This window comes from Streptomyces sp. NPDC002499, from assembly GCF_053595415.1.
The window spans coordinates 849,884-905,248 of sequence record NZ_JBSFXO010000001.1 but is presented as its reverse complement, the minus strand read 5'-3'; the positions used below and the strand labels follow the sequence as shown (position 1 = coordinate 905,248).

Here is a 55,365-nt window from a genome sequence, read left to right as displayed (position 1 = left end):
TCGAGGCCGTCGTGGATCGCGAAGTGGATGGTCTCCTGCGTGGCCAGGAGGAGATCCTCCATGTACGGCTGGGCCACCTCGCGCAGGATCCGCTGCCGGTGCACCCGCTGCCCGATCTCGAACAGCCTGAGGCCGAGCCGGTAGTCGCAGCCCGCCCGCTCCAGCAGCCCCCACACGACCAGCTCCTGGCAGAGCCGGTGCACGGTGGCCTTCGCGACACCCGTGCGGCGCACGAGATCGGCGAGGGAGAGCGACTCGTCGTCGACGGTGAACGCTTCCAGGATGGGCCGCACCTTGCCGAGCACGGAGTTCATCGAGTCCGGGCCCGGCGGGGGCCCGGCCGCGGGAGGCGGGGGAGAAGAGGCCACGGCGCGGGTGATCGGGACGACGGTCATGGCAGGCACCTCGCGATCAGGTATTACGGCTGGAATCTCACGATCAGTGACCCGACGACGACTCTGCGAGGAACGCGAGACTCAGCGGGTTGTACAGCGTGGCCTTCTCGTGTTGCGGCCAGTGTCCGCATTCCGTGAAGACCTCCAGCCGGGCCCCGGGGATCGCGGCGGCGATCGCCTCGGCCTCGGGGACGTCCCCGAGCGGGTTCTTGTTGCCCCACACCACCAGCGTCGGCGCCTTGATCCGCGCCATGCGGTCGGGGCGCAGCAGATTGCGCTCACGGGCGTCGAGCTCCTGGAGCGCGAGCAGGTTGTGCAGGTTCTCCTGGAACTCGGGGCGGTGGTAGATCTCGTAGCGCACCCGGGTCAGCTCCTCACCCAGGTCCTCGTCCCACTCGGCCCACAGCAGCGCCAGCCGGTCGCGGGTGTACGAGATCTCCGGCTCCGTCGCGGCGGCGCGGGTCGAGGTCTTCAGGCGCTCCATCACCGCCGGGTTGATCTTCGTGCCGCCCATGCACAGCAGTTGGAGGGAGGCGACGCGGTCCGGGTACTCGCTCGCCGCCCAGGACCCGACCCAGCCGCCCAGCGACTCGCCGACCAGGTGCGCGCGTTCGGCGCCCACGGCGTCCAGGTAGGCCATCAAGTGGTCGACGTACGCCGGGATCTCACCCGGGCGGTCCGGCTTGCCGGTGTAGCCGTGGCCGAGCATGTCGATCGCGTGGCAGCGGTAGCCGGCCTCGGCGTGCGCCGGGATGTTGCGGACGAACGCCTCCAGATGGCCCGTCGTGCCGTGCAGGAACACGACGTGCTCGCCGTCCTCGGGGCCGGCCTGGAGGGCGCGGGTGGTGACGTCACCGGTCTCGACGTACGCGTGCCGGTAGTCGATGCCCGAGAGTTCGGTCCAGATGCTCATGACTGCCTTTCGGTCTGTGCCTGTGCGGGGTCGAGGACGGCGACGCCCATCCCGGTGAGCCACTCGGGCATCGGTTCGTACGCCAGCCGGCGGCCGGGCACGTGGTCGAGCACGGCCGACATCAGCAGCCAGGTGCGCAGCTCCTGCGCACCGTTGCCGGCGACCTTCTCCAGCTCCTCGGTGGAGTACGCGGTGATCCGCCCGGTCTCGCCCCGCTCGACGAGGGACAGGAAGTCGTCGTCGAACCCGGGGTTGAGCGCGGCCTCGGCGGCGCGGATGATCTCGCGGCGCCGGACGTCGTAGTCCTGCCAGTTCTCCCGGCCGTCGAGCCAGGCGCCGACCATGAACTCCTCGTCGTCGCCGTGCGGTTCGCGCCAGTCCGGCCAGGGCAGCCGGTGCGAGAGCCCGCCCGAGCCGACCACCGCGACCCGCCGGTCCCCGGGGAAGGCGAGGACGGCGTCCCGGATCGCGCGGCCGAGGTCCTCGCAGCGAGTGAGGGTGGGCAGGGGCGGGGCGAAGACGTTGACGACGATCGGCACGATCTCCACGTCCAGGCCTTCGAAGAGGTACTGGATGGCGTGCGACTGGCCGTGGTCGATCTGGAGCCTGGCGGAGAACGCGGGGTCGAAACCGCCTTCCTCCACAAGGGAGTTGGCGATGTGCCGGGCCAGGGGTACGTCCACCGGCTGCGGGCCCCTCGGGGTGCCCGACTCGCCGCTGGCGACGCACTCGCCGACCCCGATCGTGAAGCTCGGGATCAGGTCCAGCCAGAAGCCGCGGAAGTGGTTGGAGCCGATCAGGATCACGGTGTCGGGGCGGGCCGCGGCCAGGGCGTCCCGTGCCTCGTAGAGCGAGTCGCGGAACCGCTCCGCCCGGTCCTTGTGGAAGGTCTGCTCCCAGTGGGTGTTCATCAGCGTGCTGTGCGAGGCGCCGACGCCCAGGACGATCTCGGTCATGCTGCTGTCCCTTCGACCTCGGCGCGCGAGCGCGTGACGGTGTCGACCGCCGTGCGGATCAGATGGCGGGTGAGCTTCTCCATCGCCCGTACGGAGACGGTGTTCATGCCGCGCGCGAAGTCGATGTCGAACAGGGAGTCCGTGACCTTCGGCATGCCGACCCGCACGGTCGGGATGCCCCGCCCGCGCAGGATGTTGGCGTCGGTGGCCCCGCTGTTGCCCCGGATCACCTCGTGCTCGCGTCCCTCGAACGCGGCCCAACTCGCCGTCGCGCTGCGGCAGATCCAGCTGTCGGGGTCGGTCCGCGTCCCGGGGATCGCCAGGACCATGTCGGCGCTGACGTCGATGTTCTTGTCGCGCAGGGCGTCGATGGCGCCCATGAACTCCCGTTTGGCCCGCATCGGCGTCGTGTCCGGCCCGATCCGCAGGTCCACCATGAGCGTGCAGGACGCCGGTGTCACCGCCGCCATCCGGGGCCAACCCCCTTGGATCGAGGAGACGATGCCCTGCGGCGCGACCGTGCCGGAGGTGTGCCGGTCGGCGTACGCGACGAACCACTCCTCCAGCTGCCGGGTGACCTCACCGGCGCGCGCGACGGGGTTGTCGTAGGGGAGGCGGTGGCGGGAGCCGACGTAGGTGTGGGTGCCGTGGACCGTCACCTCGAACCAGACCAGGCCCACCTCGTCCCAGGACACCGTCCAGCCGGGCTTGGCGATGAGCGCGTAGTCGGTCCACACGCCCTGCTCCAGGAGGAACGAACAGCCCACGCCCTGGCCGGTGTTGAGGCGTCTGCCGCCGGGCCGGGCGTTGGTGGGCATGCCGCCCGCGCCGAAGGCCGCGACCAGGTCGCCGGTGAGCGGGATGCCGGCCAGCGCGATCGCCTCGGCGGCCATCATCACGCACGCGGCGTGGCCCTTCGGGTTGGAGGCGCCGAGGCCGACGACCAGGTCGTCGTGGACGGTGGCGCGCGGGCGCATGTCGTCCCGCAACTCCGGCCCGATCCAGGGGAGATCCTCGCTCTCCTCGCCCACGGTCAGGGTGTCGATCGGCGCGTACAGCATGAGGTCGGGGCCGGTGCCGTCGCCGGAGAGCCGGGCCCAGGCGTTGGCCTGCCGGTCGTCCAGGGGCTGGACCCGGGCCGGGCAGCCCGCGGTCGTGAGGGTGTCGGCGATGTGCTCCGCGAGGGGGCCCTCGTCGCCGGTGGGGCTCGGGACGTCGACGAGCCCGGTGATCAGCTCGCGCAGCCGGTCGGCAGTGACGTGCCGCCAGGCGTCGGAGACCCAGGCGGCCCGCGTGTCGTCGAGACCGGCCAACTCGTCCGCGGCGGTCACTGGTTGATCCTGTGGACCTGGGTCATCGTCGTGCGCTCGAAGCGCTTCTTCGCGAGCGGGAGCCCGATCGCGATGCCGACTCCGATGAGCAGGGTGAGCAGTGTGCGGCCCATGGTCATGCCTTCTTCTCGTCGGGCTTCTCGTCGGAACCGGTGCCGGGGGCGCCGCCCGCGCCGGCCAGCTTCTTGCCGTACTCCTCCTCGCTGAGGTTCCGCCAGGCGGTCAGCGAGATGTCGGGGCGGTAGAGCTTCTCCGGGGGCGCGTCGGTGATGTCGACCATCCAGGCGTCCTGGCCGGAGAACTGGCCGTGGAACAACCAGCGGATGGCGCCGAGGTACTTGGCGTAGAAACGCAGGGTCTCCCAGCCCTCGGTGAAGTTGACCATCACGCCGACATAGCGGTGGTTGTCCTGGTCGACGGGGACGTAGAACTCGTAGTGGATGAAGTTCGGGTACGCGATGCGCAGCACGCCCGGCATCGACAGGGACGCGAAGCCGGGGAACTCCTGGGCCTCGATCGTCGGGTTCACCTGGTCGGGCTTGCCCGTGTTGCCGATGTTGAAGGTCTCCTTCGGCGGCTGGGCCTTCCACCAGCGCTTGTTGGTCCAGTGGCCGACGCTGGGGAACTCCGCTTCCCAGTAGACCTCGTCCTGGACCCGGAAGATCCAGCGGCCCTTGGGCACGATCCGAGTGATGTTCCAGGTCGGCATCGGCTTGAACAGGCGCCAAAGTGCCGTGCGGTGCAGGTACTTGGCGTGCCCTTCGTCGAAGCCGTTCTCGCAGGCGAAACGCCAGTTGCCGCTGCGCGGATCGATCCGGCCGCCCATCACGAAGGCGTTGGAGACGAGTTCCTCGGGCAGCTGCGAGTCGATGGGGTGCGGCTCCTCGTCGGCGAGAGGGATGTACACCCACACCATGCCGAGCCGCTCCTCGACCGGGTACGTCCGCACCGAGACCTTGCCGGTCAGGCGGCAGCCGGGGCCGTCGGTGATGACCGCGGCCAGGTTGCCGGTGGGCAGGTCGAAGGTCCAGCCGTGGTACGGGCAGCTCACGGTGCCGGGGAACTGCTGGTTGCCCTCCGAGAGCGGGACACCGCGGTGCGGGCAGCGGTTGTGCAGCGCGTACGCCGTGCCGTTGTCCCGGATCAGGGTGATCTTCTCGCCGCAGATCGTGAACGGGAGCGGATCGCCGGTGATCTGGCTGGACCAGGTGACCGGGTACCAGTAGCCGCGGAAGCCGGCGCCCGCCGCGTCGTAGTGCGGCCACGACTTCCAGTCCTGGCGGCCGGGCTCTCCTGCTGGTCTGCGGCGGCTCCGGACGGGGGGCTTTTTGTCGGGAGAGTCGTCGACCGTCATCGTGCGCGTCCTCCTGCTGCCGGGGAACCGTGAGGTGCCGGGTGAACCGTGAGGCGAGCATGCGGCGGCCCGCGGGATCCGCCCAAGGGACCCGGTCCGCTGAGCAGACCGGGGCTCGCGGACGGGCCGGGAGACCCGCGCTCACCTGCGCGTCCCGGTCAGCGGACCCTCGGCGATGCGTCGGGGCCGTCCCCCGTTCTACGGTGCGCCAATTCCCGGGCCGCACCCCGACGACCAGCTGCCAGAAGACCAGCCGCCACCGGCGGGCTCCCCACGAACCCTCGAGGTACTCATGGATGCACGGTCCACGACAAGACACCCCCTCGTCGGCGCCACCGCTCTCGCTGTCGCCCTGCTCACGCTCACCGCGTGCGGCGCGGCGACCACCGACTCGGCCGCCGGCGCCGGATCCGACAAGAACGGCGCGGGCCCCACGATCCGCATCGGCGTCGGCATCGACGCCTCGTACGCACCCTTCTTCCTCGCCGACGCCAAGGGCCTGTGGGCCAAGCACGGGGTGAACGTCGAGCTCGTCCAGTTCGGACAGGGCAGCGAAGGCGTCAACAACCTCGTGGCCGGCCAGGTGCAGATGTCCGGAAACTCCGACACCACCACCATCAGCATGCTGTCCCAGGGCCCCGACCTGCGGTCCTTGATGGTCTACGAGCAGTCGGGCGAGTACCTCAAGGTCGTCCTCGGCCCGAAGGTGAAGTCCGCCGCGAAGATCCGCAGGATGGCTGTCTCCCCGGGTCTGTCCGAGCTCGCCGCGACCCGGTTCCTGGAGTCGAAGGGGATCGATCCGAAGTCGGTCGACCTCATCACCGCCGACCCGCCCGAGATCCCGGCCCTGATGAAGAAGGGCGACGTCGACGCGTACGTCCTGTGGGAGCCGTGGCCCACCAAGGGCGTCGAGCAGGGCGGCCGGATCCTGGAGAACACCGGTGCCTACGGGGTGACTTACTCCCAGTGGCTGCTCGCCGGCGCCGACTGGCTGAAGGCCAACTCCGACGCCGCCACCAAGGTTGCCAAGACCCTTCAGGAGGCGGCAGCGCTGACCGAGAGCGACCCGGACGCGGCGGCCGCGGCGACCGAGAAGGCCGTGAAGGTCCCGGCGGCCCAGACCCTGACCGCCATCAAGGAAATCGACTTCGGCACCCGCGACTTCACCGCCGAGGACCTCAAGGCCTACGCGAGCACGGGCCAGTTCTTCGTGGACACCGGCAAGGTCAAGGCGCAGCCGGATGTCACGAAGGCCGTCCAACGCGGTTGGTTCACCAAGAACGTGAAGGGATCTTGATGACGGAGGGCGTGAAAACCCACCCCACCCACCCCACCCACTCCACTGGGCTCACCGGCCGCGGCGCGGCCCTGACCGTCGACGGCGTCGGTATCCGCTTCGACACCGTGCAGGCCGTCCGGAACATCTCCCTCGACATCGCCGCCGGCGAGTTCCTGTGTCTGCTCGGCCCGAGCGGCTGCGGCAAGTCCACGCTGCTGTCCGCCCTGGCCGGCTTCGTGACCGTGGACGAGGGCAGCCTCTCCGTCGACGGGACTCCGATCACCGGCCCCGACCCCGAGTTGGGGATGGTCTTCCAGAGCAGCGAAGCGCTCTTCGACTGGATGACGGTCCGTCAGAACGTGGCCTTCGGCCCCCGCATGCGCGGCGCCTCACGCCTCCAGCGGGCCAAGGCGGCCGACGAGTACCTCGGCCTGGTCGGGCTGCGGCACTGCGCGGACCGTTTCCCGGGCCAGCTCAGCGGCGGCATGCGCCAACGCGTGCAGATCGCCCGCGTGTTGGCCAACGAACCCGGCGTCGTCCTCATGGACGAGCCGTTCGGCGCGCTCGACGCGCAGACCCGCCAGGTGATGCAGGAGGAGACGGACCGCATCTGGCGCGCCTCCGGCTGCACCGTCGTCTTCGTCACCCACGACATCGACGAGGCCATCCTGCTGGCCGACCGGATCGCCGTCATGACCGCGGGCCCGGCGGCCTCGGTGAAGTCCGTCTACCCGGTCGACCTGCCCAGGCCCCGCGACGAGGACGATCCGGCCGCCGTCGAACTGCGCCGCCGGCTGCGGGAGGACATCGGCGAGGAGGTCCGCAAGGCACTGCGCGACCAGGGACTCGACACCGAGGAGGACGACCGATGACCGTCGCCACGGCTGCCGCCGCAGGCAGCGCGGGGACCAGGAAACGTCCGGCCCGGGCGAGCGCGGGGAGGCTGCGCGCCCTCGGCATGTACACCCTGTCCGTCCTGATCGGCATCGGCGTCTGGCAGCTCCTTGCGACGGTGTACGGTCCCTCCCTGGTCGCCTCCCCGAGTGAAACCCTCAGCGCAGCACGGGAGTTGGCGTCGGACGGCACCCTGACCAACTCGATCGTCGCCTCCAGCCGCCGCATCCTGATCGGCTGGGGGCTCGGCGTCCTCGTGGGCGCACCGGTGGGGCTGCTGGTCGGCCAGGTCCCGCTCGTGCGCCGGCTCCTGGAGCCCTACATCGAGTTCTTCCGGTTCATCCCGCCGGTCGCCTTCGTCACCCTGGCGGTGGTGTGGCTGGGCATCGGCGAGTCCTCGAAGGTCGTCCTGATCTTCTACACGGCCGTCTTCATCGTCACGGTGAACACCAGCGCCGGCGTGATGGCGGTGAGCGAGTCCAAGCTGCGCGCGGCACAGAACCTCGGCGCGAGCCGCCGCCAGATCCTCCAGGGGATCGTGCTGCCCTCGACGGTGCCGCACATCGTCACCGGCGCGCGCCTCGCCATGGGCAACAGCTTCCTGACCATCGTCTCCGCCGAGATCGTCGCCTCCAGGGTCGGCCTCGGCTCGCTGATCTGGACCTCCCGCAACTACGGGCGGATCGACTGGGTCTTCGTCGGAATCATCACCCTGGGAATCCTCGGGTTCGTCTTCGACCGCGTCCTGCGGATCGTCGCGTCCCGCGTCCTGCGTCGATACGGAGTGAAGCTGTGACCACCGTCAAGTCCCGCGCCCTGGTCCTGGAGAGCTTCGGCTCGCTGCCCCGCCTGGTGGAGCGCGCGGTGCCGGAGCCCCGCCCGGGCCACACCCTCGTACGGATGCGGGCCGCCCAGGTCGGCCACCTCGATCTCAACGTCGTGGACGGCAGGTTCGGGATTCTGCCCGATCTGCCCGCCGTCCCGGGCACCACCGGATGCGGGGTCGTCCTCGCCTCGGACACCCACGCCGAAGGCACCCTCGTCCGGCTCGGCGGCAAGGGCCTCGGCCTGCGCCGCGACGGTTGCTGGGCCGAGCACGCGCTGGTGCCGGACGCCGCCGTGGAGACGGCCGAGGAGGGCACGGACCCCGCGCTGGCGTGCAGTTGGTTCTCGCCGGCCGGTACGGCGTGGGCGGCGGTGCACGCGGTCGCGGACGTACGGCCGGGGGAGCGGGTGCTGGTGACCGGCGCGGCGGGTGCGGTCGGGGCGATGACCGTGCAGGTCGCCGCGCGGGCCGGGGCCGAGGTGGTCGGCGTGGTCGGCCGGCCCGCCAAACTCGCCCACGTCCCGGCTCCCGCCAAGCCCCTCCTCGCCGCCGACCTGTCCGCGGAGTCGGTGGGAGGCCCGGTCGACGTACTCATCGACACCGTCGGCGGACCAGTGCTCCGCGACTGCCTCCCGCTCGTCCGCCCTCGCGGTCGTGCCGCACTCGTCGGCTACACCGCCGGCCGTGAATTCGGCGTGGACCTCGCGGACTTCCTGCTCGCCGACGTGTCCCTGCTGCCGGTGAACCTGATGTCCCGGGGCAAGGAGGTCGCCGCGGACGCGGAGGGGCTGTTGGCCGAACTGCGCACGGGGGAGCTGACCTTGGAGATCGAACGCCACGGCATCGAGGGGCTGGCGGAGGCCGCCGAGCGGCTGCGGACCGGGGAGGCGATCGGCAAGGTGGTGCTGGACCTGGGGTGAAGCACTCCAATACCGGGACGAAGTGTTTCAGCTGACTACTTGTCAAATAGCGCTGCCGAAAAGGCATTTGGTAACCGCGTTGCGGAATTGAAAGGACATACACAATCTCTTCACGGGGTGTAGCTTCTACCCGTCAGTAGAGGCTTGAGCGAGGGTGGTTGTGTGGTTGCCTCTCCGCATACCGAAAAGTTCGCCGCCCACCTCCGGATGCTGAAGGACCGCAGCCGTCGGGGCTACGACCGGCTCGGCAAGGAGGCGGGCGTCAGCGGTTCCAGCCTGCATCGGTACTGCTCCGGACTCAGCGTCCCCGCGGACTATCGGGTGGTGCACGCCTTCGCCAAGGTGTGCGGCGCCAGCGCGGAGGAACTGCGCGAACTCCACCGGCTGTGGGCGCTGGCGGACACCGAACGGGACGCACCGGTGGTGCCGGTCAAGGACGACCCGGAGCAAGAACCGAAACCGGAACCGGAACCGGAGTCGGAACCGAAATCGGAGTCTGAACCGGATCCGGAGCCGGACGACATCACCCCACCGGAGGTCACCGCCGGCGAGACCGGGAAACCGCGCCGGTCCCGGGTGCCGGAGAAGTGGTCCTCCCGGTGGGCGGTACTGGCAGCCGTGGTCGCGGTGGTGCTGGTGGCGGGCTTCGTGTGGATGCCCGACAGCGGCACCGGCGGCGGCTCGCCCGCGGCCGGCAACAGGCTCCTGTACTCCAAGGCGTGCAAGACGGTCAGCATGGGACAACACGACGAGTGCGTACGTGAGTTGCAGACCCTGTTGCTGCGGGCGAAGGGCAAGCTCGCCGTCGACGGGGACTTCGGGCCGGAGACCCTGCGCCGACTGACCGCGTTCCAGGTGCTGGCCGGTCTGCCGGCCACCAACGTGGTCGACGACGCCACCAAGAAGGCGCTCTACGCGCAGAAGGTGAGCATGACGACCTGGTCCCAGGCCAGGGTGGCGAAGCGGGTCCGCGAGGTGTTCGTCGAGGATCCCGACACCGCCGTGGCCGTCGCCCGCTGCGCGTCCTTCCTCGACCCGCTCTACGTACTGCCCAACACCAACGGCAGCCGCAACTGGGGCGTGTTCCAGATCTCCGACCGCCGCCTGCCCGAACTCGGCGGCACACCGCTGCGGGCGTTCGACCCGGACTGGAACATCAAGGCGGCCCACCGGCTGTGGAGCGCCGAGCACGACTTCCACGACTGGCCCTCCTGCGAGGCGGCGTTGAAGGACAAGGCGAAGAGCTGACGGACAGGCCGAGAAGGTGACGGGCAGGCCGAAGAGCTGATGCGCGGAGCTCCGGGTACCGCCGCCGCGGTACCCGGAGCTCCACTCCCCCGAGTGCGGCGTCAGACGGTGCCGTCCTGCCACCACCAGTCGCGGCCGAGGTCGGCCCTGCTGTCGACGTGCTGGTGGTCGACGGTGTACGTCTCCAGCCCGGAGAACCCGCAGGTCTCCGCCTTCTGGTAGACGGTCTTGGTGGCCACCCCCGGCACGTCGAGGTCGGCCGCCGTGCCGTACAGGTGCATGCTGTCGCTGGCCCCGCCGATCTCGGCGTTGTGCGCGATGTTGCGGAAGCCGGAGTTGACCGTGATCGGCTTGTCGCCCAGCTTCTTGCGCAGCGCCTCCAGCTTGTACATGCAGCGGCGGACGTTCTCCTTCACCTGCGCCGTGCTCAACTTGCCGCCGCTGAAGCCGCCGCCCGTCTGGTTCTCGAACTCGGTCCAGTTGAAGTGGAGCGTGGAGCCGTCCGACTGCTCCAGCGCGTTGAGCTTCGCCTGGGTGTTGGGCCCGACGCTGGCGTCGGCGGTGAGACCGTACGCCGACTGGAAGCGGCGCACCGCGGCGGCCGTACCGGGACCGAAGTCCCCGTCGACACCGACCCGGCTGTGGCTCGCGCTGTCCGCCGCCCAGCCCGCGATCCTGATCTGCAGCTCGGTCACGTCGGCGCCGGTGGCGCCCTCGTTGAGGGTGCGCGTCCACGAGTAGGCCTCGGCGACGCCCGAGAAGAGCAACTGGCCGAACGCGACGCCGGCACCGGCGGCGAGCGTGCCACGCAGCATGGCGCGGCGGTTCATGGGACGGAAGGAGGAAGTCATCATCGTCCTTTCGGAGAACGGTGGTGGGGGAGATGGGGTCAGTAGGCGATCTGGAACGTCACGTTCTGCGCGTCGGTGTCATAGGCGTGCACGCGCAGGATGAAGTGGGTGCCGTCCTTGACGTCGGTGGCGACGGTTCCCCACTCGGTACCGTGCGTGGTGTACGCGTCGTCGTTGTTGCACTTGGTGGTGTGGTCGACGAACACCACACAAGCGTCCAGGTACACCCCCGGCACGTCCGTGATGAGCCGCATGTTGATGTCGTTGCACCGCGAGGACGTGGTGTACGTGCCGTACTCCTTGGCCGCCGCCTGGTAGTGGTACGTCAGGGTCTTCGCGCCGCCGTAGCAGCTGACCGCGGCGGCCGCGGGCTGTGCGGTGACCGAGGACTGCGCGGTGGCGGGGACGGCGCCCGCTGCCAGCAGCGCGGCCGTGGTGAACAGAGCCGAGGCGAGCGCCTTGGTCCGGACCATGATGGTCTCCGTTCGATGTGGGGAGGAGGAGATGAGGTGCAGGAGATGAGGTGCAGGAGATGAGCGGCGGGAGAGGGGCAGGGCATCAGAAGGCGATCTGCGCGACCGCGTCGTCGCCCTCCAGGGGCACGCCGTTGGGCACCGTGAACTTGGTGCCGTCAAGGACGTCGGTGGCGATGGTCGTCCAGCTCCGGCCGACCTTGGTCCAGTGGTTGCAGGTGCCGGTCTTGGCGAACTTCACGCAGACATTCAAGTAGTCGGCGGTTCCGCTGATGACGCGCATGTTGATGTCGATGCAGCGACTGGTGGTCACGTACGGGCCGAAGTCGAGGACGTTCCCGTAGCGCACGGTGACCGCTCCGCCGTAGCAACTGGTGGCGGCTGTCGTGGAGTTGACGGCCGAGGCGCGCGACGCCGAAGTGGCGAGACCGGAGGTGCGGTTGGCCAGCCGGTCCAGATCGGCCTGGGTGCCGTTGAACACGTCCCCGGTCGCCGGAGCGCGCAGGCCCGGGAAGAGCGCGGCGTCGGTGTACTGCCACATCGACCAGGTCGTCGAACCGTTCGGCACCGGCGGCGAGGTGATCGACTGGCGGTAGTCCGCGAGTTGCAGCGGATACCGGGCGAAGGCGGTGGTCGAACCCAGGCAGTCGTCCAGGAAGGACTTCTGGGTGTAGATCATCGGAGTACGGCCGAAGGCCGCCTCCACCTTGTCGAGCCAGGCCTTGGCGTCACTCACCGTGCCGTAGGTGGGACAGCGGCCACTGCCGTCGTCCATGCGCTCCAGGTCGAAGATCGGCGGCAGATCGCCCGCCCGCTGCCCGGTGTAACCGGTCGCCCGCACCGCGGCGATGAACCGGTCGGCCTGCGCCGCACCCGTGTCGGCCGCCGTGCCCGTGTAGAAGTGGTACGGCGCCACGGCCAGCCCCGCGGCCCGGGCCGCGGGGAGGTCGGTGGCGAGGTACTCGTCGGTGACGTTCAGACCACGGGTGGCCTTGACCGTCGCGAACTCGACTCCCGAGGCCTTCACGGCCTTCCAGTCGATCGCCGCGCCGCCCGGGTGCTGGTACTTGGCCGTGTCCAGCCCGTCGATCGCGTAGCCGGCGGGGCGCGGCGGCGTGCAGTAGGCGTTACGGCCGGACCAATCCACCACCTTCGCCCAGGTGTTGGGTCCCACGACGCCGTCGGCACTGAGGTTCGCGCAGTGCTGGAGCTCGATGACACGGGACTTGGTCCCGCCCCCGAAGTCGCCGTCGATCGTCAACGGCGCGTAGTGGTACGGCTCCATGGCCAGGTTCAGCCGGCACTGGAGCTCCATGACCTCGGTGCCCTTCGCGCCCTGTTGCAGCGTCGGCCGCGTGTCGGTGTGGCCGCACACGGACGTCTGCGCGGTGCTCGACGTGCCCTGGGTGGCGCAGGTGTGCGGCTGCGCGGCCCAGGTGTTGAGCGCCGCCCAGGTCTGCGGGCCCACCACACCGTCCACGCCGAGGCCGGCACACCGCTGGAAGTCCTTGACGCGCGCCGCCGACGCCGGCCCGAACGAGCCGTCCGCCGCGATCGGCGTGTACTTGCTCGGCTTGGTCGCCAGATTGAGCTCGCACTGCGCCTCGACCGCCGCGTCCCCCGTCGATCCCTGTTGCAGCGTGGGCTGTTCGCTCGAATGCCCGCAGACCGCGACCGCGGCGGTGACTGCGGACTCCGCAGACTGCGCCACCGTGGTCCCGTACAGGGGCAGGACCGCTGCCACGGCGAGGGTCAGACCCCGCAGAAGCGTCCTTTGTCCCATCTGGTGTTCCCCCTCTGATGAGTTGCCGGAAGTGCCCGGCGGACTCATGCTGGCGCGGCCGTCCCGAAGCCCGGATCCTCCGGCCCCCGATTGGGACGCCGGGACGATCACACGCCTGTGACCTGTGAGGATGGATCAGCGCTGGGATGGACGCGGGATACGGGGGACGGAGAGGGAGTTCGTTGAGGAGGCGTCGGGGGTCCCCGTGTGGTCCGACCCTGGCTCCTCACCTCAGGACGACGACCGCCCGCCCCCGGCAACACACCACATCGCCCACATCGCCCGCGCCACCCGCCCCGCACCGCTCGACCAGATCGAGAGTGACCGCACCGCTGATCGCGTCCACCGACTCCACCGTGCCCGTCACCACCAACCGGTCCCCGACGTAGCCCGGCGCCCGGTTCCGCCACCCCACCTCGCGCACCTGCCCACCCGCACCCGCGAACTCCGCCGCCGCACGGTGAAACAGGCACCCGTGCAGCTGAGCCATGACGACCGCCCCGGCCAGCCCCTCGGACCGCGCGAACTCGGCGTCGTAGTGGATGCGATGGGCGTTGCGGGTGACTGCCCCGAACCGCAGCAGACCGATCGCGTCGGGCGTCAGCTCGACGGGCAACACGGCTTGGCCCACGACGACTTGACGCTCCCGGTGGCCGGTCATCGGACGATGAACCTCTCCGTGACCTCGACCAGCGTCCCACGCGCCGAGTTGTACGTCTTCTCCACCGTGAGGAGCAGGAACCCCTCGCCACTGCCCTTCCGCTCCACGTCCGTGAGCGTGCGCCGCAGCTCGATCCGGTCGCCCGCGCGCACCACCCCGACCCACCGCACGTCCTGGCCACCTGCCATCAGCCGGACGTCGAGCCCGTCGGTGCCGGGCACCTCGTCGCGGTACATGCCGTCCGGCCGGAATTCCGAGGCATCGGCCCCGGGCGCCCCGCGCAACAGACTCACCACGTACATCGGATGGACGGTGAAGTCGGCGCGCGCGGGATCGACGAGATGCGGTGCGCGCTCGCCGGCCGCCCGCGCGAACTCCGCCGCGTCCTCGGCCCGTACGACCCCCAACGACCGCTGCTCGCCGGCCCCGATCGACGCCCGGGCCCGCTCCTCGACCAGCTCCAACACGGTGTTCCCGATCATGAGGTGCCTCCCTGCGGCCCGCGAGCCTCGTCCGGTGCCCGGAGGCTAAGGACCACCCGTCGCCGACCGCCACGGAACCGGCCCGCTCAGCGGACCGTTCCGCTTGGGCGGAGATCGACGCGGTCCCACCATCGGGACATGGACCTCATGGACATCCAGGCGCCCCCGGAGGGCTCCTACGCGGAAGCGGACGGCGTCAAGTACCACTACGTCGAACTCGGGGAGGGCGGCCCCTCGGTCAGCCCCACGGTCTTCCTGCACGGCGGCGGCCCCGGGTGCACCGGCTGGTCGGACTTCGGGCAGGTGGCCCCCCTGTTCGCGACGGACCGCCGCTGCCTTCTCGTCGACATCCTCCAGTACGGCAAGTCCGCCAAGCCCGTCATCGAGGGCCCCATGTGGGACTACCACGCGGCCAAGACGGTCGCCCTGCTCGACGAACTCGGCATCGAGCGCGCCGACTTCGTCTGCAACTCCTGGGGCGGCACCATCGCGCTCAACCTCGCCGCCAAGTACCCCGAGCGCGTACGGTCGTTGGTCATCACCGGCAGCATGCCCGTTTTCTACGGCCCCCTCGCCCCGCTCCCGGAAGGCGGCCGCCGCGGCCGCAACGCCCGGGACGTGTACTACGGCGGCACCGGCCCCTCCTGGCAGAAGATGCGTGAACTCATCGCCCGCCTCGAGTGGTTCGACCCGGAGGCCATCCCCGACGGCACCGTGACCCTGCGCTACGAACAGAGCCTCGACCCCGAGGAGACCGCCCTCGCCGGCGCCTCCGACAACCCGCGCGGAGACTGGCAGGACCTCACCGCCGAACTCGGCCTGATCACCGCGCCGACGCTCTTCGTGTGGGGCATGCAGGACGCGTTCCTGACCCCCGACTACCCGCTGATGCTGGCCCGCATGATCCCCAAGGGCAACCTGCACGTGATGAGCGAGGCCTCCCACCACCCGCAGGAGGAACGGCCCTACGACTACCACAGCGTCGTCTCCGGCTTCCTGAACCAGCAGCACGGCTGAACCAGCTACTGCACGGCTGAACCAGCTACAGCACAGCTGACCCCGTACCACCGACTCTCCGGGGAGGAGACGTGAGCGAGTCCGTGCCGCGCGTCGTCGAACTGTCCAGCCCCTTCACCCGGTTCGCCGGCCGCCTGTTGGTCGGCCTCGGCCACGAGGTCGTACTCGTCGAACCACCGGAAGGCGACGGGACCCGCCGCGAACTCGACGGCGACGCGTTCGTCCACTGGCACGCGGGCAAACGCTCGGTCGTTCCCGCCTCACGCGAGGAGCTGCGCGGTCTGCTGCGCGGTGCCGACGTGCTGCTCGACGGGAGTCCGGGCGGCGCGGAGGCGCTCGTCGACGGGTGCGAGGACCTCGTCCACGTCCGCGTCACCCCCTTCGGCCTGCTCGGCCCCCGCACCGACTGGCAGGGCACCGACCTCGTGGTCGCCGCGCTGGGCGGGATGCTCGCCCAGGTAGGCGACTCCGATGGCCCGCCCCTGCGCCTCCCGGAGCAGCAGGCCGAGCAGCTCGCGGGCGTCAACGCGGCCATCGCCGCCCTGCTCGGCCTCCGCGCCCGCCGCACCGGCCCGGGACAACTCGCCGACGTCTCCGCGCAGGCCTGCGTGGCAGCCGCCCTGGAGGCCGGCACCCTCGCCTACCTGCACGAGGACCGGGTGCCGCCACGCCCGGGCCGGGTCCACCCCCTCGTCCCGCACGGCCTGTTCAGGGCCGCCGACGGCTACCTGGGCGGAGGCCTGGGCGGCAGCCCACGTATGTGGGACGCCCTGCTCGACTGGCTGCGCGAGGAGGACGCGGCGGCCGATCTCACGGAACCGCGCTGGCAGGACCCGGTCGAACGCAAGAAGCACCAGGAGCACGTGTTCAAGGTCGTCCAGGACTTCGTGGGCACGTGGCCCAAGGCCGAGTTCGCGGAGCGGGCCCAGGCCAGGAAGCTGCCCTGGGCCGCCGTCGACCTGCCCCACGAACTCCCCGACAATCCGCAGCTCGCCGCCCGCGGCTTCTTCACCCGGGTCGGGACACCGGAGGGGGAGCGGACCGACCTGGGCTTCCCGTTCGCGTTCCCGGAAGGCCGCCGGGTACGGGAGTTGGAGGTCCGGGGCGTGGGCGCGGACCAGGAACTGCTGCACGCCGGGCCACGCACCGAACGCCCTGTTCAGCAGGCCTTCGTACAGCCCGCCCTGCACGGCATCCGCGTCCTCGACCTCACCTGGGTCCTCGCCGGCCCGTACTGCACCAAGATCCTCGCCGACCACGGCGCCGACGTCATCAAGGTCGAGTCCGCGGGCCGTCCCGACCCCACCCGCTTCGCCCCCTTCATGCACCTCTCCCGCGGCCCCCACACGGACCCGAACACCAACGGCTACTTCAACGAGGTCAACCGCAACAAACGCAGCATCGCCCTCGACACGCGAACCGACGACGGCATCGCGGTGCTCCGCGAACTCATCGCCCGCTCCGACGTCCTCGTGGAGAACTTCAGCTCCACGGTCATGCGTAAACTCGGCCTGGACTACGAGGAGTTGCGCCGGATCAACCCGGATCTCGTCTACGTCAGCATGTCGGGCATGGGTCACACCGGACCACGCAACGGCTGGGTGTCGTACGCCGACACGGTCTCGGCGAGCGGGGGCCTGACCGGACTGACCGGCTGGGGACCCGACGACGTGGTCGGCGTGATCTACGGCCACGGCGACATCGTCGCGGGCCTCCAGGCCGCCCTCGCCACTGTCGCCGCACTGGAGCACCGGGCGGTCACCGGACGCGGACAGCACATCGACCTCTCCCAACTGGAGGCGATCGCCGCCCACATGGGCACCAGTCTCCTCGGCGGCCCCAAGGTGAAACCGAGCGGCAACACGCACCCGAGCTGGAGCCCGCAGGGCGTCTACCGCTGCCTCGGCGCCGACCGCTGGCTGGCCGTCAGCGTCCGCGACGACCACGAATGGGCGGCGCTGTGCGAGGTGATCGGCCGCCCGGAACTCGCCACCGACGAACGCACCCGTACGGCGGAGGCCCGGAGAGCCGCGGCGGACCTGGTCGATGCGGCACTGGGGGAGTGGACCCGCACGCTGCCCGCCGACACCGCCGCCGAGGCGCTCCAGGCGCACGGTGTCCCGGCCGGAGCCGTCCAGGACGGACGCGAACTCGTCGAGCACGATCCGCAGTTGAGGGCCCGTGGCTTCTACGTGCGCAAGGATCACCCGGTCGCGGGCGCCTTCCTCCACGAAGGCGTCCCGATCCGCCTCGCTCGCACACCCGGCGGTATCCGCGAGGCCGCGCCCGTGCTCGGCGCCGACACCGACGCCGTACTGAGCGAGGTGGCGGGCTTCTCGGCGGAGCGCATCCGGGGACTTCGGGAGGCCGGAGTGCTGCGGTGAACGACACGATCCCCCGTCTTCTCGAGGAGGCGGCCGGTAAGTTCGGCGACCGCCTCTTCCTGCGGGTGGGGGAGGTGGCGCGGACGTACGCGCAGACCCGTACCGCCGCCGCCACGATGGCGGGAGCACTCGTGGAGCGCGGTTGTCGGCCGGGAGACCGCGTCGCCGCCATGGCCGGCAACCGGATCGAACTGGTCGACCTCATCCTCGGCTGCGCCTGGTTGGGAGCGGCGCTGATCCCGCTCAACACCGGTCTGCGAGGTGGTGGCCTCCGGCAGGTGTTGAGCGCCGCTGAACCGCGATTCCTCCTTGCGGAGGGGGAGTTGGCGGAGCGTGTCGTAGCGGCCGGTTTTCAGGGTGAGTTGTGGATCGCAGGCGGCGAGGACGTCCCGGCGCCGGGCGCGACCGCGGCCGTGCCGCCGACCCAAGTGCGCCCGGACGACACCGCTTTCGTGCTCTTCACCTCGGGCACCACGGGAGCGGCACGCGGTGTGCGCTGCCCGCACGCTCAGACCGTCCAATGGGGGCGCAACGTCTCGGACTCGCTCGGCCTCACCGCCGACGACGTGCTGTACACCTGCCTCCCGCTGTTCCACACCAACGCCCTCAACACCCTGGCGCACGCCCTGGCCGTGGGCGCGAGCTGTGTGATCGACGAGCGGTTCTCCGCCACGCGGTACTGGGCACGGGTGGCCGAGACCGGTGCCACGGTCGTCTACCTGCTGGGCGCGATGGTGCCCATGCTGCTCGCCCAGCCCCCGGGCCCCGCCGATCGCGCGCACCGGGCCCGGCGCGGACTCTCCCCGGCCACTCCCGGTCCCGCATGGGCGCCCTTCCGGGAGCGGTTCGGGGTCACTCTCGTCGACGGATTCGGTTCCACGGAGACGAACCTCGTCATCGGGTCGACCCCCGAGGAGCAGCGGCCCGGCTACCTCGGCACGGTGCGCGAAGGCTTCGCCGCGCGCGTGGTCGACGACAGCCTCGCTCCCGTCCCGGACGGCGTCGCCGGGGAGTTGGTGGTCCGCAGTACACGCGAACTCGCCTTCTCCACCGGCTACTTGGGGGAGTCCGTGCCCGCCCCCACCGCATGGCGGCGGACCGGTGACCGGGTGATCCGCGAATCCGACGGATGGTTCCTGTTCGTCGACCGGATCAAGGACGTCATCCGCCGGCGCGGCGAGAACGTCTCCTCGCAGGAGGTCGAGTCGGCCGTCCGCTCGCATCCGGCGGTCGCCGACGCGGCGGCCTTCCCGGTGCCGTCGGAGCTGGCCGAGGACGAGGTGATGGTCGCGGTCGTCCCCGGACCCGGCCACCTACTGGACCCCCGGGAGCTCGTACGGCACTGCGCCGGCGAACTGCCCGCCTTCGCCGTGCCCCGGTACATCGACACCGTCCCGGAACTGCCGCTCACGGCGACCGGCAAGGTCCGCAAGGCGGTGCTGCGCGAGCGCGGGGTCACCGCCACCACCTGGGACCGCGAGGCCTGAGAAGCTGAGCGGACGGCCGCCTTCCGTACGGTCCTCCGCCTCTGCGTTCGAATTCATCCCTGCCGACCCCTGGCCCCCGGGACTTACCGGCGGGTATACAAAGTCCGTTGAACGAGCGAGGACTTCACCGGGCCCGTCCCGTCGTGTCGACTCGGATCAGGGGGGATCTTCATGAGGCGTGAGCTGAATCCGGCCGCAACCGCACCCGGTCGCCGCAGGGTTGTGGCGGCCGCGGCAGCGGTCAGTGGCTGCGCGCTCGTCGTCGCTTCCGCGGCACCCGCGGCGGCGCACGGTCCGGGCCACGACCGCCGTACGCAGTACGTGGCGCTCGGCGACTCGTACACCGCGGGGCCGAACATCCCGACCCAGGTGGACGCGAACTGCGCCCGCTCCGACCACAATTACCCCTCGCTGGTGGCGGCGGACCGCAGAGGGACCGTGCTCAAGGACGTGAGCTGCAGCGGCGCGACCACCGAGGAGATGTGGAAGGCGCAGGGCACGAACCCGCCTCAACTCAACGCGGTCCAGCGGGACACCGACCTGGTGACGGTCCAGATCGGCGGCAACGACATCGGGTTCAGCACCATCATCGGCACCTGCGCCAGGCTCAGCTCCACGGACCTGTCGGGCAATCCGTGTCAGCGGTACTACACCTCGTCCGGGACCGACCAGTTGGTGCTGAACATCCTCGACACGGCACCCAAGGTCACCCGCGTGCTCCGGGCCGTCCACAAGAAGGCGCCCCACGCACGCGTGCTCGTCGTCGGCTACCCGGACCTGCTGCCCGACGACGGCAGCGGCTGCTACCCCTCCGTGCCCTTCGCCGCCAAGGACTTCTCCTATCTGCGGGACACCGGGAAGCGCCTCAACCTGATGCTCCGCCTGGTGGCCGCGCTGAACGGCGCGGAGTACGTCGACACGTACAAGCCGACCATCGGGCACGACATGTGCAAGCCGCCCGCGGACCGCTGGATCGAGCCCCTCCAGCCCGCCTCCCCGGCGGCCCCCGCCCACCCCAACGCCAAGGGCGAGGCCGTCATGGCGACCGCCGTCCTCAACCGCCTGGAGAGGCGGCACGGGCACTGACGTCGCCGCGAGGGCGGCCCGGGGCTACTCCTTGACCGCCCTCAGCACCACGAACTTCGCATCGCCGGCGACGAGTTCACAGTTGCCGAACAGCCGCCGCAGCTTCGCGTGGTACCCGAGGTGCCGGTTGCCGATCACCCACAGCTCGCCACCCGCCCCGAGCACCCGCTGCGCCCCGGTGAACATCCGCCACGCCGTCGCGTCCGTCGTCGTCTGGTGCGAGTGGAACGGCGGGTTGTTGAGCACGAGGTCCACGCTCCCGTCGGCCACCCCCGTGAGCCCGTCCCCGACCCGGAACTCGGCGTGCCCGGGCACCCCGTTCGCCTTGTACGTCGCCTCCGCGGAGGCGACGGCCTGGAACGACTCGTCGACGAACAGCACTTCGGCGTCCGGATCGGCGAGCGCCATCGCCGTACCGACGACACCGTTCCCGCAGCCCAGGTCCACCACACGGCGGGCGCCGCTCGCGGTGGGCAGGTGGCTCAGGAAGAAGCGGGTGCCGATGTCGAGCCGGTCCGCGCAGAAGACGCCCGCGTGGTTGACGACGGTGTGCCCGGACACGGTGCCCACACCGTCGGGCAGGGCGTAGCTGTACGGCCAGGGGTTGGTCCCGCGCCGCAGCGAGGGGTCGGGCGTGCAGAAGATCAGGCGGGCCTTCTTGTCCGCGAGGGAGGTGCGGGTCAGTCCGAGGATGCGCTCGAACAGGCGCAGCGTCGAGGTGTGGATCTCCTTGACCATGCCGGTGCCGACGACCACCGTGCCCGCGTGCACCCCGGGCGCCAGCCGGTGCAGTTGGTCCTCCAGGAGCGCCAGGCTCTTCGGCACCCGCACCAGCAGCACGTCGACCCGGTCGGGCGGCGGATCCTGGGTGGTCAGGAGCTGCACCGCACCGATCCCGACACCGGCCCGCCCGAGATTGGCGCGGGTCGCCTCACGGGTGAGGAAGGAGTCGGTGATCTGCACGGGTTCGTACTCCGCCAGGGCGGTGGCCAGGGCGCCCCAGCGGTCGCCCACGACCACGACGGTGCCGGACAGGGGGATGCCCTCGTCCGCGAGGTGCCTGAGCAGGTACTCGTCGGAAGCGTCCCAGGCACGGAGCCGGTCGCGCGGGTCCTCGGGGAAACGGGCCAGCTCGCGCTCGCCCCATGGCGTCGTCATACGGTCGTTCATTGTGCTCAAGGCTAGCGGAGCCGCAGCTCAGACCCGTTCGGGCAGGATGGAGGCCATGGACGAGGCCGAACTCTTCCCCCGCGAACGCGCCGAGATCGCGCCGGGCGCGGTCCACGTACCCGACTGGCTGGACCCGCGGCGGCAGCGCGAACTCGTCGAGAAGTGCCGCACCTGGGCCCGCCCGCCGGCCGGTCTGCGCACCGTCCGCACCCCCGGCGGCGGCACGATGACCGCCCGCCAGGTCTGCCTCGGCCTGCACTGGTACCCGTACGCATACGCCCGTACGGCCGTCGACGGTGACGGCGCCCCGGTGAAGCCGTTCCCGGCCTGGCTGGGCGAACTGGGGCGCCGGGCCGTGACCGACGCGCTCGGACCGCAGCCGACCCCGGCGGCCTACGACATCGCGCTGATCAACTTCTACGACGGCGACGCCCGCATGGGCATGCACCGCGACGCCGACGAGAAGTCGGACGCCCCGGTGGTGTCCCTGAGCCTCGGCGACACCTGCGTCTTCCGCTTCGGCAACCCCGAGACCCGCACCAGGCCCTGGACGGACGTCGAACTGCGCAGCGGCGACCTGTTCGTCTTCGGCGGCCCGTCCCGTCTCGCGTACCACGGGGTGCCCAGGGTCCACCCGGGCACGGCACCACCGGAACTGGGACTGACAGGGCGTCTGAACATCACGCTCCGGGTCGGCGGTCTGTAGTCGTCCTGTCGTCGTCCTGTAGTCGTCGTACCTGCGGATCATGGGAGACTCGCCTTCATGAGCGGCAAGGCTGACCCCCGGCCGGCGGGGGAAGGGACCACCCCGAGAGCGCGGTTGGACCGAGGGCGCGGTGCGCTCGGGCCCGCGCTGGAGCTCGTACACACCGGGCGCGCGCCGACCAGGGCGGTACTCACCGCCGAGCTCGGCGTGACGCGGGCGACGGCCGGCGCGGTCGCCGCGGAGTTGGAGGCGCTCGGGCTGATCCGGGTGGACGCCAGGCCCGGCGCGGCGGCCGGTTCGCAGGGCCGCCCCTCGCACCGGCTCGCCGTCGCGGACGACGGACCCGTTGCGCTGGCCGCACAGGTGCACGCCGACGGGTTCCGGGCGGCGCTGGTCGGCCTCGGCGGCCGGATCGTCGCCACCGCGGCCGGCCGCGAGACCGTCGACGCCGACCCCGCCAAGGTCCTCGGCTCCGTCGTGGAGGCGGGCGCCGAGCTGCTGCACGAGACCGGCCTGCGGTGCGTCGGCGCGGGTCTCGCCGTACCGTCTGCGGTCGCCGAACCGGAAGGCCTCGCTCTCAACCCGCTGCACCTGGCCTGGCCCGCGGGCGCGCCCGTGCGCCGGATCTTCGCGGAGTGCGTGCACGCCGCCGGCATCACCGGACCGGCGTTCGCGGGCAACGACGTGAACCTGGCCGCCCTCGCCGAACACCGGCACGGAGCGGGCCGCGGCGCCCGGGACCTGCTCTGCGTGGCCACCGGACACCGGGGCGTGGGCGGCGCGCTGGTGCTGGACGGCCGTCTGCACACGGGCAGTTCGGGCCTGGCCCTGGAGGTCGGCCACCTCACCGTCAACCCCGAGGGCCGCCCCTGCCACTGCGGCAGCCGCGGCTGCCTCGACGTCGAGGCCGACCCGCTGGCCTTCCTCACCGCCGCGCACCGCGAGCCCGGCCCCGTGGTCTCGCTCCTCCACCAGGCCATGGACCTGATCCGCAACCACTACGACGACCCGTCGATCCGCACGGCCACCGAGACCCTCATCGACCGCCTCGGCCTCGGCCTCGCGGGCCTGGTGAACATCCTCAACCCCGACCGCATCATCCTCGGCGGCCTGCACCGCACCCTCCTGGACGCCGACCCCGAGCGGCTGCGCGCGGTCGTCGCCGACCGCAGCTTGTGGGGCCAGAGCGGCGGTGTCCCCATCCTTGCCTGCACCCTCGACCACAACAGCCTTGTCGGAGCAGCCGAGTTGGCCTGGCAGCCGGTCCTGGACGACCCGCTGGGGGCGCTGGCGTAGCGCCGGTCGCGTAGGCTCGCGGACATGCGGATCTCCGTCTCCTCGGACATGGACGAACCCGTGGCCCGCGCCCTCGTCGCGGAGCTGCGCAAGCGCGGGCACGAGGTGCTGGCCCACGGGGCGCTGTCCCCGGGCGACGACCCGCAGTGGGCCGCGTGCTCGTCGGCCGCCGCCCAGGAGGTCGCCGCCGGAACCGCCGACCAGGCCGTCGTCTGCTGCTGGACCGGCACCGGCGCGTCCATCGCCGCCAACAAGGTGCCGGGCGTACGGGCGGCCCTGTGCACGGACGCCTACACGGCGGACGGCGCCCGCCGCTGGAACGACGCCAACGTGCTCGCCCTCAGCCTCCGCCTGACCTCCGAACCGCTGCTCGGGGAGATCCTCGACGCCTGGTTCGCCGGGGAGGCCAGCGAGGACGCCGAGGACCGGCGGAACGTGGAGCGCGTCGAGCGGCTCGACCTGGGCAGGGCCACGCCCTGATGCCCCGGCGCGGGGGCACCGGCGGTCACCGACCCTGAGGCACCGGCGATCACAGGCGCAGACTCACCTGCTCGACGGCACCGGCACCGGCATCCACAACGCCGCCACCGACGGCCGCCGCAGATCCGCCCGCCGCACGCACAGCCCGATCGAGAACGGCTCCGGCGCCGGATCGGCGGGCAGCACCGCCAGCCGGTCGCGCACCGCGCTGTGGTCGAGTACGAGTCTGGGGACCACGCCCGTGCCGCAGCCCAGGGCGACCAGGGTCAGCAGCCCCTCGTGGCCGTCCGGCTCGCACGCCACCTCGGGTGTCCGGCCGCGGGCCCGGAACCACCGGTCGGCCGCGTCGCGCACCAGGCCGCGGTGGGGGAGGACGAAGGGACCGTCGAGACCGGGGTCCGGCCGGTCCAGGGCGGTGACGAGAACCAGCTCGGTCACCGCCACCGTGCGGCTCACCAGCGCCTCCGGCAGCCGCGCCGGGATCCCAGCGACCGCCGCGTCCACCTCGCCCTCGTCCAGCCGGGCCAGCGCGGCCGCCGCGTCGCCGGTGCGCAGGTCGAGCCGGACCTGCGGGTGGGCGGCCCGGAACGGCGCCAACAGGTCGGGCAGCAGCGCCTGGCAGGCGGTCACCGTGGCGAACACCGTCAGACGGCCGGTGAGTTCGGCCGGCGCGGGATGTTCCTCGCGGTAGGTGCGCCACAACTCCAGTGCCTGGACGGCGTATTCGCGATACCGGTGGCCCTCGGCGGTCAGCGACACCCCGCGCGGACCGCGCTCGAACAGCCGATGCCCCAGGTCCGCTTCCAACCGCTGCACCGTGCGCGTGAGCGTGGCCGGGCTGACATGGCAGTCGAGGCTGGTGCGCCCGAAGTTCAGGGACTGCGCCAGATGCAGGAAGAGACGCAGCTCTCGATGATCGTCCCGCATGCGCTGACCTCGCCGTTTCACTTCGCGCAACAGTGCGCTGCACAAGTTGCGCTTGCCGCAATGCCTGCCCGGAGCCTACAACTCGACCATGACCTCGACCACGTACACCTCCCGCGTCTTCCCCCTCGAAACGATGGATGTGCCCGGCGGCACGGAGACCGTCCTGCGGGGCGGACGGCACCTCTTCCCGCTGCTCCCGCAGGCCTTCGCCGGGGTCCGCCGTGTCGGCGTCCTCGGCTGGGGTCCGCAGGGTCGCGCCCAGGCCCTCAACCTCAGGGACTCGCTGGCCGGTACGGACATCCAGGTGGCCGTCGGACTGCGCCCGGGCTCCGCCTCGGCCGCCGACGCGCGGGCCAACGGCTTCACCGAGGAGAACGGCACGCTCGGCGACTGGCTCGCCGTGGCCGCGGACAGCGATCTCGTCATCCTGCTGATCGCCGACGCGGCACTCGCCGCGCACCACGAGGAGATCTTCGCGGTCCTCAAGCCCGAGGCCGTCATCGGTCTCTCGCACGGCTTCCTGGTCGGCCATCTCCGGGAGACGGGCGGCGAGTTCCCGCCCGGACACGGCGTGATCGGCGTCTGCCCCAAGGGCATGGGCGACTCGGTGCGCAGGCTGTACCGGCAGGGCGAGGAGGTCAACGGCGCCGGCATCAACAGCAGCTTCGCGGTGCACGTCGACCCCGACGGGCGCGCAACCGACCTCGCGCTCGGCTGGTCGGTGGCGCTCGGCTCGCCGTACACCTTCCGCACCACCCTCGACAGCGAGTACCGCTCCGACATCGTCGGCGAACGCGCCATCCTGGCCGGTGCCGTCCACGGCATCGTCGAGAGCCTCTACACGCGGTGGCGGCTGGCCGGTGACGACCCGGTCACCGCGTACGAGCGCTCCTGCGAGAACATCACCGGGCCGATCGCGCGCACCATCTCGCACGAGGGGCTGCGAGCCGTGCGGGAGAACCTCGACGCGGCCGGCCGTGACGTCTTCGACCGCGCGTACACGGCCACGTACGGTCCGGCCCGCGAGATCATCGCCGAGATCTACGACGAGGTCGCCGACGGCACCGAACTGCGCAGCGTCATCCTCGCCGAACGGCGGCTCGGCAGCCGTCCGATGAGTGTGATCGGCGGCTCCCCGATGTGGTCGGTGAGCGACGAGGTGCACGCCCGCCGCGCCGAACACGACGTGCCCGTCGACCCGTTCGCGGCCGGCGTGTTCGTCGCCAACATGACGGCCCAGATCGACGAGTTCGCCGAACGCGGCCACCCCTGGTCGGAGATCGTCAACGAGTCCGTCATCGAGGCCGTCGACTCCCTGCTGCCCTACATGCACGCACGGAACGTGGCCTACATGGTCGACAACTGCTCCCGCACGGCCCGCCTCGGCACCCGCCGCTGGAGCCCCCGTTTCCAGGCGGCCTTGGAGCAGATCGCCTACCCGGCGGCCGAACTCCCCGCCGACAAGGCCCTGTTGACGGCCTTCGACACCCACCCGGCTCACGAGGCCCTGTCGGCGGCGGCGAAGCTGCGGCCGTCGGTGGACATCTCCGTGGCGTAGGCCTTCGGTCCCGCGCACCTCCCTGTCCACTGGTGTCCCGCACCGGCACCGATGATTTTCGCTCGCGCCCGCTGTCCTACTGGTGAAGAGGCGCGGACGGACGATCTGTGCGGTCGAGGAGAGGGAGGTGTGCGCGGTGACCGAACCGGCACGGCAGGAGGCGCTGGCACGGTTGGACGTGCTCGTCGGCGAGTGGGAGTTGCGGGCCGTCTTCCCCGGCCGGACGGTGTCCCCGGGCCGCAGTGTGTTCGAGTGGACCCTGGACGGGCAGTTCCTCGTCCAGCGCACCGAAGTGCTGCTCCCGGAGGCCCCGGACACCATGTCCGTCATCGCGGTCGCCCCGGACACCGACGGCTACACACAGCACTACTTCGACAGCCGGGGCGTCGTGCGGCTGTACGCGATGACCTTCGTCGACGGGCTGTGGCAACTGGTGCGGGAGACACCGGACTTCACGCCACTGTCGTTCCGGCAGCGGTTCACCGGGCGGTTCAGCGCTGACGGCAACACCATCAGCGGCGCCTGGGAAATCGCGAAGGACGCCTCGACCGACTACGAGCACGACTTCGCCCTCAGCTATCACAGGAGCCGCTGACATGCCCGCCACCTCATCGCCCGCAGAGACCGCACGCGGCATCATCGAAGCCAACCGGTACATGGTGCTCGCCACGGCCGACCAGGACGGACGACCCTGGAGCACGCCCGTCTACTTCGCGCACGCGGACTGCCGGGAGTTCGTCTGGGTCTCCTCGCCGCAGGCCACCCACTCCCGCAACATCGCGGTACGCCCCGAGGTGAGCATCGCGGTGTTCGACTCCTCGTCCCCGATCGGCACCGGCCAGGGCGTCTACATGTCCGCCGTCGCCGCACGAGTGGAGGAGTCGGAGATCGAGCGCACGATCGACGTCTTCTCGCGCCGTTCGGTCGGCCACGGGGGACTGGTCTGGACACCCGCCGACGTCCAGGACGACTCCGGCCTCGTTCTCTACCGCGCGGTTGCGGACGCCCACTGGATCCTGGCCAAGGACGGCACCCCAGATCACCGCATCCCGGCCGACCTCACCTGAACCCGACCTGAGGAGCCGCGAGTCGCGGCGCCCTCACCGCCACTCGACGGCGAAGGCCCGGGCAGGGTTCTCGGTGAGGATGCGGTCCGTCAGCTCCTCACCCAGGTCCGACGCGAGCCGCGGCCGTACCCGTCGCAGCAGATACGGCATCCCCGGCCCGCCGTCGACCGACCGCGCCCCCGCGACAACCGTGTCCCCGCCGAGCAGCAACCGATGGCCGAATCCGGCCTCGACCAGGGCCCGCACGGCCTCCGGCATGCGCCAGTCGGTGGCGTGGTTGGCGCGGGACGGCCCGTCGAAGGCCAACCAGCAACCGGACTCAGCGGCCTGACGCTGGATCACGACATCAGGCGACCGGTTGAGGTGCCCGAGGATCACCCGGTGCGCCGGCACGCCCAACTCCCCGCAGAGCAGGTCGAGTACGTCGAGCGCCCCCGTTCCCAGCTCCAGGTGCACGGCGATCGGCGCGCCCGTCGCGCGCTGTGCCTCCGCGGCGGCGGCCATGGTCCAACGGGCATGCGTGTCGAGCCCGTGGAAGCCGCCGGCCACCTTGATCAGCCCCGCCCGCACCCCCGACGTGCCGATACCGGCGGTGAGTTCGGAGACGAAGACGTCCGCCAGCTTCCCGCGCACCGCCTTCAACACCTCCGGCGCGTAGTGCGCGGCCTGATGCAACCCCGTCGCACAGACGATGTGCACCCCGGCGGCGCGTGACAGTTGAGGCAGATCGGCGACCCGCCGCCCCATGCCGTACGGCGTCCACTGCACGACGGCCGCTCCACCGGCCGCGCGAAAGGCCTCCAACTCGGCCCGCGCGGAGGCGCCGTCGTTGAGTTCCTGGCCGGGCAACTGCGGGCTGCTGAGGAACAGATGGTCGTGCGCGTCGCACACGCCGAGGTCCCCCGGGTCGACATCCCCCAGCACCGTACGGACCGTGCTCACCACTGCCGCCCGCGCGGCAACCGTTCCCGCCCCGGCGCCGACAGGTGCAGCACCTCGAACACGTCCCCGTCGGCCTTGGGCGCGTCGTGGTCCCAGAGCGAGAAGTGCACCAGTTCCCAGCGGCCCGTGTCGACGGCCGCCGCCGCGAGCACCGCCCCGTCCGCCCCGGCCAGCCGCTCCGTCTCCCGTACCGCGTCCGCCATGACCTCCGCCAACTCCACGCCCTCAGGCACCGGTTGGAACCGTCGTACGGCGAAGCGCGCGGGCGAGTCGGCGGCGCCGCCCTGCTCGTACGCCAGACCGGTCCACTGTCGGATCGACGGCCGCCCGAAGTCGTTGCTGAGCCCCTGGAAGGCGCCTCCCCAGAGGAAGGTGTTCATGCCCTCCATGGTGTTCCAGAGATAGAACGGCGCGTACTGGTTGACCGGCGAGCCGTTCACCCCGCGCTCGCGCATCAGGTACGTCTTGATGCCGAGGCCGTCCCAGTCATCGAGGAGATGGCCGACGCGGGCGACCCGGCCGCGGATCACGGCCATGTCGTAGTCGGCGGGCAGGGTCAACTCGTACTGCATGGCGTGCATTCGGTGCCTTCCTATCGCGGTGCGAGCAGGGAGAGCAGGCCCCGGACGGCGGTGTCGAAGGCGGCGGGGTTCCCGGCGGCGCGGGCGAGGACGTAACCGCCCTGCACGGTCGCGAGGACGGTCGCGGCGATCTCCTCGCCGTCCAGGGAGGGCGCGAACTGCCCCTGCTCCTTGCCCTCTTCGACGATCCCGGCGAGCCGCTCCCGGATCCGGTCGAGCGTCTCGTCCACCGGCGCGCGCAACTCGTCGTTGGCGATGATGTCCGGGTCCATCGTGAGCCGCCCGACCGGGCAGCCGCGCAACACATCGCGCTCGCGGCGCAGATACGCCTCGATCCGCTCGTACGGCGTCCCCGGGCCGTCGAGTACTCCCTCGGCGGTAGCCAGCAACTCCTCGGCCGTCCGCCGGATCGCCGCCAGGGCGAGATCCGGCTTTCCCTTGAAGTGGTGGTACATGCTGCCCTGCCCGGCGCCCGCGCGCTCCAGGATCGCCTTGGGGCTGGTGCCCACGTAACCGCGCTCCCACAACAGCTCACGGGTGGACTCGATCAGTCGTTCCGGGGTGCTCATACACGCACTGTACATACTAGTAGTTACAGAATTCCAGGGTTGTGGGAGCAGCTGGAACGAACCCGCGTACTCCTCGGGATGTACGCGCACTGCCGCTGGCCGTACGACGACCCGGACCCCTCCTCGCGGCCAGTCTCGATTCATCACCGGAAGCTCCTCCGAGGGCAACGAACCTCGCTGAGGCCTTCCAGGACTCTCCAAGGAGATGAATCGACATGCAGACTCTCGCGAACTGGAACGGCGGCGGTCCCGGCCCGTGGATCCTGTTCTTCCCGCTGATCTGGGCGGCCGTCGTGGTCGGCGTCGTCACGCTGCTGCGCCGCACCGTCTGGCGCGGCCGACGAGGCGGACCGTGGCGCGCGTTCGAGGACCCGCGCCCCTCGGGCGACTCGCCCCTCGCCGTGCTCGGCCGGCGCTTCGCGGCCGGTGAGATCGACGAGGACGAGTACTGGCGCCGGCTGTCCGTCCTGGACGAGCAGTTCGGCCGCACGGCGGGCAAGGGCGGTGCCGCATGACCACCGCGACCGCCACGCGGACGGCCGCCCGGGTCGTCGAGGCCGTGAAGGTGTACGGCCGCGGCGACACCGAGGTGAGGGCCCTGGACGGGGTGAGCGTCGACTTCCCGGTCGGCCGCTTCACCGCGATCATGGGGCCCTCGGGCTCCGGCAAGTCCACGCTCATGCACTGCGCGGCCGGCCTCGACACGCTCACCGCCGGCGCCGCCTGGATCGGCGACACCGACCTGGGCACGCTGGACGACCGCCGCCTCACCCTCCTGCGCCGCGACCGCGTCGGCTTCGTGTTCCAGGCCTTCAACCTGGTGCCCACGCTCACGGTCGAGGAGAACATCAGGCTGCCCCTCGACCTCGCGGGCGCCGGCAAGGGCGACACGGAGTGGCTCGACGCGCTGATCGACGTCGTCGGCCTGCGTGACCGCCTCCACCACCGGCCCTCCGAACTCTCCGGCGGCCAGCAGCAACGCGTCGCCGTGGCACGGGCGTTCGCCGGACAGCCGGATGTCGTCTTCGCCGACGAGCCGACCGGCAACCTCGACTCCCGCGCGGGCGGCGAGGTCCTGGGCCTGCTCGGCCGCACCGCGCGCCAGACCTCCCGCGCGGTCGTCATGGTCACCCACGACCCGGTCGCAGCCGCCCACGCCGACGAGGTCGTCTTCCTCGCCGACGGGCGCCTGGTGGACCGGATGGAAGCCCCGACCGCCGACAAGGTCCTGGACCGCATGAAAGCCTTCGAGGTGCCGTCATGAACGCCTCCGTCCGCCTGAGCGTGTCCTCCCTGCGCGCCCACAAGCGGCGCTTCGCCGGCACCTTCCTCGCCGTGTTCCTCGGCGTCGCCTTCCTGGCCGGCACCCTCGTCATGGGCGACACCCTGCGCGCCAGCTTCGACACCATGTTCGGCAACGCGACCAGCGGCACGGACGCCGTCGTCCGCAGCGCCGACGCCATCACCACACCGGGCGAGAGCCAGGGCGTACGGCAGCCGGTCGCCACGGACCTCGCCGACAGCCTCGCGAAGGTGCCCGGTGTCGCCTCCGCCGAGCCCGAGATCCAGGGCGCCGGCCAGCTCGTCGGCAAGAACGGCAAGCCCATCGGCGGCCAGGGCCCGCCCACCCTCGCCGGCAACTGGATCACCGACCCGAAGCTCAACCCGTACCAACTCGCCGAAGGCCGCGCCCCGTCGAAGTCCGGCGAGGTCGTCGTCAACCGCGGTGCCGCCGACAAGGGCGACCTGAAGATCGGCGACACGACCACCCTGCGCACCCCGGACCCGGTCCAGGTGCGGATCGTCGGTCTCGCGACCTTCGGCGGCGAGGACGGCATGGCCCAGGTGACGTTCACCGGCATGACCCGCGCCGACGCCGAGAAGTACCTCACGGCCAGGCCCGGCGAGGCGTCGAGCATCCAGGTGCGGGCCGGCCCCGGAGTGAGCGAGAAGGAGCTGGTCGACCGGCTGACTCCCGTACTGCCCAAGGGGGTTGAGGCCATCACCGGTCAGGAGTCGGCGCAGGAGAACACCGACATGATCTCCAGCCAGTTCCTGACCATCTTCACCACCTTCCTGCTGGTGTTCTCCGGCATCGCCCTGCTCGTCGCGACCTTCTCCATCCACAACACCTTCGCGATCGTCGTCGCCCAACGCACCCGCGAGAACGCCCTGTTGCGGGCCCTCGGCGCCTCCAGCCGCCAGGTCACCGCGGCCACCCTGGTCGAGGCGACCGTCGTGGCCGTGACCGCCTCGCTCGCCGGCCTGGCGGGCGGCATCGGTATCGCGGCCGGACTTCAGGCACTGTTCCCGGCGATCGGATTCCCGTTCCCCAAGGGTGACTTGGTGATCAGCGCGCTGTCCATGGCGCTGCCGCTCGCCGTGGGCATCGTGGTCTGCCTGGGCTCCGCGCTCCTGCCCGCCGCCCGCGCCGGACGCACCGCCCCGCTGGCGGCCCTGCGCGAGACCGCCGTCGACTCCTCCGGCGCCTCCCGCACACGTGCGGTCACCGGAACGGTCCTGGGTGCCCTCGCCGTCGCCGCCACCCTCACCGGCGTACTGATCTCACCGTCCCTCTGGCTGGCGGGACTTGGCGCCGTACTCGCCCTGGTCGCCTTCGTGGTCCTCGGCCCGGTCGCCTCCTCGACGGCCGTACGCGTCCTGGGCAGCCCCCTGGACAGGCTGCGCGGGGTCACCGGCGGACTCGCCCGACGCAACGCGCTGCGCAGCCCCAAGCGGACGGCCGCGACCGCGAGTGCCCTGATGATCGGCGTGGCCGTGGTCGCCCTGTTCACCGTCTTCGGGGCCTCGCTCAAGGCCACCATGGACCAGACCGTGTCTCGTTCCTTCGCGGGCGACGTGGCCGTGAGCACACCGTCGTTCGGCGCCGGTGGCAGCGGACTCAGCCCCCGCCTCGCCGGAGCCGTCCAGCGACTGCCCGAGGTCGACACGGCCGTGGGCCTGGGCCGCGGAGTCGCCGAAGTCGACGGCAAGGGAAGGGCGTTGACGGTCACCGACCCGACCGCCCTGCAACGCACCTTCGACCTCGGCAAGGTCGACGGTTCGATGAGCGCGCTCGGCGTCGACGGCATCGCCATCACCAGGAGCGAGGCCGAGAAGCAGCACCTCACCACCGGCGACAAGGCCCGACTCACCTTCACCGACGGCAAGAAGGAGACCTTCACGGTCCGCGCGGTCTACGGCCGGTCGGAACTCGCCGGCGACTACGTCATCACCCGCGCCGCCTGGGCCCCGCACCGCACCCAGGACTCCGACACCCTGGTCGCGGTTTCCTTCAAGGACGGCGTGAGCACGGACGCCGGCAAGGCGGCCGTGCAGAAGGTCGCGGACGCCTACGGCAACCCGGAGGTGCAGACCCGCGCCGAGTACGCGCAGTCCTCGGCAGGCGGCATCGACATGATGCTCACCCTGGTCTACGCCCTGCTGGCCCTCGCGGTCCTCATCGCGCTCCTGGGCATCGCCAACACACTGACCCTGGCGATCCACGAACGCACCCGAGAACTGGGCCTGTTGCGCGCCGTCGGCCAGACCCGGTCCCAACTGCGGGCCATGGTCCGCTGGGAGTCGGTCCTCGTGGCGGCCTTCGGCACGGTCGGCGGCCTCGCGCTCGGTGGCTTCCTCGGCTGGGTCCTGGTCGAGGCCTCGGACGGCGCGAGCGACAGCGCCTTCGCCTTCGCGATCCCGCCCGTGCAGCTGCTGATCGTGGCCCTGGTGGGCCTGGCGGCCGGCGCCCTGGCAGGCTGGCGCCCGGCCCGACGGGCGGCCCGCCTGGACGTACTGCGGGCGATCGCCACGGAGTGACCGAGCGGGGAAGCCCGGGAGAGCCGGCCGGGCGAGCGGGGGAGCCCGAGTGAACGGGGGAGCCCGGGAGAGCCTGCCGAGTGAGCGCAGGAGCCCGGGGGACCCACGGGGTGAGCGGAGGAGCGACCGGCTCCTCCGCTCACCCCGCCACGGCGGACCGGGCGGCGGCATGCGCCGCCCGCCGGACATCGACCCCGTGTTCGACGTCCGCGAAGCGTTGGGCCGGCTTCTCGCTCACCCGCCGCGGCATACGCGCGGGCGTGGCGGGCGGCGGCTGCGCGGCGGGCAGGGTGAACCAGACGACCTTGCCCGACTCGCCGTCCGCCCGCACCCCCCAGCTCTCGCTCACCGCGGCCACCATGGCGAGCCCGCGCCCGCTGGTGGAGGAGGGGTCCACGTCCCGTACCTCGGGAAGGCGGGGATCGTGGTCGTGCACGGAGACCGTGAGCCGGTCGAGCAGCAGCTCGATCTCCACCGTGCACAGCTTGTCGGGCTGCGCGTGCCGGTGGACGTTGGTCAACAGCTCCGTCACGCCGAGCGCGGCGTGGTCTATCAAGGGATCCAGATGCCAGTAGCGCAACTGCGCCGATACGATTCTGCGGACCTGGCCGATCCGCGACGGCAGGGCATGGAGCTCCACCGTGCAGTGCCTGCTTGGGTGACTGATCACGGCTGCGACTCCCCGACTGAGATGGTCCGGAAGAACACGGAGTTCGGATCCAGCAGGGGCCCCGGCAAAAACGGCCGCCTACTGGCGTGTCCGGCGGGCTGGTTCGCAGCGTTATCGCCGGTAAACCCAGAGTGACGTGAGACCAGCGTGACGCAGGGGGTGCGGTACCGCAACTCGCGATGGGCCACCCGCTCTACGGAGGTCGGCCGGCTGTCCGTCGAACCGGTCAGCCGCCGCGCCGCGCGGCCTTGCGCACGGCCTCGATGAACCGGCGGGCCGCGGGCGGCCCCGGCTCCCCGGGGGCGGGGTCGTGGTCGCCGAGGGTCAGCAGGTATCGCTTGCCGTTCAGATCCGCGAGCGCCCGGCCGTCCGGCGCGAACCAGGGCTTGGAGGCGCGTACCGCCTGCACCGGCGCGCTGTCGATCTCGCTGCCGTAGCTGGTGAGCAACTCCAGCCGGCCGTCGCTGATCCGGACCTGTCCGGCCCGGGTGAGCGAGCGCAGCCGTTTCCCTATCCCCACGCCCTTGGCCGTGAACTCGGGCTCCGCCATGCCGCTCCGCCCCCTCGTGTGCGTCCGATGCGCCGGACCGTGAACCTGCGCGGCTCTTGATCCGGCCGGTCTCGTGATCCAGCTCGTCTCGTGATCCAGTGTGCGCCCCCTCCGGTGAAGTCTGCCCGCGCCCGGCGTCGAGCACCAGTGCGCCTGGACACCGCGAGCCCGGCACCCGGAGCACTCGCGCGAATGCGCCCCGTGGTGGGTGCCTCGATGGGTGCCGTCCCGCCCCAGGGCTGCCTTTGGGCTGCCCAAAGGAGTGTTTATGCAGGTGAGAAGCGTGTGGAAGGTGCATATGATCGATGTGTCGGCCACGCCAGGCGTCGCCGGCGCGAAGCAGAAGGAGCCCCGCCGTGACCACCCCACAGCAGACCCGGACCGGCGTGACCCTCGACGTCGACCACAGCGACGCCGCCTACCGCGCCTGGCTGAAAGAGGCCGTCCGCAAGGTCCAGGCGGATGCCAACCGCTCGGCCGACACCCACCTGCTCCGCTTCCCGCTGCCCGAGAAGTGGGGCATCGACCTGTACCTGAAGGACGAGTCGACCCACATCACCGGCAGCCTCAAGCACCGCCTCGCCCGCTCGCTCTTCCTCTACGGGCTGTGCAACGGCTGGATCCGGCCGGGCCGCCCGGTGATCGAGGCGTCCAGTGGCTCCACGGCCGTCTCCGAGGCGTACTTCGCGGGGCTGATCGGCGTCCCCTTCATCGCCGTCATGCCCCGCACGACGAGCGCCGAGAAGTGCCGTCTCATCGAATTCCACGGCGGGCAGTGCCACTTCGTGGACGACTCGCGCAAAATGTACGAGGAATCCGCCCGCCTCGCGGCCGAGACCGGCGGCCACTACATGGACCAGTTCACCTACGCGGAACGGGCCACGGACTGGCGCGGCAACAACAACATCGCCGAATCCATGTTCCGCCAGCTGGAGTTGGAGCGGTTCCCGGAGCCCGCGTGGATCGTGGCCACGGCCGGCACGGGCGGCACCTCCGCGACCATCGCGCGCTACGTCCACTACACCCAGCGCGATACGCGCATCTGCGTGGCCGACCCGGAGAACTCCTGTTTCTTCGAGGGCTGGACCACCGGCGATCCGGACGTCACCTGCGACTGCGGCTCCCGCATCGAGGGCATCGGCCGCCCCCGCATGGAACCGAGCTTCGTGCCCGGCGCGATCGACCGGATGATGAAGGTCCCGGACGCGGCCAGCGTCGCCGCCGTGCGCGCCCTGGAGCGGGCCATCGGCCGCAAGGCGGGCGGCTCGACCGGCACCGGGCTGTGGAGCGCGCTGAAGATCGTCGCCGAGATGGTGGCCGAGGGCCGCCGGGGGAGCGTGGTGACGCTGCTGTGCGACCCGGGCGACCGCTACCTGGACAAGTACTACTCGGACGCGTGGCTGGCCCAGCAGGGCATGGACATCGAGCCGTACACGACGGCGATCGACTCGCTCCTGCGGACGGGCGTCTGGTGCGCCGAGGGCCTAGGCGGAGAGCCGTCGGTCCAGTGAGGTGACCGCGCCCCGGAAAGCGCGCCCGAGAGCCGCCCGCGACCCCTTCGTGACCAGCCGCAGCGGAGCAGACCCGTCCGCAGCGAAGGTCCACTGCGCGCGCGTGCCGGTACCGGACGGCAGCAGCCGCCACTCCTCTACGAGCGCCCGCAGGCCCGGCGCGTTGCCCGCGTCGACGCGGTAGGCGTACACGTCCGGCTCCTTCGACGCGAGGATCGTCTCCTCGAAGTGCCCGCCGCCGGTGAGCCACACCTCGCGCCGGGTGCCGTCGCCGAGCAGCCGGGCCCGTTTCACGCCCGGGAACCACTCCGCCCACCCCGGCACGTCCTCGGCGAGGGCGCGGTGCACCGCCTCGGGGGAGGCGGACATCTCCCGGGCGAAGACGAGACGTACGGGCGCGGTCTCGACGAAGTCGAGCCCCTCGGGGCGCAGTTGACGGGCCATGGGCGAGAACCCCCTGGTGGTGGAGGGCGGTTGACCGGGCAGCGTCACGATAGCTGGCGGTCCGTCAGATGTCTGCACCGCCCGGAACCCACACGGCGGAGCCCGCCGGCATGGCGGGCCCGGCGGGATCAGTCCTCCGGCTCGCCCGCCACCATCAGCCGCCGCAGATGCTCGGAGATCTCCGCGCGCGCGGAGCCCGGCAGCCCGGCGTCCGTCACCAGCGTGTCGACCTGCTCCAGCGCCGCGAACGAACTCAGGCCCACCACACCCCACTTGGTGTGGTCGGCGACCACCACGACCCGCCGCGCCGACTGCACGAGCCGCCGGTTGGTCTCCGCCTCCGCGAGGTTCGGCGTCGACAGACCGGCCTCGACCGATATCCCGTGCACACCGAGGAACAGCACGTCGAAGTGGAGCGCCGCGATCGCCTGGTCGGCCACCGGACCCACCAACGAGTCGGAGGGCGTGCGCACTCCACCGGTCAGCACCACCGTGGCAGCGCCCTGCCGGGGGCCCGAGGTGCGCTGCGCCGCGTGGAAGACATCGGCGACCCGCACCGAGTTGGTGACCACGGTGAGGTCCGGCACGTCCAGCAGCTGATGGGCCAGTGCGTACGTCGTCGTACCGCCCGACAGCGCTATCGCCGTACCCGGCGCCACCAGCTGGGCCGCCGAGCGCGCGATGTCCTCCTTGGCCGACAGCTCCAGGCCGGACTTGGCCTCGAAACCGGGCTCGTGCGTACTCGCCTCCACGACGGGCACCGCGCCGCCGTGCACCTTCTCCAGCACACCCTGGCGGGCGAGCGCGTCGAGATCGCGGCGGACCGTCATGTCCGACACGCCGAGCTTCCGCGTCAGCTCGTTGACCCGAACCCCGCCCCGGCGCCGAACCTCGTCCAGGATCAGGGCGCGCCGCTGCTCCGCGAGGAGGTTCTGATTCTCACTCACGTACGCTCCGGTCCTTTCGCCTCATGCCGTCCGACACGCCCCGCGCACCCGCTCCGACCACGACGTTCTCCCCGGCCCCGGTGCGTGGGCGTCCCATCCTCGCACGGGTCGCGGTCACCGGCGCCACCGGTCGCCCGTCGCGCACATGTCACTGGCGGCCCACGAGTTCCTCCCTTGTCACACGGATCGGGGAGATTCAGTGACAGGAGGTGTAGGGGAGGCCGAAAACGGCCATCCTTATGGCCCGCACGGACAACAGCAGATGGCGCGTCACGGGGGAAGTGCGAACAGTGCAACGTGCAGAGGAACGCGTACAGGAACGCCCTGCGACCGGTGGGCCCGAGCGCCCCGGCGCACAGCCGGAGGAAGCCGGCACGGCCCTGGAACTCCTGGTCCACGGCGTGGGCGGCACCACGCCCGAGAAGATGCTCGACGATCCGCGCACGGTACGGATCAGCGGTGACGACACGGCGGCCGTCTTCCGGCGCGCCGACGACGTCGACGCGGAGAACCGCCCCGACGACCGGCGCGGCCGGCCGGTGCCGGAGGCCTACGTCTGGTGCAACCTCACCTCGGGCAACAGCGCCCGCGCCCTGTGGCTCCTGTTACTGCCGTTCATGGTGGTCAACCTCGCGCACTGGATGCGTCCCGGCGCACAGGGCCACCGGCGGGCGGTGCGCCTGTACGGGCTGCTCGTGCGGCTGATCGGACTGACCCTGACGGTCCTGCTGGTCGCCGCGGCCTGTGAGGTCGCGCTCGACCTCGCCGCCTGGCAGTGCGCGGGCACGCACGCGTGCGCCGAGCGCCACTCCTGGCTGGGCTTCCTGTCGCCCGCGGCCTCGCACCACGGCTGGTGGAGCGACCCCGGCCGCCGGCTCGCCCTCGCGGCCGTCGTCCCCGCCGCGCTCACCTGCCTGCTCTGGTACCTCTCCCGGCGCACCTGGAGCGCCTACGAGTCCCAGCAGCCGATCTCCCGCAAGGCCGAGCCCGAGGAGGACACCGACGGCACGGCCCTGGGCCGGCCCGGCTTCTGGTACGGCCGCCGCCTGGTGGCCCGGCTCCGCGCCGCGCACACCGCGGCCGGGCTGCTGACCGTCGCCGCCGCGCTCGCCACGACCGCGGCCCGCTTCGACCGGGAGCCCGGCGGCTCCACGCTCCTCGACACGCTGGGCCGCTTCCTCGTCGCCGCCATCCTGGCCACCGCCGTCGGCGTGGTGTGGGTGGTGTGCCGCCGAGGCCGCAGCGAGAACTTCATCGACCGGCGCCTCGACAAGCACTTGGTACGGCGCCTGCCGCTCGGCGCGCTCGCCCTGCTCGTGCTCTCCGCCGTCTACGCCGGCTGGGAGCGCCCCGGATGGGCCTCCGCCGGCCGGCTGCCCGGGGACACCACCTTCGGCACCATCACGCTGGTCCAGGGCGGACTGGTGATAGCGCTGGCCGTCGTCGCACGCGTGCTGCACCGCACGCGCCCCGACCCGCGCGCCGCCATGCGTGGCCTGGGCGGACCCGCCGTCGCGATGCTCGCCTGCGCCCTCGGCGGCGTGATGTCCGGCGGGGTCTCCCAGCGGGTCTCCGACTGGCTGGACGGCACCGGCACCTCCATCGCGGGACCGCCGGTCCTGCTGACCTGGCAGGCGTCCGCGATCCCCGTACTCATCCTCGTCCTGCTGGTGCTCTGCGGCGGACTCGGCTGGCGGGCCTGGCTGCTGCGCCGCGCCGCGATGGGCACCATCGAACTCGACTACGCGGGGGAGCCCAAGGACACCGCGCGCACCCGCAAGATCGCCACCACGCGCGCGATGGCCACGCTCACCGACCGCGGCCCCCTCCTCGTCGCCGTCGTCTCCACCACGACCCTGCTCCTCGGCGCGGGCGCCCTGGTCGGCGCGTTCACCACCGACAAGGCACCGGCCCAGGCCGCACTGCCCGCGCACGCCTTCGTGCACGGCGCCGCCCAGACCGCCCAGGCGCTCGGCTCCTGGCTGATCGGGCTCGGCTTCATACTCTTCGTCACCTGGGGCCGGCGCGCCTACAAGGACGCCTCCGCGCGGCGCACCATCGGCATCCTGTGGGACGTCGGCACCTTCTGGCCGCGCGCCGCCCACCCCTTCGCCCCGCCCTGCTACGCGGAGCGCGCGGTGCCCGACCTGACCTGGCGGATGGCGACCTGGACCCGTGCCACCGGCGGCCGGCTCGTCCTGTCCGGGCACTCGCAGGGCAGCGTGCTCGCCGCCGCGGCGGCCTGGCAGCTCAAGCCCGCCGTCCGCAAACGGGTCGCCCTGCTGACCTACGGCTCACCGCTGGAGCGCCTCTACGGCCGCTGGTTCCCGGCCCACTTCGGACCGGCCGCGCTCAGCTCCCTGCACCGGGACGTCGACTGCTGGCGCAACCTCTACCGGCTCACCGACCCCATCGGCGGCCCGGTCGGACTGCCCGGCGACTGCGGCCCCGCGGTGGACCGCGGCCCGCTCAAGGACCCGCTCGGCTACGGCCGCACCGCGCTGCATCCGCTGCCCGCGCCCGTCCTGGGCCACTCCGACTACCAGGCCGACCCGGCCTTCGCCGAGGAGCGGGAGCGGCTGCTGGCCCGGCTCAGGCCGGACCTGCCGACCCCGCGCCCCGAGGCCGGGGCGCCGGCTCAGGCCGAGTCGGGCAGGTCCTCGGCGTAGAGGAGGGTCAGGTCGTCCGTGCTGGGCTCGGCGAACTGGGCGACCCGGCTCGCGTGCCGCTCGACCATGCCCTCGAAGGTCTGGCGAGCGGTACGCCCGTTGCCGAACGCCGGGCCCTTCGGGATGTCCGTGAAGTACTTCAGGAGCGCGTCCGAGGCGCCCGGTGCCAGCCGGTACTCGTGCTCCTCGGTCTGCTGCTCCACGATCCGCAGCAGCTCCTCGGGCCCGTAGTCGCCGAAGGTGATGGTCCGGGAGAAGCGCGACGCCACACCGGGGTTGACCGAGAGGAACCGCTCCATCTCCGCCGTGTAGCCCGCGACGATCACCACGACGGCGTCCCGGTGGTCCTCCATCAGCTTCACCAGCGTGTCGATGGCCTCCCGGCCGAAGTCCCGGCCCGAGTCCTCCGGAGACAGCGCGTAGGCCTCGTCGATGAACAGCACACCGCCGCGCGCCCGGTCGAACGCCTCCTGGGTGCGGATCGCCGTCGAGCCGATGTGCTCGCCGACCAGGTCGACGCGGGACACCTCGACCAGATGCCCCTTCTCCAGGACACCGAGGGAGGCCAGGATCTCGCCGTACAGCCGGGCGACCGTCGTCTTGCCGGTGCCGGGGGAGCCGGTGAAGACCAGGTGGCGCTTGACCGAGGCCGCCTTGAGGCCCGCCTGCTGGCGGCGCCGGCCGACCTCGATCATGTCGGTGAGCGCCCGCACCTCGCGCTTGACGCTCTCCAGGCCCACCAGCGCGTCCAGTTCACCCATCACGGACTGCGGGGTCCGCGCCGGCTGCTCCGGCTCGGTGGCGGTGACCAGGGGCTCCTGCTCGGCGGCCCGCTGCCCGGGGATCGCGCCGAGCAGCCCGGCGGACTGACCCGCGCCCTCAACTGCCGTCTCCCGCAGGCTCGCGCTCTCGTCGCTGGTGCAGTCCTCCACGACGGGACCCGTGCCGGTGCCGGCGTCCGGGCCCGCGTCCGCGAACTCGTACCCACCGCGCGCGCAGCGCTCCGTGCGGCACTTGCGCAGCGTCGCCCGACAGCCGTCTATGACGTGGAAGCCGTAGCCGCCGCTGCCCGTCACCCGGCAGTTGAGGAAGCTGCCGCGCCCGCCCGCGGACACATAGAAGCCCGCCTCGGCCGGCGAGTCGACCGTGCACCGCTCGATCGTGGGGTCGGCGCCCTTGGTGACGATCACGCCGGTCTGCGTGCCGTCCACCGTGCAGTTGTTGAGGGTGCCGCCGCTGCCGTGGTCACGGAACCAGGCACCGGTGGCGGCGTCCCGGATCCGGCAGTCGTCGAGCTGCGCGGTGGCGCCGTCGCTCACCGACACGGCCGTGTTGCGCACCTGCGAGATGTCACTGTCGACGACGTCCGCGCGCGAGCCGCGGTCCAGGACGAACAGCGCGTCCGGTACGTCGTGCACCCGGCAGGAGTCCAGTACGGCGGTGGCGCCGTCGCTGACCCAGACGGCCGGGTAGTCGCCGGTGCTGTCGAAGATCTCGCACTGGTTGGCGTCCACGCGCGTGCCCGGATCCCACACCGACAGGCCGTTGCGCCCGAACTGACGGACCGTCGTGCGGGTCAGCGTGAGCACCGAACGGGAGCGCAGGTCGACCGCGTTCTCCGGGATGTCGTGGATGCGGCAGTCGGCCAGGGTCAGCACCGCGTCCGTGTCGAGCGTGACGCCGTCCCCGGTGGTGCGGTGCACATCGCAGTCCGTGAGGTGCGCGGTGGCACGGCCGGTGACCTGGACGCCGCTGCCCCGGACCTCGTAGATCTCACAACCCACCGCTTCCAGCGCGGAGTTCTCCCCGGTCGCCGCCAGGCCCGAGCCCGAGGCGTGGTGGATCCGGCATCGCTCCAGGCGCGGATGCCCGCCGCCGCGGACCGAGACGCCCGACTGGCCGGCGGAGACGACCTCGCACTCCTCGAACACCCCGCCCCCGCCGTCGAGTACGGCGATGCCGACCCCGGCCGGGTTGTCGACCGTGCAGCGGCGCACGGTGGGCCGGGCGCCGCCGCGCACCTCGATGCCGGCCGCGGAGCGCGTGACGATCCGTACGTCCGTCAGCTCGGGCGTGCCCTCCTCGACGAGCAGGGCGGGAGCGGCCGCGTCCTGGCCCTCCACGTGCAGGTCCTGCACCACGGCGGAGGCCCGCACGGTCAGCGGCACCCCGTCCAGCGGGGCGATCCGTACCGAGCCGGGGGAGCCCTCGGGGCCGCGCAGGGTCACCGCCCGCTGGACGACGAGGTTCTCCCGGTAGGTGCCGGGGGCGACGGTGAGCACGTCCCCGTCGGCCGCGGCCTCCAGGGCGGCGGCGAGCGACGCGTACTCACCCGTGCGGCGCCGCCACCTCGATGTACCGGTGTGCGTCACCTGGACCGTGCCCTGTGCCATGGCGTTGCTGTGCCCCCACCTCGTGGTACGCGGGTTGATGCCGACAACGTTCGGCCGGTCCACCGTAGCGTGCGTGCGGCCGGTGGGTTGACCAGTGCCGGAATGCCGTCAACTGCCGGTGCCGGTCCGGCCCCAGTCCGGACCCGCCCGGTCCCAGGCCTGGTCCCAACGGGCGTACCGGCGGCGGACCATGCGCCACACGACCAGCCGCCGGGCGGCCTCGACCAGACCCGCGGTGAACATGGCGGCGCCGAACCCGGCGAGGACCGCGTGGGTCGTCGCCGTCGCGGAGTCCAGCGGGCGGGCCGTCGGACGGCCGTGTGCGTCGGTCCATATCCCGAAGTGGTCGCCGCGGTGCGGGACTTTGAGGTTCGCCAGAGCCGCGCCGTGCTGGGCGGTGCCGTCCGGGCCGGTCCAGTCGGCGATGACCCGACTGCGCACCGCGCGCGACGAGGAGGTCTCGGGGTCGCTGTCCATCGGGGAGCTGTCCAGTTTGCGAACCACGGTGGCCGTGACCAGGTGCCGGGCCTTGCGCTGGTCCCGCACCGCCTGTTGCAGGGCGTCCTGGGCGGCACCGCCGGCGAGGGCGCCGACCACGGGTGCGACGAAAAGGATCAGCAGCAGGGCCGCCAGAGCCAGCCAGGCCTCGACCAGATCGGTCGTGCGGCGCAGCGGATTGCGCCGCCAGCGCCAGAGCCCACCGAGTGTCCGCACGTCCGCACCCCCTTCCCCTTCCGTGATAACTCCGCCGACCGCCGTTCACGCGAGGGCCTGGTCAAAGAGAGAGCGAAATCACCTGCGACCGGGACCTCTCATGAACTTCTTACGCATCCTCAACGCGCCGGGCCCCGGCCCCGGTTCCCGCACACCGGCCCTTGTCCGGATCTTTCCGCCGACGGCGTCGAAGGGTGGCTATTCGACGATCGTGACCGGGTCGCCGACCCGGATCGTGCCGCGCGAGAGGGGCACGAGATTCTGGCCGAAGACCAGCTTTCCGCCGATGCGGCGGTGCCGCCCCAGCGTGTGCAGCGGCTCCCGGCCCCGGGCGGCGGTGCGCTGGTCGGTGGTGGTCACGACACAGCGTCCGCAGTTCTTCGCGGCGCGGAAGGGGACCTCGCCGATCACGATGCGGGACCAGTCGTCCTCGGCCCAGGCGGCGGTCCCGGACAGGACCACGTTCGGCCGGAAGCGGTTCATCGGCAAGGGGCCCTCGGCCGGGTGATCGCCTTGCGCGATCAGGGAGTTGAGGGCGTCGAGGGAGGCGGCCGTGGTCGCCAGCAGCGGGTAGCCGTCGGCGAAGGACACGGTCTCGCCCGGGCGGGCGTACTCCGGGTCGACGGGCCGGCGGGTGGCCGGGTCGTCCATGTGCACCAGGCGGATGTCGGCGCCGAGGTAACCGCTGCACCACGCGTGCGCGGCCTCGTCCGCGGCGAGGACGCCCTCGACCTTGTCGCGGAAGATCTCCACGGGCACCGTGCCGACCGGCCGCGGCACGGACACGGTCAGCGGCTCCATGCCGGGTGCGGACAGACGAACGCCGCCGGGCACGAGCTCGGCGGCGGCCAGTGCGAGGCGCGGCTGCTGACGCTGGGTGACGACCCTTCCCCCGTCGTCGATCAGGACCCAGCGCCGGTCTCCGGCCAGACCCCAGGGCTCCACGTCGGCCTGCCGGGGCGCGAGGCCCCAGAACGCCTTGACCGGATGGACGTGGATCGACTGCAGTCGCGCGCTCCCCATGAAGCCATCGTGCCAGGGCGGACGGCCGTCGGGGAGGACGCTCTAGTAGCCGCCGCCGCGGTACTGCTGCTGGTTGTTGTACGGGTCCTGGTACTGGGCGGGACGCGGGGCCGCGGGGCGCATGGCCTCGTAACCCGTGCCGGGTGCCATCGGACGCTGTTGCTGCGGCTGCTGAGGACCGGGGTAACCGCGCGGGGCGGTCGACTGCGGCGGGATGTACGCCGCGGGAGCCTGCTGGAGCGGGGACGGCTGGGCGGCCTGCGGGTAGCCGTACTGGGAGGGACCCGCCGGGAGGGCGGGGAGTGCCGACGGCAACGCGGGCAGGTGACTGCCTGGTGCGTCGTAGGCGGCGGGAACCCGGATCGGGGCGATCTGCGGGGTGCCCCGCTCGGCGACGAGCCTGTCGTAGATCGGAGTGTCCGGGAAGGCGGAGTAGTAACCGCCGCCATAAGTGGAGCGGGGGGAGGTCATGGCACATAAGTTAAGCCCACGATGTGCTGGTTGGGGAGACCGATAAGAGGGTTGTTTTCCGTGTCGGCAGTGGCGCGGGACCCCCAATGCGAGCGAACTCGGCAAAATAGGGCGCCGACCTGCGTTCGGATCCTGTAAAGGTCGAGTTCCGAGCCGGTTACCAGGGGTTGACCACGAGTGATCCTGTGCCCCTCATGGGAGTTCGCTGTCCCGGGGAATAGGTTGGTCGGGTAGAGAAGCCGAACAGGGCTGCCGGGACATGGACCTGGCGCGATGACACGTGATGGGGGCGGTCATGTCAATGCCGAAAGGATCGAATGTGCCGGTGCCGACGACGGCCCTGCGCGTCGAATTGGGCTGGCGTTCAGGTCCGGGCGTACCGGACGCCGACGCCTCGGCCCTCCTCCTGGTGGGCGGCAAGGTGAGGTCGGACGGCGACTTCGTCTTCTACAACCAGCCCGCGCACGCGTCGGGCGCCGTCCGGCACGAGGGCAAGCGGGACGGCGGCGGCAGCATCACCGACACGCTCGTCGTCGACCTCGCGCGCGTGGAGCCCGCGATCGAGACCGTCGTCCTCGTGGCGTCCGCCGACGGCGGCACGTTCGGGCAGGTCCCTGACCTGTACATCGAGGTGCGCGACGCCGCCCAGAACACCGTGGCCGCCCGCTTCGACAGCACCGGCGCGAGCGTCGAGACCGCCTTCGTGCTCGGCGAGTTCTACCGCCGCCAGGGCGCCTGGAAGTTCCGCGCCGTCGGTCAGGGCTACAGCAGCGGACTCGAAGGGCTCGCCAGGGACTTCGGCATCACGGTGGACGAGCCGCAGCAGGCCGCGCCGACGCCGACCCCGACTCCGACGCTCGTCACGCCTACTCCGCCCGCGCCCGTCGCCCCGCCGGTGACCGCGTACCCGCCCGTCGCCCCGCCCGTGACGATGCCGCCGCCGCCCGCGCCCCCGACAGCGCCGCCCGCCGCGCCCGTACGCCTCACCAAGGTGACGCTCACCAAGTCCGCGCCCTCGGTCTCGCTGACCAAGCAGGGCGGCACCTCGGGTGCCATGCGGGTCAACCTCAACTGGCAGACGCGCAAGCAGTTCTCGGGCTGGGGCAGCAAGCGGGGCCGGGCCGTCGCCAACCACTCGGACCTCGACCTCGACCTGTGCGCCCTGTACGAACTCACCGACGGCAGCAAGGGCGTCGTACAGGCCCTCGGCAATGCCTTCGGGTCCCTGCACCGTCCTCCCTACCTGCACCTCGACGGGGACGACCGCAGCGGAGCCGTCGAGAGCGGCGAGAACCTCACCATCAACCTCGACCACAAGCAGGACTTCCGGCGGATCCTCGTCTTCGTGACGATCTACGAGGGCGCGCGCTCCTTCGCCGATCTGCACGCCACGGTCACCTTGCAGCCGCAGTACGGCGCACCGATCGACTTCTCGCTGGACGAGTGCACCGTCCCCTCCACGGTGTGCGCGCTCGCCCTGATCACCAACACCGGCAACGACCTGGTCGTCCAGCGCGAGGCCCGGTACCTGGTGCCCGAGCGCGGGGTGAGCCCGCAGCGGACCATCGACTACGCCTACGGGTGGGGCATGAACTGGACGCCCGGCCGGAAGTGACGCCCCCCGGGCTCGCTACAGGGCGTGCTCGTCGGGGACGGTGTCCGGACGAGCGTAGGTGCGGCCCTTCCAGGCCGCACCGCGTCCCCGGTAGTGCTGCACAGCGGAATCCACCGTCATCAGGAGGTAGAGGAACGCGGTGAACGGCAACAGGGGCGCGAGCCAGAGCGGTTGACCGTAGTAGCGGAGCATCGGGACGTAGGTGCCCGTCATCACCAGCCACGCCAGACCGCCGGCGAGAGCGGCCGTCGTGTCCCCGTCGGCCGCGCCCGCGATCAGTGTCACCGTCGGTACCAGATAGACCAGCGCCAGGCCGAGGACCGTGCCGAGGAGCAGCAGCGGGTTGTGCCGCAACTGCGCGTAGGCGCTGCGCGAGACCATCCGCCACAGGTCGTGCAGGCGCGGGTACGGCCGCACGCTGTCGACCCGCTCGGCCAGGCCGAGCCAGATCCGACCGCCCCCGCCCTTGACCGCCCGCGCGAGCGCGACATCGTCGATGACCGCGTGCCGGATGGCGTCGGGGATCCGCGCCCGCTCGGCGGTGTCGGCGCGCAGCAGCACACAGCCGCCCGCCGCGGCCGCCGTACGCGTGCGTGCGCCGCCGATGCGGCGGAACGGATACAGCTGCGCGAAGAAGTAGACGAAGGCCGGCACCACCAGCCGCTCCCACACGCTCTCCACCCGCAGCCGCGCCATCTGGGAGACGACGTCGAAGCCACCGGTGCGGGCGGCGGCGACCAACTCCCGCAGACTGTCGGGCGCGTGCGCGATGTCCGCGTCCGTCAGCAGCAGGTACTCGGGTCCACGCGCGCGTGCCAGGCCGATGCCGTGGCGCACCGCCCACAGCTTGCCGGTCCAGCCGGCCGGGGGTTCGCCGGGGGAGTCGACGGTCAGCGGCAGCCCGCCGTGCGCGCGGGCGAGTTCACGGGCCAGGTCGCCGGTGCCGTCCGAACTGCCGTCGTCGACGAGGAAGATCTCCGCCCGCCCGGGATAGTCCTGTGCGAGGAGCGACGGCAGGCTCTCGGGCAGGACGGCCGCCTCGTCGCGCGCGGGGACCACCACGCACACCGACGGCCATGCGTCCGGCTCCTCGCGGCGCGGCAGCCTGATGTCCGTGCGCCAGAAGAAGCCCTGACAGAGCAGCAGCCAGAGCCAGGCGGCGAGTGATACGACGGCGGTCCACGCGAGGGCGCTCACCCGCGCAGTCTGCCCCACCCCACCGGCCGGAAAGGGCTCATCGTCTATCGTGGCCGGGTGAAGATCGCGCTGATGGACTCCGGAATCGGTCTGCTGGCGGCAACCGCCGCGGTACGGCGGCTGCGACCCGACGCCGATCTCGTGCTCTCCCTGGACCCTGACGGCATGCCCTGGGGACCCAGGACCCCCGAGGACCTCACCGAGCGCGCCCTGGCCGTCGCCGAGGCCGCCGCCGTGCACCGGCCCGCCGCCCTGATCGTCGGCTGCAACACCGCGACCGTGCACGCCCTGCCCGCCCTCCGCGCCCGCCTCGAACCCGGGATCCCCGTTATCGGCACCGTCCCGGCGATCAAGCCGGCCGCGGCCGGCGGCGGACCCCTTGCGATCTGGGCCACCCCCGCCACCACCGGCAGCCCCTATCAGCGCAATCTCATCGCGGACTTCGCCGACGGCGTGCCGGTCACCGAGGTTCCCTGCCACGGGCTCGCCGAGGCCGTGGAGCACGCGGACGAGTCGGCGATCGATGCCGCCGTGTCCGCTGCGGCCGCTCTCACCCCGGACGAGGTAACGACCGTCGTGCTGGGCTGCACCCATTACGAACTCGTCGGCGAGCGCATCCGTGCCGCCGTCCAGTGCCCCGGCCGCTCGCCGCTCGTCCTGCACGGTTCCGCGGACGCCGTCGCCGCCCAGGCGCTGCGCCGCATCGGCGAGCAGGCCGCTCCTGAAGCCCCGGCCACCGGCACGCTCACGGTGCTGCTGAGCGGACGCGAGGGCGCGTTGCCCGAGCCCGCCCTCGCCTACGCCGAAGGCCGACTGCTCCGGACGGTCAGCCCCGCACGGTGACCTACGGGGTACGTGACCTACGGGTTACGGCTACGGGGTACAGGCACGAAACGGACGGCTCGCGTCCGAGAACCGCCCGGTCGGCGGAGCAACTCCCCGCGACCCGGTACCCGCGCCGCGAAACCTGAGTAATCTCGTAGGCATGAGGGACCACCCCCACCCCGCGAAGACCCGGCACCCCGACCTCTGGACCGGACGCGCCACCAACCGGGTCCAGTGGCTGCTGGCACTCGGCGGCGCGGCCTGCCTGGCGCTCGGCATCGAGCTCGCCGTCGACTCCGCCTGGAAGTCCGGTGTCGCCCCGCTCGCCATGGCCGTCGTCGGCTGCATCGCGGCCGGACTGCTGGTCATCTTCGGCACCCTCGCCTTCGTGCATGTCGACCTGAAGCTCGACAAGGAGTCCCTCGAAGTGCGCTGCGGCCACATCGGTGTGCCGCGCCGCCGCATCCCGCTCTCGCACGTGTCGGGCGCCGAGTTCGACGCGCACGTCACCCCGCGCCAGTGGGGTGGCTGGGGCTACCGCTGGCGGCCCGAGAAGGGCACCGCCGTCGTCGTACGCCGGGGTGAGGGCGTCGTCCTGAGCCTGTGGGACGGTCACACGTTCACGATCACCGTGGACAACGCGGAGGCGGCCGTACGGGCCATCAAGGACAGCCTGCGGCCCGGCTCGACGCACTGAGTTCGAAGGGCTGAAGACTGAGGTCAGTCGGGCGTCAGTCGGTCACGATGTCTGCGGACATGCGTCTCCCGGTGCGGTGAGTCGTCGGCGAGAGGTCTCGCGGTGGCCAGGCCGGCCAGCAGCCCGGCGCCGACCGACACGGCGGTGAAGCTCAGGGCGTTGCCGATGGAGGCGATCGCCGCGAGGCCGGTCAGGGCCGCGCCTGCCGTGAGCACGACCGGCGTGGGGCGCGGTGAGCGCCACAGCGCGTACAGCACCCAGCAGAAGGCCGCCGCCAGCAGGGCGACGCCCACCACGCCTTCCTCGGCCGCCAGTTGCAGCGGTGCCGAGTGCGGCTTGCCGTCCGAGAGCAGCGTCCGGGTCGCCGTCGTGCTCAGCTCGCCGAAACGGCCCGGTCCGACGCCTAGCCCCACGTTGTGACGGGCCAGCTCCAACGCGTCGTGCCACAGCTCGATCCGGTGCCCGGTCAACTGGCCCGCCAGCGACTCGTCCAGGCCCTCGGGCACCGCGTTCCCGGCGAGCGCCCAGACCAGACCGGTCACCAACGCCGCGGCCAGGGCCAGTCCCGCGATGCCGAGCCCCCGGCCGGGCATCCGCCCCGCGGCCAGCGAGCAGAGCAGGACGCCGGTGCAGGTGATGAGCCCGGTGGTCGAGCCGACGACGGCCGCGGTCACCGTGATCCCGGCGCCGAGCGCGCCCAGAGCGAACCGCAGGGCCGGGGCCTCGGCCGCCCAGGCGGCGCAGCACGCGGCACCGGTGCACAGGGTCAGCAGGGCGGCGGTGGCACCGGCGTGCCCCAGCGGGGCGTAGATCTGCGGCCCCGGCGCAAGATGGGGGACAGCCACCAGTAGCACAACCCCGGCCAGCGCTCCCGCGCACGGCGCGGCGACCGGCACGAGCGCCCCGCAGATCCGCCCCACGGCATAGCCGGCGGCCACGGCCAGGATCGCCAGCAGCACGCCCTCGGGGCGGCCGTCATGGGCGCCCGCCGTGATCAGGGACCACGAGGCACAGGCCCCGAGCACCACCACGCCCGCCGCGTCCGAAACGTTTCGTCTCTCGCCGTCCTCCCCAGGACCGGCGACAGACGTCATCCCAGTGGAACCCACCCAGCCCCCACCCGGTCAGCGCCCCCGGACCTCGCTCGGCCCGTCATCCGGCGGTTGACGGAGGCTCCGGCACACCGTAACCGCTGATGGACGTTTTGTGGATGAGTTGGGCAGAGATGTGCACGAACGATGCGGCGGTCGCGCCTGGTGGCGCCCGGTGCCGCCATCCGGACCGCGCTGTCGGCGCCAAGGTCACCCGCCGTACACTCCCGGAGTGACCGTCACCGCAACCTCCGTGGACGAGTCGGACACGGCGGGGCCCGAGGCCTCGCCCGCGTCCGGCGTGGCACGGCTCGTACGCCTCGTCCCGGCCCTCGTCGCCGCGCTCTCCGGAGTGCTGCTCTACGTCAGCTTCCCGCCACGCACCCTGTGGTGGCTGGCCCTGCCGGCCTTCGCGGGGTTCGCCTGGGTGCTGCGCGGGCGCGGCCTGAAGGCCGCGTTCGGTCTCGGCTACCTCTTCGGCCTGGGTTTCCTGCTGCCGTTGCTGGTGTGGACCGGCGTGGAGGTCGGCCCCGGACCGTGGCTCGCGCTGGTCGCGGCGGAGGCGGTCTTCATCGGGCTGGTCGGCGTGGGCGTCGCCGCCGTGTCGAAGCTGCCCGGCTGGCCGCTGTGGGCGGCGGCCCTGTGGATCGCGGGCGAGGCGGCACGCGCGCGTGTGCCCTTCCACGGCTTCCCGTGGGGCAAGATCGCCTTCGGCCAGGCCGATGGTGTCTTCCTGCCGCTCGCCGCGGTCGGCGGCACCCCGGTCCTCAGCTTCGCGGTCGTCCTGTGCGGCTTCGGCCTCTACGAGGCGGTCCGGCTCGGCATCGACGGCCGGCGCACCCGCACCGTACGGCGGTCCGCCGCGGCCGTGGCCCTGCTGAGCGTGGCCGTCCCGGTGGCCGGCGCGCTCGCGGCCCGCACGCTGGTCAGCGACAAGGCCGAGGACGGCTACGCGACCGTCGCGGTCATCCAGGGCAATGTGCCCCGCGCGGGGCTCGAGTTCAACGCCCAGCGGCGGGCCGTGCTCGACTACCACGCGCGCGAGACGGAACGGCTGGCCGCCGAGGTCAAGGCCGGCAAGATCGCCAAGCCGGACTTCGTGCTGTGGCCGGAGAACTCCTCCGACGTCGACCCGTTCGCCAACGCCGACGCGCGCGCCGTCATCGACAAGGCGGCGAAGGCGATCGGCGTCCCCATCTCGGTCGGCGGCGTCGTGGAGCGCGACGGCAAGCTCTGGAACGAGCAGATCCTCTGGGACCCGGCCAAGGGACCCACCGACACCTACGACAAGCGGCAGATCCAGCCCTTCGGCGAGTACCTGCCGCTGCGTTCGCTCATCGGTGCCATCAACAGCAACTGGACCTCGATGGTCCGCCAGGACTTCAGCCGGGGCACCAAGCCGGGCGTGTTCGACATGGCCGGCACCAAGGTCGGCCTGGTCACCTGCTACGAGGCCGCCTTCGACTGGGCCGTGCGCTCCGAGGTCACCGACGGCGCCCAGATCATCTCCGTACCGAGCAACAACGCCACCTTCGACCGCAGCGAGATGACCTACCAGCAGCTCGCGATGTCCCGGGTGCGGGCGGTCGAGCACAGCCGGACCGTCACCGTGCCGGTCACCAGCGGCGTCAGCGCAATCATCATGCCGGACGGGAAGATCACGCAGAAGACGGGCATGTTCGTCGCCGACCACCTCGTGCAGAAGGTGCCGCTGCGCTCGTCCGAGACCCCGGCCACCCGGCTCGGCATCCTTCCCGAGATCGCGCTGGTGCTCGTCGCCGCGGCCGGACTGGGCTGGGCGATCGCGTCCGGAGTGCGCGGGCGACGCGCCGGTGACGCGTAGCCGTACGCCGGACACACGCTCCCCGTTGGACACCGGAGGGGCCCGAACTCCCGGTTAGGGTCGGGGACATGGCTACTCCTGACTTCATCCGTGAGATCCGCGCCTCGGCCGGTCACCAGTTGCTGTGGCTTCCCGGCGTCAGCGCCGTCGTCCTCGACGACGAGGGCCGGGTCCTGCTCGGGCAGCGCGCCGACAACCACAGGTGGGCGCTGATCTCCGGCATCCCCGACCCGGGCGAGCAGCCCGCGGTCGCCATCGCGCGGGAGGTGCAGGAGGAGACGGGCGTCCGGGTCGAGGTCGAGCGGCTGATCACCGTGCGGTCCGGGAATCAGGTCACGTTCCCCAACGGGGACATCTGCCAGTTCATGGACCTCTGCTTCCGCTGCCGGGCACTCGACGGCGAGGCCCGGGTGAACGACGACGAGTCCCTGGCGGTCGGCTGGTTCGCGCTCGACGACCTGCCCGAGCTGACCGACTACCACCACTTCCGGATCAAGCAGGCGCTGTCCGACGAGCCCACCTGGTTCGAGCCCGCGGGTTCCGAGTGACGTGAGGGCGGTGCCCCTAGGACGGCCGCGGGCTATGACGGCTGCGGGTGCGTGGTGGCGAAGCGCTTGCGGTACTCGGTCGGGGTGGTCCCCAGGTGGCGGGCGAAGGCGCGGCGGAGGGTCTCGTCGCTGCCGAGTCCGCTGCGCTGCGCGGCCGAGGTCACGCTGTGCCCGTCGAGGAGGAGTTGGCGCGCGCGGTCGAGCCGGACGCGCTCGACCCAGCGCGCGGGAGTGGTCTCCAGCTCGGTCTGGAACAGTCGGGTCAGGTGCCGGGTGCTGACGGCGGCGGACGCGGCCATGGCGGGCAGGCTGTGGTTGGCGCCCGGGTCGGCCAGCACCGCCGTGGTCAGGGTGCGCAGCAGGTCGCTGCGGGCCGGCGGGGTCATCAGCGCCGTGGAGAACTGCGACTGTCCGCCCGGACGTTGCATGAAGACGACCAACTCGCGGGCCGCCTCCCGGGCCGCGTCCGCGCCGTGGTCGTCCTCGACCAGCGCGAGGGCCAGATCGATGCCCGCGCTGATCCCCGCGGAGGTGAGGTAGCGGCCGTCCCGGACATGGAGGGCGTCCGGCTCGACCCGCACCCGGGGATGGCGCCGGGCCAGCGCCTCGGCCTGCCGCCAGTGGGTGGTCGCCCTGCGTCCGTCCAGCAGGCCCAGCTCGGCGAGGACGAAGGCGCCGGTGCACACCGAGGCGACTCGTGACGCCCGCTCGGCGAGGCCGGCGGCGGCCGCCAGCAGCTCCTCCTCGACGGGCGGCACCGCGAGCCGGTCGGCTCCGGCGACCACCAGCGTGTCCACCGGGCCCGCCTCCTTCGCCGCCAGCGTCCGCGCCAGCACCACGCCCGAGGCCGTCGTGACGTCACCCCCGCGCGGGGAGACCAGTACGGGCTCGTAGCGCGGATCGGGCCGTCCGGCCTTGATCAGCACCTCCAGCGGACCGCTGACGTCCAGCAGCGTCACGCCGTCGAACACGAGGAAGGCGACCCGATGCGTCATGTCTGAATCTGTGGGTTGTACGGCAGTGTGGACACGGCGCCAGGATAGGTCACCGCGCGAGCCTGAAGGAGGTCACCGACCGACGGAACGAGGAAGGCAGCATCATGAGCGAAACGATCGCGGACGTACGGATCCCGGACAGCGCACTGGCACGGGAGGCGACCGAACTGGTGCGGGACGCCGCCTCACCGCTGCTGTTCGACCACTCCCGGCGGGTGTTCCTGTTCGGATCGCTGCGCGGCCGGGAGCAGGGGCTGTCCTTCGACCCCGAACTGCTCTACGTGGGCGCGATGTTCCACGACCTGGGACTGACCGAGCGGTTCCGCCGTACCGACCAGCGGTTCGAGATCGACGGCGCCGACGAGGCCCGCCGCTTCCTGCGCGCGCACGGCATCGACGGCGAGTCGGCCGATCGGGTCTGGACGGCCATCGCCCTGCACACCACCCCCGAGATCCCGCTGCACATGGCGCCCGAGGTGGCCCTGGTCACCCGCGGGGTGGAACTGGACGTCCTGGGCATCGGCTACCACGCCGTGTCCGACGAGCAGCGCGCGGCCGTCGTCGCGGCCCACCCCCGCCCGGACTTCAAGAACCGCATCCTCGCGGCCTTCACCGAGGGCATCGAGGCCCGCCCCGACACGACCTTCGGCAACGTCAAGGCGGACGTGCTGGCCCACTTCTCGCCCGGGTTCGTGCGCGGCGACTTCGTCGAGGTCATCAAGGGCTCCGACTGGGCCGAGTAACCGGGGAGCGACGCGGGCCGGTCCGGCTGCCGGCCCGCGACGATCATCGCTGCGTGATGTGGCGCACGAGCGCCGTCACTGCCGGCGGCAGCTCCCCGCGCGGATGGACCACGCGGACCGACCACGCGGGTGCGTGCCCGATGAAGGGGCGTACCGGGAGGTCGGGGAACCGGGCCGCGAGGGACGGCGGCATGATGCACACCCCGAGGCGGTGCCGGACGAGATCGGTGGCCGCCAGCAGGTCGTTCACCTCGAAGGTGACCGTGCGCTCCAGGGACGCCCTCCGGAAGGCCTTGTCGACCGCGTGCCGGACCGCCCAGCCCGGGGAGAAGTCCACCAGCGGCAGCCGGGCCGCCTCGGCGAGCGTCACCGGGCCCTCACGCGGCAGGCCGTCCGCCACAGGGGCGGTCACCAGGACCATCTCCTCCCGCGCCAGCAACCGGGTCGTCAGACCACGCTGCGACGGCGCGTCGAGCGCGGCCACGGCCAGGTCGACGGTCCCGTCGCGCAGGGCCTGCGGGATCTCCTCGGCCGGCGCCTGACGCAGCCGCACCACCACGCCCGGGTGTTCCCGATGGAAGCCGGCCAGCGCCTCCGCGCCGCCGTACAGGCCCTGCATGACGCCGATCGTCAGCTCACCGCGCAGTTCTCCCTGGGCGAGGTCGACCGCGGTCCTGGCCTCCTCGGCGGCGCGCAGGGTGGCGCGGGCGGCTGGCAGGAAGGCGTGCCCCGCGGGGGTCGGCGACACCCGGTGGGTGGTGCGCTGGAACAGTGCCGCGCCCAGTTCACGCTCCAGGGCCCGGACCGTGCTGGAGACCGCGGACTGCACGACATGCAGCCGCCGGGCCGCGGCGCTGAACCCGCCCTCCTCGGCGACCGCGACGACGACCTCCATCTGACGAAGGTCCATGGTCTCCTCCCCGGCTGTCTCGTTCTGGCCATCTCATACGCAGATGACCAC

53 protein-coding genes (1 of these 53 running past the window's edge) are annotated in these 55,365 nt (G+C 71.8%); 26 read left to right on the top strand and 27 right to left on the bottom strand.

The window, feature by feature from the left end:
- The 5 genes from ACWD5F_RS04115 to ACWD5F_RS04095 all read right to left on the bottom strand — a co-directional run.
- Positions 1–395 carry the start of an IclR family transcriptional regulator gene (locus ACWD5F_RS04115; protein ID WP_451250812.1) on the bottom strand. Its footprint begins 421 nt before the window's first position, so only the first 395 of its 816 coding nucleotides appear in the window; it begins with the start codon at positions 393–395; its stop codon lies beyond the left edge, outside the window.
- A gap of 43 nt (positions 396–438) precedes the next feature.
- Positions 439–1,308 (bottom strand): alpha/beta fold hydrolase, encoded by an 870-nt coding sequence (locus tag ACWD5F_RS04110; protein WP_451250810.1) that lies wholly within the window; start codon positions 1,306–1,308, stop codon positions 439–441.
- Positions 1,305–2,264 carry a DODA-type extradiol aromatic ring-opening family dioxygenase gene (locus ACWD5F_RS04105; protein ID WP_451250808.1) on the bottom strand — a complete coding sequence of 320 codons (960 nt, stop codon included), beginning with the start codon at positions 2,262–2,264 and terminating at the stop codon, positions 1,305–1,307. Before ACWD5F_RS04105 ends, ACWD5F_RS04110 begins: the two co-directional genes overlap by 4 nt.
- The gene (locus ACWD5F_RS04100; protein ID WP_451250806.1) at positions 2,261–3,595 is read right to left on the bottom strand and encodes a M20 family metallopeptidase; all 1,335 of its coding nucleotides are present in this window, start codon (positions 3,593–3,595) and stop codon (positions 2,261–2,263) included. Before ACWD5F_RS04100 ends, ACWD5F_RS04105 begins: the two co-directional genes overlap by 4 nt.
- A 115-nt stretch (positions 3,596–3,710) precedes the next feature.
- Positions 3,711–4,949, bottom strand: coding sequence for an aromatic ring-hydroxylating oxygenase subunit alpha (locus ACWD5F_RS04095; protein WP_451250804.1), 1,239 nt, complete (start codon positions 4,947–4,949; stop codon positions 3,711–3,713).
- 292 nt (positions 4,950–5,241) lie between these two features.
- On the opposite strand from ACWD5F_RS04095, the gene ACWD5F_RS04090 reads away from it, so the two are divergent.
- The 5 genes from ACWD5F_RS04090 (at position 5,242) to ACWD5F_RS04070 (ending at position 10,116) form a co-directional block, all read left to right on the top strand.
- Complete coding sequence (locus ACWD5F_RS04090; protein ID WP_451250802.1) at positions 5,242–6,246, top strand: ABC transporter substrate-binding protein; 1,005 nt, start codon at positions 5,242–5,244, stop codon at positions 6,244–6,246.
- The gene (locus ACWD5F_RS04085; RefSeq protein ID WP_451250800.1) at positions 6,246–7,100 is read left to right on the top strand and encodes an ABC transporter ATP-binding protein; all 855 of its coding nucleotides are present in this window, start codon (positions 6,246–6,248) and stop codon (positions 7,098–7,100) included. The genes ACWD5F_RS04090 and ACWD5F_RS04085 overlap by 1 nt, the downstream gene beginning before the upstream one ends.
- A complete protein-coding gene (locus tag ACWD5F_RS04080; RefSeq protein ID WP_451250798.1) occupies positions 7,097–7,918 on the top strand; it encodes an ABC transporter permease in 822 nt (273 codons plus the stop codon). Before ACWD5F_RS04085 ends, ACWD5F_RS04080 begins: the two co-directional genes overlap by 4 nt.
- Positions 7,915–8,868, top strand: a complete 954-nt coding sequence (locus tag ACWD5F_RS04075) for a quinone oxidoreductase family protein (protein ID WP_451250796.1) — start codon at positions 7,915–7,917, stop codon at positions 8,866–8,868. Before ACWD5F_RS04080 ends, ACWD5F_RS04075 begins: the two co-directional genes overlap by 4 nt.
- Before the next feature lie 162 nt (positions 8,869–9,030).
- On the top strand, positions 9,031–10,116 hold the full coding sequence (locus tag ACWD5F_RS04070) for a helix-turn-helix domain-containing protein (RefSeq protein ID WP_451250794.1): 1,086 nt from the start codon (positions 9,031–9,033) through the stop codon (positions 10,114–10,116).
- Positions 10,117–10,217: 101 nt separating this feature from the next.
- Here ACWD5F_RS04070 and ACWD5F_RS04065 read toward each other — a convergent pair whose 3' ends face one another.
- The 5 genes from ACWD5F_RS04065 to ACWD5F_RS04045 form a co-directional block, all read right to left on the bottom strand.
- Positions 10,218–10,946, bottom strand: a complete 729-nt coding sequence (locus ACWD5F_RS04065; protein WP_451250792.1) for a D-Ala-D-Ala carboxypeptidase family metallohydrolase — start codon at positions 10,944–10,946, stop codon at positions 10,218–10,220.
- A 59-nt stretch (positions 10,947–11,005) separates the two neighbouring features.
- Positions 11,006–11,440 carry a hypothetical protein gene (locus ACWD5F_RS04060; protein ID WP_451250790.1) on the bottom strand — a complete coding sequence of 145 codons (435 nt, stop codon included), beginning with the start codon at positions 11,438–11,440 and terminating at the stop codon, positions 11,006–11,008.
- 85 nt (positions 11,441–11,525) lie between these two features.
- Positions 11,526–13,223, bottom strand: a complete 1,698-nt coding sequence (locus ACWD5F_RS04055; protein ID WP_451250788.1) for a GH25 family lysozyme — start codon at positions 13,221–13,223, stop codon at positions 11,526–11,528.
- Between the two features lie 226 nt (positions 13,224–13,449).
- A complete protein-coding gene (locus ACWD5F_RS04050) occupies positions 13,450–13,884 on the bottom strand; it encodes an acyl dehydratase (RefSeq protein WP_451250786.1) in 435 nt (144 codons plus the stop codon).
- On the bottom strand, positions 13,881–14,366 hold the full coding sequence (locus ACWD5F_RS04045) for an FAS1-like dehydratase domain-containing protein (RefSeq protein WP_451250784.1): 486 nt from the start codon (positions 14,364–14,366) through the stop codon (positions 13,881–13,883). The genes ACWD5F_RS04050 and ACWD5F_RS04045 overlap by 4 nt, the downstream gene beginning before the upstream one ends.
- Before the next feature lie 138 nt (positions 14,367–14,504).
- On the opposite strand from ACWD5F_RS04045, the gene ACWD5F_RS04040 reads away from it, so the two are divergent.
- The 4 genes from ACWD5F_RS04040 to ACWD5F_RS04025 all read left to right on the top strand — a co-directional run bounded on the left by ACWD5F_RS04040 (position 14,505) and on the right by ACWD5F_RS04025 (position 20,340).
- The gene (locus ACWD5F_RS04040; protein WP_451250782.1) at positions 14,505–15,383 is read left to right on the top strand and encodes an alpha/beta fold hydrolase; all 879 of its coding nucleotides are present in this window, start codon (positions 14,505–14,507) and stop codon (positions 15,381–15,383) included.
- A 71-nt stretch (positions 15,384–15,454) separates the two neighbouring features.
- Positions 15,455–17,767, top strand: a complete 2,313-nt coding sequence (locus ACWD5F_RS04035) for a CoA transferase (protein ID WP_451250780.1) — start codon at positions 15,455–15,457, stop codon at positions 17,765–17,767.
- Positions 17,764–19,254, top strand: a complete 1,491-nt coding sequence (locus tag ACWD5F_RS04030; RefSeq protein WP_451250778.1) for an AMP-binding protein — start codon at positions 17,764–17,766, stop codon at positions 19,252–19,254. Before ACWD5F_RS04035 ends, ACWD5F_RS04030 begins: the two co-directional genes overlap by 4 nt.
- A 171-nt stretch (positions 19,255–19,425) precedes the next feature.
- The gene (locus ACWD5F_RS04025; RefSeq protein ID WP_451250776.1) at positions 19,426–20,340 is read left to right on the top strand and encodes an SGNH/GDSL hydrolase family protein; all 915 of its coding nucleotides are present in this window, start codon (positions 19,426–19,428) and stop codon (positions 20,338–20,340) included.
- A gap of 24 nt (positions 20,341–20,364) precedes the next feature.
- Here the strand turns inward: ACWD5F_RS04025 and ACWD5F_RS04020 are convergent, their stop codons facing one another.
- Entirely contained in the window at positions 20,365–21,498 is a 1,134-nt protein-coding gene (locus tag ACWD5F_RS04020; RefSeq protein WP_451250774.1) for a methyltransferase, read from the bottom strand.
- Positions 21,499–21,565: 67 nt separating this feature from the next.
- On the opposite strand from ACWD5F_RS04020, the gene ACWD5F_RS04015 reads away from it, so the two are divergent.
- The 3 genes from ACWD5F_RS04015 to ACWD5F_RS04005 are packed head-to-tail and all read left to right on the top strand — an operon-like array spanning position 21,566 to position 23,992.
- Positions 21,566–22,216 carry an alpha-ketoglutarate-dependent dioxygenase AlkB family protein gene (locus ACWD5F_RS04015; RefSeq protein ID WP_451250773.1) on the top strand — a complete coding sequence of 217 codons (651 nt, stop codon included), beginning with the start codon at positions 21,566–21,568 and terminating at the stop codon, positions 22,214–22,216.
- Between the two features lie 57 nt (positions 22,217–22,273).
- On the top strand, positions 22,274–23,512 hold the full coding sequence (locus tag ACWD5F_RS04010) for an ROK family protein (RefSeq protein WP_451250771.1): 1,239 nt from the start codon (positions 22,274–22,276) through the stop codon (positions 23,510–23,512).
- Positions 23,513–23,536: 24 nt separating this feature from the next.
- Positions 23,537–23,992 carry an RpiB/LacA/LacB family sugar-phosphate isomerase gene (locus ACWD5F_RS04005; RefSeq protein WP_451250769.1) on the top strand — a complete coding sequence of 152 codons (456 nt, stop codon included), beginning with the start codon at positions 23,537–23,539 and terminating at the stop codon, positions 23,990–23,992.
- A 63-nt stretch (positions 23,993–24,055) separates the two neighbouring features.
- Here the strand turns inward: ACWD5F_RS04005 and ilvY are convergent, their stop codons facing one another.
- Complete coding sequence (gene ilvY, locus ACWD5F_RS04000) at positions 24,056–24,919, bottom strand: HTH-type transcriptional activator IlvY (RefSeq protein WP_451250768.1); 864 nt, start codon at positions 24,917–24,919, stop codon at positions 24,056–24,058.
- Positions 24,920–25,007: 88 nt separating this feature from the next.
- Between ilvY and ACWD5F_RS03995 the strand changes: the two genes are divergently transcribed.
- The 3 genes from ACWD5F_RS03995 (at position 25,008) to ACWD5F_RS03985 (ending at position 27,544) form a co-directional block, all read left to right on the top strand.
- On the top strand, positions 25,008–26,477 hold the full coding sequence (locus tag ACWD5F_RS03995; protein ID WP_451250766.1) for a ketol-acid reductoisomerase: 1,470 nt from the start codon (positions 25,008–25,010) through the stop codon (positions 26,475–26,477).
- 136 nt (positions 26,478–26,613) lie between these two features.
- Complete coding sequence (locus ACWD5F_RS03990; protein WP_451250764.1) at positions 26,614–27,072, top strand: hypothetical protein; 459 nt, start codon at positions 26,614–26,616, stop codon at positions 27,070–27,072.
- 1 nt (position 27,073) lies between these two features.
- Complete coding sequence (locus ACWD5F_RS03985; RefSeq protein WP_451250762.1) at positions 27,074–27,544, top strand: pyridoxamine 5'-phosphate oxidase family protein; 471 nt, start codon at positions 27,074–27,076, stop codon at positions 27,542–27,544.
- 33 nt (positions 27,545–27,577) lie between these two features.
- Here ACWD5F_RS03985 and ACWD5F_RS03980 read toward each other — a convergent pair whose 3' ends face one another.
- Genes ACWD5F_RS03980 through ACWD5F_RS03970 form a run of 3 tightly spaced genes read right to left on the bottom strand, consistent with a single transcriptional unit; the run spans position 27,578 to position 29,636 of the window.
- Positions 27,578–28,489: a phosphotriesterase family protein gene (locus tag ACWD5F_RS03980; protein ID WP_451250760.1), complete on the bottom strand. Its 912-nt coding sequence runs from the start codon at positions 28,487–28,489 to the stop codon at positions 27,578–27,580.
- Positions 28,483–29,067 carry a DUF4865 family protein gene (locus ACWD5F_RS03975; RefSeq protein ID WP_451250759.1) on the bottom strand — a complete coding sequence of 195 codons (585 nt, stop codon included), beginning with the start codon at positions 29,065–29,067 and terminating at the stop codon, positions 28,483–28,485. Before ACWD5F_RS03975 ends, ACWD5F_RS03980 begins: the two co-directional genes overlap by 7 nt.
- A gap of 11 nt (positions 29,068–29,078) precedes the next feature.
- Positions 29,079–29,636 carry a TetR/AcrR family transcriptional regulator gene (locus ACWD5F_RS03970; protein ID WP_451250757.1) on the bottom strand — a complete coding sequence of 186 codons (558 nt, stop codon included), beginning with the start codon at positions 29,634–29,636 and terminating at the stop codon, positions 29,079–29,081.
- A 215-nt stretch (positions 29,637–29,851) separates the two neighbouring features.
- On the opposite strand from ACWD5F_RS03970, the gene ACWD5F_RS03965 reads away from it, so the two are divergent.
- The 3 genes from ACWD5F_RS03965 to ACWD5F_RS03955 are packed head-to-tail and all read left to right on the top strand — an operon-like array spanning position 29,852 to position 33,458.
- Positions 29,852–30,151, top strand: a complete 300-nt coding sequence (locus ACWD5F_RS03965) for an SHOCT domain-containing protein (protein ID WP_451250755.1) — start codon at positions 29,852–29,854, stop codon at positions 30,149–30,151.
- Entirely contained in the window at positions 30,148–30,900 is a 753-nt protein-coding gene (locus ACWD5F_RS03960; protein ID WP_451250753.1) for an ABC transporter ATP-binding protein, read from the top strand. Before ACWD5F_RS03965 ends, ACWD5F_RS03960 begins: the two co-directional genes overlap by 4 nt.
- Entirely contained in the window at positions 30,897–33,458 is a 2,562-nt protein-coding gene (locus ACWD5F_RS03955) for an ABC transporter permease (protein WP_451250751.1), read from the top strand. The genes ACWD5F_RS03960 and ACWD5F_RS03955 overlap by 4 nt, the downstream gene beginning before the upstream one ends.
- A gap of 139 nt (positions 33,459–33,597) precedes the next feature.
- Here ACWD5F_RS03955 and ACWD5F_RS03950 read toward each other — a convergent pair whose 3' ends face one another.
- The gene (locus ACWD5F_RS03950) at positions 33,598–34,128 is read right to left on the bottom strand and encodes an ATP-binding protein (RefSeq protein WP_401723170.1); all 531 of its coding nucleotides are present in this window, start codon (positions 34,126–34,128) and stop codon (positions 33,598–33,600) included.
- Between the two features lie 226 nt (positions 34,129–34,354).
- The gene (locus ACWD5F_RS03945) at positions 34,355–34,678 is read right to left on the bottom strand and encodes a hypothetical protein (RefSeq protein WP_280879887.1); all 324 of its coding nucleotides are present in this window, start codon (positions 34,676–34,678) and stop codon (positions 34,355–34,357) included.
- A 356-nt stretch (positions 34,679–35,034) separates the two neighbouring features.
- On the opposite strand from ACWD5F_RS03945, the gene ACWD5F_RS03940 reads away from it, so the two are divergent.
- Positions 35,035–36,189 (top strand): PLP-dependent cysteine synthase family protein, encoded by a 1,155-nt coding sequence (locus ACWD5F_RS03940; protein WP_451250748.1) that lies wholly within the window; start codon positions 35,035–35,037, stop codon positions 36,187–36,189.
- Here ACWD5F_RS03940 and ACWD5F_RS03935 read toward each other — a convergent pair.
- Together ACWD5F_RS03935 and ACWD5F_RS03930 are read right to left on the bottom strand one after the other, a co-directional pair.
- Positions 36,163–36,633, bottom strand: coding sequence for an SRPBCC family protein (locus ACWD5F_RS03935; RefSeq protein ID WP_451251041.1), 471 nt, complete (start codon positions 36,631–36,633; stop codon positions 36,163–36,165). The genes ACWD5F_RS03940 and ACWD5F_RS03935 overlap by 27 nt on opposite strands.
- Positions 36,634–36,761: 128 nt before the next feature.
- The gene (locus ACWD5F_RS03930) at positions 36,762–37,580 is read right to left on the bottom strand and encodes a DeoR/GlpR family DNA-binding transcription regulator (RefSeq protein ID WP_124001150.1); all 819 of its coding nucleotides are present in this window, start codon (positions 37,578–37,580) and stop codon (positions 36,762–36,764) included.
- Positions 37,581–37,870: 290 nt separating this feature from the next.
- Between ACWD5F_RS03930 and ACWD5F_RS03925 the strand changes: the two genes are divergently transcribed.
- Positions 37,871–40,249 (top strand): hypothetical protein, encoded by a 2,379-nt coding sequence (locus ACWD5F_RS03925; protein ID WP_451250746.1) that lies wholly within the window; start codon positions 37,871–37,873, stop codon positions 40,247–40,249.
- Here the strand turns inward: ACWD5F_RS03925 and ACWD5F_RS03920 are convergent.
- From ACWD5F_RS03920 to ACWD5F_RS03905, 4 genes are all read right to left on the bottom strand, one after another.
- Positions 40,219–42,642, bottom strand: a complete 2,424-nt coding sequence (locus ACWD5F_RS03920) for a right-handed parallel beta-helix repeat-containing protein (RefSeq protein WP_451250744.1) — start codon at positions 42,640–42,642, stop codon at positions 40,219–40,221. The genes ACWD5F_RS03925 and ACWD5F_RS03920 overlap by 31 nt on opposite strands.
- Before the next feature lie 108 nt (positions 42,643–42,750).
- Positions 42,751–43,356, bottom strand: a complete 606-nt coding sequence (locus ACWD5F_RS03915; RefSeq protein WP_401723183.1) for an Rv1733c family protein — start codon at positions 43,354–43,356, stop codon at positions 42,751–42,753.
- Positions 43,357–43,554: 198 nt separating this feature from the next.
- The gene (locus ACWD5F_RS03910) at positions 43,555–44,379 is read right to left on the bottom strand and encodes an MOSC domain-containing protein (RefSeq protein ID WP_451250742.1); all 825 of its coding nucleotides are present in this window, start codon (positions 44,377–44,379) and stop codon (positions 43,555–43,557) included.
- A gap of 42 nt (positions 44,380–44,421) precedes the next feature.
- The gene (locus ACWD5F_RS03905; RefSeq protein ID WP_124001155.1) at positions 44,422–44,850 is read right to left on the bottom strand and encodes a DUF6643 family protein; all 429 of its coding nucleotides are present in this window, start codon (positions 44,848–44,850) and stop codon (positions 44,422–44,424) included.
- Between the two features lie 301 nt (positions 44,851–45,151).
- Between ACWD5F_RS03905 and ACWD5F_RS03900 the strand changes: the two genes are divergently transcribed.
- Positions 45,152–46,465 (top strand): TerD family protein, encoded by a 1,314-nt coding sequence (locus ACWD5F_RS03900; RefSeq protein ID WP_451251039.1) that lies wholly within the window; start codon positions 45,152–45,154, stop codon positions 46,463–46,465.
- A gap of 15 nt (positions 46,466–46,480) precedes the next feature.
- Here the strand turns inward: ACWD5F_RS03900 and ACWD5F_RS03895 are convergent, their stop codons facing one another.
- On the bottom strand, positions 46,481–47,662 hold the full coding sequence (locus ACWD5F_RS03895; RefSeq protein ID WP_451250740.1) for a glycosyltransferase: 1,182 nt from the start codon (positions 47,660–47,662) through the stop codon (positions 46,481–46,483).
- Positions 47,663–47,719: 57 nt separating this feature from the next.
- Here ACWD5F_RS03895 and ACWD5F_RS03890 point away from each other — a divergent pair, with 57 nt between their 5' ends.
- On the top strand, positions 47,720–48,505 hold the full coding sequence (locus ACWD5F_RS03890) for a glutamate racemase (protein WP_451250739.1): 786 nt from the start codon (positions 47,720–47,722) through the stop codon (positions 48,503–48,505).
- A gap of 142 nt (positions 48,506–48,647) precedes the next feature.
- Entirely contained in the window at positions 48,648–49,184 is a 537-nt protein-coding gene (locus ACWD5F_RS03885; RefSeq protein ID WP_451250737.1) for a hypothetical protein, read from the top strand.
- Between the two features lie 23 nt (positions 49,185–49,207).
- Here ACWD5F_RS03885 and ACWD5F_RS03880 read toward each other — a convergent pair whose 3' ends face one another.
- Entirely contained in the window at positions 49,208–50,278 is a 1,071-nt protein-coding gene (locus ACWD5F_RS03880; RefSeq protein WP_451250735.1) for an O-antigen ligase family protein, read from the bottom strand.
- A 229-nt stretch (positions 50,279–50,507) separates the two neighbouring features.
- On the opposite strand from ACWD5F_RS03880, the gene lnt reads away from it, so the two are divergent.
- Both lnt and ACWD5F_RS03870 read left to right on the top strand, forming a co-directional pair.
- A complete protein-coding gene (gene lnt, locus ACWD5F_RS03875) occupies positions 50,508–52,118 on the top strand; it encodes an apolipoprotein N-acyltransferase (RefSeq protein ID WP_451250733.1) in 1,611 nt (536 codons plus the stop codon).
- A 68-nt stretch (positions 52,119–52,186) separates the two neighbouring features.
- Entirely contained in the window at positions 52,187–52,666 is a 480-nt protein-coding gene (locus ACWD5F_RS03870; RefSeq protein WP_451250731.1) for an NUDIX hydrolase, read from the top strand.
- Between the two features lie 32 nt (positions 52,667–52,698).
- Here ACWD5F_RS03870 and ACWD5F_RS03865 read toward each other — a convergent pair whose 3' ends face one another.
- Positions 52,699–53,661: a GlxA family transcriptional regulator gene (locus tag ACWD5F_RS03865; RefSeq protein ID WP_451250729.1), complete on the bottom strand. Its 963-nt coding sequence runs from the start codon at positions 53,659–53,661 to the stop codon at positions 52,699–52,701.
- 104 nt (positions 53,662–53,765) lie between these two features.
- Between ACWD5F_RS03865 and ACWD5F_RS03860 the strand changes: the two genes are divergently transcribed.
- A complete protein-coding gene (locus ACWD5F_RS03860; protein WP_451250728.1) occupies positions 53,766–54,404 on the top strand; it encodes an HD domain-containing protein in 639 nt (212 codons plus the stop codon).
- 43 nt (positions 54,405–54,447) lie between these two features.
- Here ACWD5F_RS03860 and ACWD5F_RS03855 read toward each other — a convergent pair whose 3' ends face one another.
- On the bottom strand, positions 54,448–55,314 hold the full coding sequence (locus ACWD5F_RS03855; protein WP_451250726.1) for a LysR family transcriptional regulator: 867 nt from the start codon (positions 55,312–55,314) through the stop codon (positions 54,448–54,450).
- Positions 55,315–55,365 lie beyond the last annotated feature (51 nt).

What these genes read in the sequence shown, in the direction of transcription:
- ACWD5F_RS04110 (WP_451250810.1), bottom strand. Translation starts at nt 1,308, where the DNA reads ATGAGCATCTGGACCGAACTCTCGGGCATCGACTACCGGCACGCGTAC.
- ACWD5F_RS04105 (WP_451250808.1), bottom strand. Translation starts at nt 2,264, where the DNA reads ATGACCGAGATCGTCCTGGGCGTCGGCGCCTCGCACAGCACGCTGATG.
- ACWD5F_RS04095 (WP_451250804.1), bottom strand. Translation starts at nt 4,949, where the DNA reads ATGACGGTCGACGACTCTCCCGACAAAAAGCCCCCCGTCCGGAGCCGC.
- ACWD5F_RS04090 (WP_451250802.1), top strand. Translation starts at nt 5,242, where the DNA reads ATGGATGCACGGTCCACGACAAGACACCCCCTCGTCGGCGCCACCGCT.
- ACWD5F_RS04085 (WP_451250800.1), top strand. Translation starts at nt 6,246, where the DNA reads ATGACGGAGGGCGTGAAAACCCACCCCACCCACCCCACCCACTCCACT.
- ACWD5F_RS04080 (WP_451250798.1), top strand. Translation starts at nt 7,097, where the DNA reads ATGACCGTCGCCACGGCTGCCGCCGCAGGCAGCGCGGGGACCAGGAAA.
- ACWD5F_RS04065 (WP_451250792.1), bottom strand. Translation starts at nt 10,946, where the DNA reads ATGAACCGCCGCGCCATGCTGCGTGGCACGCTCGCCGCCGGTGCCGGC.
- ACWD5F_RS04060 (WP_451250790.1), bottom strand. Translation starts at nt 11,440, where the DNA reads ATGGTCCGGACCAAGGCGCTCGCCTCGGCTCTGTTCACCACGGCCGCG.
- ACWD5F_RS04055 (WP_451250788.1), bottom strand. Translation starts at nt 13,223, where the DNA reads ATGGGACAAAGGACGCTTCTGCGGGGTCTGACCCTCGCCGTGGCAGCG.
- ACWD5F_RS04050 (WP_451250786.1), bottom strand. Translation starts at nt 13,884, where the DNA reads ATGACCGGCCACCGGGAGCGTCAAGTCGTCGTGGGCCAAGCCGTGTTG.
- ACWD5F_RS04045 (WP_451250784.1), bottom strand. Translation starts at nt 14,366, where the DNA reads ATGATCGGGAACACCGTGTTGGAGCTGGTCGAGGAGCGGGCCCGGGCG.
- ACWD5F_RS04040 (WP_451250782.1), top strand. Translation starts at nt 14,505, where the DNA reads ATGGACCTCATGGACATCCAGGCGCCCCCGGAGGGCTCCTACGCGGAA.
- ACWD5F_RS04025 (WP_451250776.1), top strand. Translation starts at nt 19,426, where the DNA reads ATGAGGCGTGAGCTGAATCCGGCCGCAACCGCACCCGGTCGCCGCAGG.
- ACWD5F_RS04020 (WP_451250774.1), bottom strand. Translation starts at nt 21,498, where the DNA reads ATGACGACGCCATGGGGCGAGCGCGAGCTGGCCCGTTTCCCCGAGGAC.
- ACWD5F_RS04015 (WP_451250773.1), top strand. Translation starts at nt 21,566, where the DNA reads ATGGACGAGGCCGAACTCTTCCCCCGCGAACGCGCCGAGATCGCGCCG.
- ACWD5F_RS04010 (WP_451250771.1), top strand. Translation starts at nt 22,274, where the DNA reads ATGAGCGGCAAGGCTGACCCCCGGCCGGCGGGGGAAGGGACCACCCCG.
- ACWD5F_RS04005 (WP_451250769.1), top strand. Translation starts at nt 23,537, where the DNA reads ATGCGGATCTCCGTCTCCTCGGACATGGACGAACCCGTGGCCCGCGCC.
- ilvY (WP_451250768.1), bottom strand. Translation starts at nt 24,919, where the DNA reads ATGCGGGACGATCATCGAGAGCTGCGTCTCTTCCTGCATCTGGCGCAG.
- ACWD5F_RS03995 (WP_451250766.1), top strand. Translation starts at nt 25,008, where the DNA reads ATGACCTCGACCACGTACACCTCCCGCGTCTTCCCCCTCGAAACGATG.
- ACWD5F_RS03985 (WP_451250762.1), top strand. Translation starts at nt 27,074, where the DNA reads ATGCCCGCCACCTCATCGCCCGCAGAGACCGCACGCGGCATCATCGAA.
- ACWD5F_RS03975 (WP_451250759.1), bottom strand. Translation starts at nt 29,067, where the DNA reads ATGCACGCCATGCAGTACGAGTTGACCCTGCCCGCCGACTACGACATG.
- ACWD5F_RS03970 (WP_451250757.1), bottom strand. Translation starts at nt 29,636, where the DNA reads ATGAGCACCCCGGAACGACTGATCGAGTCCACCCGTGAGCTGTTGTGG.
- ACWD5F_RS03965 (WP_451250755.1), top strand. Translation starts at nt 29,852, where the DNA reads ATGCAGACTCTCGCGAACTGGAACGGCGGCGGTCCCGGCCCGTGGATC.
- ACWD5F_RS03960 (WP_451250753.1), top strand. Translation starts at nt 30,148, where the DNA reads ATGACCACCGCGACCGCCACGCGGACGGCCGCCCGGGTCGTCGAGGCC.
- ACWD5F_RS03955 (WP_451250751.1), top strand. Translation starts at nt 30,897, where the DNA reads ATGAACGCCTCCGTCCGCCTGAGCGTGTCCTCCCTGCGCGCCCACAAG.
- ACWD5F_RS03945 (WP_280879887.1), bottom strand. Translation starts at nt 34,678, where the DNA reads ATGGCGGAGCCCGAGTTCACGGCCAAGGGCGTGGGGATAGGGAAACGG.
- ACWD5F_RS03935 (WP_451251041.1), bottom strand. Translation starts at nt 36,633, where the DNA reads ATGGCCCGTCAACTGCGCCCCGAGGGGCTCGACTTCGTCGAGACCGCG.
- ACWD5F_RS03920 (WP_451250744.1), bottom strand. Translation starts at nt 42,642, where the DNA reads ATGGCACAGGGCACGGTCCAGGTGACGCACACCGGTACATCGAGGTGG.
- ACWD5F_RS03910 (WP_451250742.1), bottom strand. Translation starts at nt 44,379, where the DNA reads ATGGGGAGCGCGCGACTGCAGTCGATCCACGTCCATCCGGTCAAGGCG.
- ACWD5F_RS03905 (WP_124001155.1), bottom strand. Translation starts at nt 44,850, where the DNA reads ATGACCTCCCCCCGCTCCACTTATGGCGGCGGTTACTACTCCGCCTTC.
- ACWD5F_RS03900 (WP_451251039.1), top strand. Translation starts at nt 45,152, where the DNA reads ATGCCGAAAGGATCGAATGTGCCGGTGCCGACGACGGCCCTGCGCGTC.
- ACWD5F_RS03885 (WP_451250737.1), top strand. Translation starts at nt 48,648, where the DNA reads ATGAGGGACCACCCCCACCCCGCGAAGACCCGGCACCCCGACCTCTGG.
- ACWD5F_RS03880 (WP_451250735.1), bottom strand. Translation starts at nt 50,278, where the DNA reads ATGACGTCTGTCGCCGGTCCTGGGGAGGACGGCGAGAGACGAAACGTT.
- ACWD5F_RS03870 (WP_451250731.1), top strand. Translation starts at nt 52,187, where the DNA reads ATGGCTACTCCTGACTTCATCCGTGAGATCCGCGCCTCGGCCGGTCAC.
- ACWD5F_RS03865 (WP_451250729.1), bottom strand. Translation starts at nt 53,661, where the DNA reads ATGACGCATCGGGTCGCCTTCCTCGTGTTCGACGGCGTGACGCTGCTG.
- ACWD5F_RS03860 (WP_451250728.1), top strand. Translation starts at nt 53,766, where the DNA reads ATGAGCGAAACGATCGCGGACGTACGGATCCCGGACAGCGCACTGGCA.
- ACWD5F_RS03855 (WP_451250726.1), bottom strand. Translation starts at nt 55,314, where the DNA reads ATGGACCTTCGTCAGATGGAGGTCGTCGTCGCGGTCGCCGAGGAGGGC.